50 protein-coding genes and 2 pseudogenes (2 of these 52 running past the window's edge) are annotated in these 56,893 nt (G+C 70.6%); 33 read left to right on the forward strand and 19 right to left on the reverse strand.

The window, feature by feature from the left end; genetic code table 11:
* A protein-coding gene (locus ACIBJG_RS29380; RefSeq protein ID WP_399311980.1) for an LLM class flavin-dependent oxidoreductase crosses the window boundary here: on the reverse strand, positions 1–358 show its beginning. 1,220 nt of this gene lie to the left of the window's left edge; 358 of the gene's 1,578 nt are visible here — the first part of the coding sequence; its start codon is at positions 356–358; the stop codon falls past the left edge of the window.
* A 12-nt stretch (positions 359–370) separates the two neighbouring features.
* Complete coding sequence (locus ACIBJG_RS29385) at positions 371–1,849, reverse strand: MFS transporter (RefSeq protein ID WP_399311982.1); 1,479 nt, start codon at positions 1,847–1,849, stop codon at positions 371–373.
* 149 nt (positions 1,850–1,998) lie between these two features.
* Between ACIBJG_RS29385 and ACIBJG_RS29390 the strand changes: the two genes are divergently transcribed.
* Together ACIBJG_RS29390 and ACIBJG_RS29395 are read left to right on the forward strand one after the other, a co-directional pair.
* Positions 1,999–2,502 carry a MarR family winged helix-turn-helix transcriptional regulator gene (locus tag ACIBJG_RS29390; protein ID WP_399311983.1) on the forward strand — a complete coding sequence of 168 codons (504 nt, stop codon included), beginning with the start codon at positions 1,999–2,001 and terminating at the stop codon, positions 2,500–2,502.
* A 325-nt stretch (positions 2,503–2,827) separates the two neighbouring features.
* Positions 2,828–3,535 carry a response regulator transcription factor gene (locus tag ACIBJG_RS29395; RefSeq protein ID WP_399311985.1) on the forward strand — a complete coding sequence of 236 codons (708 nt, stop codon included), beginning with the start codon at positions 2,828–2,830 and terminating at the stop codon, positions 3,533–3,535.
* Between the two features lie 473 nt (positions 3,536–4,008).
* On the opposite strand, the gene ACIBJG_RS29400 is transcribed toward ACIBJG_RS29395, so the two are convergent.
* The 4 genes from ACIBJG_RS29400 to ACIBJG_RS29415 are packed head-to-tail and all read right to left on the reverse strand — an operon-like array spanning position 4,009 to position 8,623.
* Entirely contained in the window at positions 4,009–5,367 is a 1,359-nt protein-coding gene (locus ACIBJG_RS29400) for a GH1 family beta-glucosidase (protein WP_399311987.1), read from the reverse strand.
* A gap of 20 nt (positions 5,368–5,387) precedes the next feature.
* Complete coding sequence (locus ACIBJG_RS29405) at positions 5,388–6,296, reverse strand: carbohydrate ABC transporter permease (protein ID WP_399311989.1); 909 nt, start codon at positions 6,294–6,296, stop codon at positions 5,388–5,390.
* The gene (locus ACIBJG_RS29410) at positions 6,289–7,299 is read right to left on the reverse strand and encodes a carbohydrate ABC transporter permease (RefSeq protein ID WP_399311992.1); all 1,011 of its coding nucleotides are present in this window, start codon (positions 7,297–7,299) and stop codon (positions 6,289–6,291) included. Before ACIBJG_RS29410 ends, ACIBJG_RS29405 begins: the two co-directional genes overlap by 8 nt.
* Before the next feature lie 10 nt (positions 7,300–7,309).
* Positions 7,310–8,623, reverse strand: coding sequence for an ABC transporter substrate-binding protein (locus ACIBJG_RS29415; protein WP_399311994.1), 1,314 nt, complete (start codon positions 8,621–8,623; stop codon positions 7,310–7,312).
* A gap of 145 nt (positions 8,624–8,768) precedes the next feature.
* Here ACIBJG_RS29415 and ACIBJG_RS29420 point away from each other — a divergent pair, with 145 nt between their 5' ends.
* Complete coding sequence (locus ACIBJG_RS29420) at positions 8,769–10,124, forward strand: ROK family protein (RefSeq protein WP_399311995.1); 1,356 nt, start codon at positions 8,769–8,771, stop codon at positions 10,122–10,124.
* A gap of 53 nt (positions 10,125–10,177) precedes the next feature.
* Here the strand turns inward: ACIBJG_RS29420 and ACIBJG_RS29425 are convergent, their stop codons facing one another.
* Positions 10,178–10,687: a hypothetical protein gene (locus ACIBJG_RS29425; protein WP_399311997.1), complete on the reverse strand. Its 510-nt coding sequence runs from the start codon at positions 10,685–10,687 to the stop codon at positions 10,178–10,180.
* A gap of 146 nt (positions 10,688–10,833) precedes the next feature.
* Entirely contained in the window at positions 10,834–11,934 is a 1,101-nt protein-coding gene (locus tag ACIBJG_RS29430; RefSeq protein WP_399311998.1) for a LacI family DNA-binding transcriptional regulator, read from the reverse strand.
* A 183-nt stretch (positions 11,935–12,117) separates the two neighbouring features.
* Here ACIBJG_RS29430 and ACIBJG_RS29435 point away from each other — a divergent pair, with 183 nt between their 5' ends.
* The gene (locus tag ACIBJG_RS29435; protein ID WP_399311999.1) at positions 12,118–13,476 is read left to right on the forward strand and encodes a transglycosylase family protein; all 1,359 of its coding nucleotides are present in this window, start codon (positions 12,118–12,120) and stop codon (positions 13,474–13,476) included.
* Here the strand turns inward: ACIBJG_RS29435 and ACIBJG_RS29440 are convergent.
* On the reverse strand, positions 13,446–14,771 hold the full coding sequence (locus ACIBJG_RS29440; protein ID WP_399312001.1) for a DMT family transporter: 1,326 nt from the start codon (positions 14,769–14,771) through the stop codon (positions 13,446–13,448). The genes ACIBJG_RS29435 and ACIBJG_RS29440 overlap by 31 nt on opposite strands.
* A 224-nt stretch (positions 14,772–14,995) precedes the next feature.
* Here ACIBJG_RS29440 and ACIBJG_RS29445 point away from each other — a divergent pair, with 224 nt between their 5' ends.
* From ACIBJG_RS29445 to ACIBJG_RS29465, 5 genes and pseudogenes are all read left to right on the forward strand, one after another.
* Positions 14,996–15,709, forward strand: a complete 714-nt coding sequence (locus ACIBJG_RS29445; RefSeq protein ID WP_399312003.1) for a (2Fe-2S)-binding protein — start codon at positions 14,996–14,998, stop codon at positions 15,707–15,709.
* Between the two features lie 227 nt (positions 15,710–15,936).
* A pseudogene (locus ACIBJG_RS29450) lies at positions 15,937–16,305 on the forward strand (GAP family protein); the annotation flags it as partial.
* Positions 16,306–16,378: 73 nt separating this feature from the next.
* Positions 16,379–16,582 carry a GAP family protein gene (locus ACIBJG_RS29455; RefSeq protein ID WP_399312130.1) on the forward strand — a complete coding sequence of 68 codons (204 nt, stop codon included), beginning with the start codon at positions 16,379–16,381 and terminating at the stop codon, positions 16,580–16,582.
* Positions 16,583–16,818: 236 nt separating this feature from the next.
* Positions 16,819–19,425 (forward strand): PA14 domain-containing protein, encoded by a 2,607-nt coding sequence (locus ACIBJG_RS29460; RefSeq protein WP_399312132.1) that lies wholly within the window; start codon positions 16,819–16,821, stop codon positions 19,423–19,425.
* 129 nt (positions 19,426–19,554) lie between these two features.
* Positions 19,555–21,906 (forward strand): GH92 family glycosyl hydrolase, encoded by a 2,352-nt coding sequence (locus tag ACIBJG_RS29465; RefSeq protein ID WP_399312004.1) that lies wholly within the window; start codon positions 19,555–19,557, stop codon positions 21,904–21,906.
* 109 nt (positions 21,907–22,015) lie between these two features.
* Here the strand turns inward: ACIBJG_RS29465 and ACIBJG_RS29470 are convergent, their stop codons facing one another.
* From ACIBJG_RS29470 to ACIBJG_RS29480, 3 genes are all read right to left on the reverse strand, one after another.
* Entirely contained in the window at positions 22,016–22,471 is a 456-nt protein-coding gene (locus ACIBJG_RS29470) for an ATP-binding protein (RefSeq protein ID WP_399312005.1), read from the reverse strand.
* Positions 22,472–22,577: 106 nt separating this feature from the next.
* Positions 22,578–24,209, reverse strand: coding sequence for an ATP-binding protein (locus tag ACIBJG_RS29475; RefSeq protein WP_399312007.1), 1,632 nt, complete (start codon positions 24,207–24,209; stop codon positions 22,578–22,580).
* Positions 24,206–25,474 carry a PP2C family protein-serine/threonine phosphatase gene (locus ACIBJG_RS29480; RefSeq protein WP_399312009.1) on the reverse strand — a complete coding sequence of 423 codons (1,269 nt, stop codon included), beginning with the start codon at positions 25,472–25,474 and terminating at the stop codon, positions 24,206–24,208. Before ACIBJG_RS29480 ends, ACIBJG_RS29475 begins: the two co-directional genes overlap by 4 nt.
* A gap of 194 nt (positions 25,475–25,668) precedes the next feature.
* Between ACIBJG_RS29480 and ACIBJG_RS29485 the strand changes: the two genes are divergently transcribed.
* The gene (locus tag ACIBJG_RS29485; RefSeq protein ID WP_399312011.1) at positions 25,669–27,153 is read left to right on the forward strand and encodes an SDR family NAD(P)-dependent oxidoreductase; all 1,485 of its coding nucleotides are present in this window, start codon (positions 25,669–25,671) and stop codon (positions 27,151–27,153) included.
* Between the two features lie 333 nt (positions 27,154–27,486).
* Complete coding sequence (locus tag ACIBJG_RS29490) at positions 27,487–27,663, forward strand: hypothetical protein (protein ID WP_399312012.1); 177 nt, start codon at positions 27,487–27,489, stop codon at positions 27,661–27,663.
* A 115-nt stretch (positions 27,664–27,778) separates the two neighbouring features.
* On the opposite strand, the gene ACIBJG_RS29495 is transcribed toward ACIBJG_RS29490, so the two are convergent.
* Positions 27,779–28,153, reverse strand: a complete 375-nt coding sequence (locus ACIBJG_RS29495; RefSeq protein WP_399312014.1) for a fluoride efflux transporter FluC — start codon at positions 28,151–28,153, stop codon at positions 27,779–27,781.
* Positions 28,150–28,620 carry a fluoride efflux transporter FluC gene (locus ACIBJG_RS29500; RefSeq protein ID WP_399312015.1) on the reverse strand — a complete coding sequence of 157 codons (471 nt, stop codon included), beginning with the start codon at positions 28,618–28,620 and terminating at the stop codon, positions 28,150–28,152. Before ACIBJG_RS29500 ends, ACIBJG_RS29495 begins: the two co-directional genes overlap by 4 nt.
* Positions 28,621–28,819: 199 nt before the next feature.
* Between ACIBJG_RS29500 and ACIBJG_RS29505 the strand changes: the two genes are divergently transcribed.
* From ACIBJG_RS29505 to ACIBJG_RS29550, 10 genes are all read left to right on the forward strand, one after another.
* Positions 28,820–29,782, forward strand: a complete 963-nt coding sequence (locus ACIBJG_RS29505; RefSeq protein WP_399312017.1) for an urea transporter — start codon at positions 28,820–28,822, stop codon at positions 29,780–29,782.
* Positions 29,783–29,846: 64 nt separating this feature from the next.
* Complete coding sequence (locus ACIBJG_RS29510) at positions 29,847–30,152, forward strand: urease subunit gamma (RefSeq protein ID WP_356319788.1); 306 nt, start codon at positions 29,847–29,849, stop codon at positions 30,150–30,152.
* A 3-nt stretch (positions 30,153–30,155) separates the two neighbouring features.
* Positions 30,156–31,160 (forward strand): cobalamin biosynthesis protein CbiX, encoded by a 1,005-nt coding sequence (locus ACIBJG_RS29515; RefSeq protein WP_399312019.1) that lies wholly within the window; start codon positions 30,156–30,158, stop codon positions 31,158–31,160.
* Positions 31,157–31,651: an urease subunit beta gene (locus ACIBJG_RS29520; RefSeq protein ID WP_399312021.1), complete on the forward strand. Its 495-nt coding sequence runs from the start codon at positions 31,157–31,159 to the stop codon at positions 31,649–31,651. The genes ACIBJG_RS29515 and ACIBJG_RS29520 overlap by 4 nt, the downstream gene beginning before the upstream one ends.
* Entirely contained in the window at positions 31,651–33,375 is a 1,725-nt protein-coding gene (gene ureC, locus ACIBJG_RS29525; protein WP_399312022.1) for an urease subunit alpha, read from the forward strand. Before ACIBJG_RS29520 ends, ureC begins: the two co-directional genes overlap by 1 nt.
* Before the next feature lie 5 nt (positions 33,376–33,380).
* Positions 33,381–34,127 (forward strand): urease accessory protein UreF, encoded by a 747-nt coding sequence (locus tag ACIBJG_RS29530; protein WP_399312023.1) that lies wholly within the window; start codon positions 33,381–33,383, stop codon positions 34,125–34,127.
* Between the two features lie 36 nt (positions 34,128–34,163).
* On the forward strand, positions 34,164–34,784 hold the full coding sequence (gene ureG / locus ACIBJG_RS29535) for an urease accessory protein UreG (RefSeq protein ID WP_399312025.1): 621 nt from the start codon (positions 34,164–34,166) through the stop codon (positions 34,782–34,784).
* A gap of 1 nt (position 34,785) precedes the next feature.
* Positions 34,786–35,745 carry an urease accessory protein UreD gene (locus ACIBJG_RS29540; RefSeq protein WP_399312027.1) on the forward strand — a complete coding sequence of 320 codons (960 nt, stop codon included), beginning with the start codon at positions 34,786–34,788 and terminating at the stop codon, positions 35,743–35,745.
* A 30-nt stretch (positions 35,746–35,775) separates the two neighbouring features.
* Entirely contained in the window at positions 35,776–37,125 is a 1,350-nt protein-coding gene (locus ACIBJG_RS29545; protein WP_399312029.1) for an ammonium transporter, read from the forward strand.
* Between the two features lie 142 nt (positions 37,126–37,267).
* Entirely contained in the window at positions 37,268–39,622 is a 2,355-nt protein-coding gene (locus ACIBJG_RS29550; protein ID WP_399312031.1) for an alpha-L-fucosidase, read from the forward strand.
* Here ACIBJG_RS29550 and ACIBJG_RS29555 read toward each other — a convergent pair.
* Both ACIBJG_RS29555 and ACIBJG_RS29560 read right to left on the reverse strand, forming a co-directional pair.
* Positions 39,600–41,036 (reverse strand): lipase maturation factor family protein, encoded by a 1,437-nt coding sequence (locus ACIBJG_RS29555; RefSeq protein WP_399312032.1) that lies wholly within the window; start codon positions 41,034–41,036, stop codon positions 39,600–39,602. The genes ACIBJG_RS29550 and ACIBJG_RS29555 overlap by 23 nt on opposite strands.
* 34 nt (positions 41,037–41,070) lie before the next feature.
* Positions 41,071–41,595 (reverse strand): DUF1990 family protein, encoded by a 525-nt coding sequence (locus ACIBJG_RS29560; RefSeq protein ID WP_399312034.1) that lies wholly within the window; start codon positions 41,593–41,595, stop codon positions 41,071–41,073.
* Positions 41,596–41,781: 186 nt separating this feature from the next.
* Between ACIBJG_RS29560 and ACIBJG_RS29565 the strand changes: the two genes are divergently transcribed.
* Positions 41,782–42,972, forward strand: a complete 1,191-nt coding sequence (locus tag ACIBJG_RS29565; protein WP_399312035.1) for a DUF6777 domain-containing protein — start codon at positions 41,782–41,784, stop codon at positions 42,970–42,972.
* 43 nt (positions 42,973–43,015) lie between these two features.
* Here the strand turns inward: ACIBJG_RS29565 and ACIBJG_RS29570 are convergent.
* Positions 43,016–43,325: pseudogene (locus tag ACIBJG_RS29570) on the reverse strand (Xaa-Pro aminopeptidase); the annotation flags it as partial.
* 212 nt (positions 43,326–43,537) lie between these two features.
* Between ACIBJG_RS29570 and ACIBJG_RS29575 the strand changes: the two are divergent.
* A complete protein-coding gene (locus tag ACIBJG_RS29575) occupies positions 43,538–44,134 on the forward strand; it encodes a hypothetical protein (RefSeq protein WP_399312037.1) in 597 nt (198 codons plus the stop codon).
* 122 nt (positions 44,135–44,256) lie between these two features.
* Positions 44,257–45,309, forward strand: a complete 1,053-nt coding sequence (locus ACIBJG_RS29580) for a chitinase (protein ID WP_399312039.1) — start codon at positions 44,257–44,259, stop codon at positions 45,307–45,309.
* Positions 45,310–45,380: 71 nt separating this feature from the next.
* Here the strand turns inward: ACIBJG_RS29580 and ACIBJG_RS29585 are convergent, their stop codons facing one another.
* A complete protein-coding gene (locus ACIBJG_RS29585) occupies positions 45,381–46,748 on the reverse strand; it encodes an FAD-dependent oxidoreductase (RefSeq protein ID WP_399312040.1) in 1,368 nt (455 codons plus the stop codon).
* Positions 46,749–47,033: 285 nt separating this feature from the next.
* Between ACIBJG_RS29585 and ACIBJG_RS29590 the strand changes: the two genes are divergently transcribed.
* The 6 genes from ACIBJG_RS29590 to ACIBJG_RS29615 all read left to right on the forward strand — a co-directional run bounded on the left by ACIBJG_RS29590 (position 47,034) and on the right by ACIBJG_RS29615 (position 53,832).
* On the forward strand, positions 47,034–49,100 hold the full coding sequence (locus tag ACIBJG_RS29590; protein WP_399312043.1) for a SpoIIE family protein phosphatase: 2,067 nt from the start codon (positions 47,034–47,036) through the stop codon (positions 49,098–49,100).
* Between the two features lie 160 nt (positions 49,101–49,260).
* Positions 49,261–50,661, forward strand: a complete 1,401-nt coding sequence (locus ACIBJG_RS29595) for a wax ester/triacylglycerol synthase family O-acyltransferase (protein ID WP_399312044.1) — start codon at positions 49,261–49,263, stop codon at positions 50,659–50,661.
* A 120-nt stretch (positions 50,662–50,781) separates the two neighbouring features.
* The gene (locus tag ACIBJG_RS29600; protein ID WP_399312133.1) at positions 50,782–51,765 is read left to right on the forward strand and encodes an aldo/keto reductase; all 984 of its coding nucleotides are present in this window, start codon (positions 50,782–50,784) and stop codon (positions 51,763–51,765) included.
* Position 51,766: 1 nt separating this feature from the next.
* Entirely contained in the window at positions 51,767–52,078 is a 312-nt protein-coding gene (locus tag ACIBJG_RS29605; RefSeq protein ID WP_399312045.1) for an L-rhamnose mutarotase, read from the forward strand.
* A 1-nt stretch (position 52,079) separates the two neighbouring features.
* Positions 52,080–52,937: an amidohydrolase family protein gene (locus tag ACIBJG_RS29610; RefSeq protein WP_399312047.1), complete on the forward strand. Its 858-nt coding sequence runs from the start codon at positions 52,080–52,082 to the stop codon at positions 52,935–52,937.
* A gap of 34 nt (positions 52,938–52,971) precedes the next feature.
* Positions 52,972–53,832 (forward strand): Fpg/Nei family DNA glycosylase, encoded by an 861-nt coding sequence (locus tag ACIBJG_RS29615; RefSeq protein ID WP_399312049.1) that lies wholly within the window; start codon positions 52,972–52,974, stop codon positions 53,830–53,832.
* Between the two features lie 6 nt (positions 53,833–53,838).
* Here ACIBJG_RS29615 and ACIBJG_RS29620 read toward each other — a convergent pair whose 3' ends face one another.
* Complete coding sequence (locus ACIBJG_RS29620; protein ID WP_399312051.1) at positions 53,839–54,480, reverse strand: zf-HC2 domain-containing protein; 642 nt, start codon at positions 54,478–54,480, stop codon at positions 53,839–53,841.
* A gap of 279 nt (positions 54,481–54,759) precedes the next feature.
* On the opposite strand from ACIBJG_RS29620, the gene ACIBJG_RS29625 reads away from it, so the two are divergent.
* From ACIBJG_RS29625 to ACIBJG_RS29635, 3 genes are all read left to right on the forward strand, one after another.
* Positions 54,760–55,512 carry a LytR/AlgR family response regulator transcription factor gene (locus tag ACIBJG_RS29625; protein ID WP_399312052.1) on the forward strand — a complete coding sequence of 251 codons (753 nt, stop codon included), beginning with the start codon at positions 54,760–54,762 and terminating at the stop codon, positions 55,510–55,512.
* A 64-nt stretch (positions 55,513–55,576) separates the two neighbouring features.
* Positions 55,577–55,939 carry a hypothetical protein gene (locus tag ACIBJG_RS29630; protein ID WP_356317991.1) on the forward strand — a complete coding sequence of 121 codons (363 nt, stop codon included), beginning with the start codon at positions 55,577–55,579 and terminating at the stop codon, positions 55,937–55,939.
* A protein-coding gene (locus ACIBJG_RS29635; RefSeq protein ID WP_326733838.1) for a cation acetate symporter crosses the window boundary here: on the forward strand, positions 55,936–56,893 show its 5' portion. It continues 524 nt past the right edge of the window; 958 of the gene's 1,482 nt are visible here — the first part of the coding sequence; it begins with the start codon at positions 55,936–55,938; the stop codon falls past the right edge of the window. Before ACIBJG_RS29630 ends, ACIBJG_RS29635 begins: the two co-directional genes overlap by 4 nt.

Here is a 56,893-nt window from a genome sequence, read left to right on the forward strand (position 1 = left end):
GGCGCGGCCCGCCGTCGGCGGCGATGGCATCCCAGTAGGACCCGGCGCCCAGGCCCAGTTCGACCCGGCCACCGCTGAGCAGGTCCAGGCCGGCCGCGGTGCGCGCCAGCACGGCGGGTGGTCGCAGCGGAAGGTTCGAGACGTTGGGGAAGACGCGCACCCGGGTGGTGGACGCGGCGATGACCGCGAGCGCCACCCAGGCGTCGAGAAGATCCGGCCGGTACGGGTGGTCCGGCACGCTGACCAGATCAAGGCCGGTCCTGTCGGCGATCCGGGCCAACGCCACCGCGTCGTCGCTGTGTCCCGCCGTCGGCACCAGGACCGTGCCGAAGAGGAGGTCGTGTCCGTAATCAGGCATGTACGCGAACTCCTAGACGGCAGGCTGGCCGCTGCTGGGTGCGGACGAGGGCGCAGGAGCGGGCGCTGCGGCTTTGCGCCACAGCTTTCCGGGTCCCGCGAGGGCGGCGATGGTGGCGACTCCCAGCGCGATCGCCGACATGACGAACGCGGTGGTGTAGCCGGACTCGGCGGGTACCAGGGTGCCGGGGATCGTCCTGGCCGCCACGAGCGACGCTGCGATCTGCGCGCCGAGCGAGCCGCCGATGGTGCGCATGATGGTGTTGATGCCGGTCGCCTCGCCGGTCTGGCTCCGGTCGACCGCGCTGACCACGAGATTGGCCAGGGCTGCGAAGGCGAAGCCGACGCCGATTCCCAGCACCGCCGATCCCGCGTACATCGCCCACTCGGTGTCGTGCGCGGCGGCGTAGATGACGAAGCCGACCATCCCGATCAGGCACGCCAGCACCAGCGGCAGCTTCCAGCCCAGGGCCGCGCCGATCCGTCCGGCGAGCGGACTGGCGATCAGCATGGTCACCGCCATCGGCACCATGAAGAGACCGGACTCGGTCACGGAGGCGCCGAAACCGTACCCGGCCTTCGACGGGGTCTGGGCGAGCAGCGGTACGAGGGTGAAGGCGCCGTACATGCCGAACCCGATGATGAGTGCGGTGATGTGGCTGGTCAGCACGGCAGGCCTGCGCAGCAGCTTCATGTCGATGAGGGGTTCGCGCACCTTGTTCTCGACGTAGGCGAACACCACGAGGAGCACGACGGCTGCGACGAACAGGCCGATGACGCCGCCCGATGCCCAGCCCCACGACTTGCCTTCACTGATGGCGAGCAGCAGCGCCACGACGCCGCCACTCAGCAGCACCACACCCGTCCAGTCGATACGGCCGGGGGAGCGGACCGAGGATTCCTCGATGAACGCGGCGACGGCCGCGATGCCCAGCAGGATCACGATCAGGCCCAGCCAGAAGATCCAGTGCCAGTTGAGGGCGTCCACGATCGGGCCGGGAACGACCAGACCGATTCCGAAGCCGATGCCGAACGTGGAGGAGATCAGCCCGATCGCCACCGGGACCCGCTCGCGCGGGAACTGATCGCGCACGATGCCGAACGCCAGGGGGAAGGCGGCCGATCCGACACCCTGCACCGCGCGGGCCGTGATCAGCAGGGGCAGTGAGTTGGACAGGGCGGCCAGCAGGGTGCCCGCGGCGAAGACGCCGAGGCTGGCGATCAGCACCCGGCGCTTGCCGAACATGTCGCCGACCCGCCCCAGCAGCGCCGTGGCCACCGAGGCGGTGAGCAGGAAGGAGCTGAGCACCCAGGAGACGCCGGTGGTGGAGGCGTCGAACTCACGCTTGAGGTCGGGCAGCGCCGGCACGACCATCGTCTGCATCAGCGAGAAGGACAGTACGGCGAGGAGGAGGGCGGCGAAGGGGGCAGCGGTGCCGCCCCCTTCGCCGGTGGCCGGGGCCTGGGCCTGCGAAGTGGGTGTGTCGGTCATGGAACGGTCCTCCGGAAAGTGGGCGCCGCCGTGCGCAGTCCAGGAATGCGGGCCAGGAACGCGAGGAGAGCGCCGAACTGGTATCGCCAGGGAATCATTCCATCATGTCATCGTTACGTCCAGCCACTGTATTCCGGTATCGTGGACGCATGAGCGAAACCCCTGAAAGCGGTCCGGGCGCCCCGGCCGGTCCGGCGCAGGCGGAGTCGGCGCCCCGGCCGCCGAGCCTGCTGGCGCTGCCCTCGTACCTCGCCGGTCATGCGGCGCGTATCGGGCACGATGCCCTGGTGGAGGCGGTGGGCAGGAACGGGCTGCGGTTGCCGCACTTCGCGGCCCTGACCGCACTGTCGGACTTCGGTCCGCTGCCCCAGCACGTGCTGGCTGACCGGCTCGGATTCCAGCGCAGCCATCTCGGGGGCTATCTCGACGTGATCGAGGAGCGGGGTCTGGTGCGCCGGACCCGGGACCAGGCCGACCGGCGCCGTCAGTTGGTCGAGCTCACCGACGAGGGGGTGGCGCTCCAGCACCGGCTGTGGCTGGTGGCCGAGCAGTCGCAGGACTCCTTCCTCGGCTGCTTCACCCAGGCTGAGCGGCGGACTCTGACGACGCTCCTGCGCAGGCTGGTGGACGCGGACGACCGGGCACGCGCCTGAGGCGGCACCCGGGTCGCCGACGGATCGACGCTCGAACGAGGGGCGGATCGGTAATGCTGCGCGAAACAGGAGGAATGAATTGCGGAAAGCCACTCGCCTGATCTCGGTGATTGAATACCGCTTCATGTGACTGCAACAGTGGATTCACAGAAAGAACCTTGAATTCAGTACCCCCGGGTTTGTATGTTTGTGCTCAAGTTCCGCTTCGTGCAACGAACGTGACCTGCCGGGGGAGAGCATGATGCAACGATCATCAGAGGTCCTGTCGAGGGCTCTCCTACCCGTTCAGCAGGGCGAAGCGAGGCCGGCGCCGTTACAGCGGGCGGTGACCGAACTGTTGCCGGGCACGTTGCACGCGGGAATACCCGTATCCGGTGGTTGGCGCATTCTGATTGTCGAGAGTGACGCCTCCGACGCCTGTGCGCTGGAGGACGGGCTGCGACGGCACGGCCATGAGGTGGCCGCTGTGGACCGGGGCAGTGTGGCCCTGGAAGCCCACGAGGGCGTGGATCTCGTCCTGCTGGATCTCGAACTTCCTGACCTGGACGGCCTGGAGGTGTGCAAGGCCATCCGCACGGTGAGCTGCATCCCCATCATCATCGTCACCGCTCGCGGCTCGGAGCTGGACCGCGTGCTCGGCCTCCAGGCCGGTGCGGACGACTACCTGGTCAAGCCGTACGGGTTCCGCGAGCTGATGGCTCGCGTCGAGGCCGTCATGCGACGGGTGCGCACACAGCGCCGACTGGGGCACGCGATCGACCGTGGCCCGCTGCACATCGACGTGAACTCGCGTGAAGTCAGTGTGGACGGCAGGGACGTGGGGCTGACCCGCAAGGAGTTCGACCTTCTCTGCCTGCTCGCTTCACATCCGGACACCGTGATATCGCGCAAGCGGCTGTTGCAGCAGGTGTGGGACGACTCGTGGTCCCGGCGGACCGTGGACACCCACGTCAGCAGCCTCCGCGGGAAACTCGGTGGAAGCAGCTGGATCATCACCGTGCGCGGTGTGGGTTTCAAGCTGGGAAGCGCCTGAATTCCCGATTTCCGCGTCCCCGGATCGGTTCGGGGCGGACTCCCGTGGAGATCGGTGGCATGGCCAATTCGCTGTTCGGGAACCTCATGATCAAGGGCTGTCCCGCAATTCCTGGTGGATCAGCGCGCGGCGTCAGATGCGGTGCATCGCAAGGCGGAGAGGCGCCCGCATACTGGATGTATTCGGGCGTTTCGACAACGCGGCGAGGTGCCGTAGCTGTCGTCGTGCGCCCGCCAGGAATTGCGGGACAGCCCTTAGCCCGCACTTCCCGCGGTGGCGGATGACGGGCGAATCGGCGCAGACCCGACAGTCGGCGGGACAGATCGAACCGACGGACGACGAGTCCGCCGCTCCATCCGCTGCCGCGGGCAGCGCGGAACCTCCGGCCGCGGGCAGCGCGGAACCTCCGGCGGCGGCGGTAGTCCGCCGCGGCCGGAGGCTGCTGGGTGGCCCCGTTACCCCGTTCCGGGAGGTCAGGCGGCCCGCCGCGGGCGGCTTGCCCCCGCTTCGCGGATCAGCTCGGCGTACCGCCGGCCGCTGCTCTTGACGGTGCGGCGCTGCGTCGCGTAGTCGACGTGAACCAGGCCGAACCGCTTGTCGTAGCCGTACGCCCACTCGAAGTTGTCCAGGAGCGACCAGGCGAAGTAGCCGGCGAGCGGGACGCCCTTGCGGACGGCGCGGGCGCAGGCGGCCAGGTGCTCCTCCAGGTACTGGGTCCGCTCCGGGTCGTGCACCGAACCGTCGGCGAGGACGACGTCCTGGTATGCGGCGCCGTTCTCGGTGACGTAGAGGCGCTGGACGCCGTACTCCTCCGTCAGGCGCAGGAGGAGCTGCTCCAGGCCCTGCGCGTGGACCTCCCAGTCCATGTGGGTGTGGCGGGAGCCGGGCAGGTAGACCTGCTTGGCGTGCGGGACGGGGCCGGTCGCGTCGGCGGTGACCACCTGGCGGAAGTAGTAGTTCACGCCCATCCAGTCGAGCGGCGCCGAGATGAGCTCCATGTCGCCGTCCTGGACCGGGAGTTCGACTCCGTACAGGTCGACCATGTCCTGCGGGTAGCCGCGCCCCAGGATCGGGTCGAGCCACCAGCGGTTGATGTGGCCGTCCCCGCGGACCGCGGCGGCCCGGTCCGCCTCGCGGTCGGTGGCGGCCTCCACCGGGCTGAGGTTGTTGACGATGCCGACGCGGGCGTCCGGGGACGCGGCGCGGATCGCCTGCACCGCGAGGCCGTGGCCCAGGTGCAGGTGGTACGAGGCGCGGACGGCGGCGGTCAGGTCGGTGAGGCCGGGCGCCATCGTGCCCTCCAGATGACCGATCCAGGCCGAGCAGAGCGGCTCGTTGAGCGTCGCCCAGTCCTTGACCCGGTCCCCGAGGCGGTCCACGACGACCGAGGTGTACGCGGCGAAGTGCTCCGCGGTCTCGCGGACCGTCCAGCCGCCCCGGTCCTGGAGCGCCTGCGGGAGGTCCCAGTGGTAGAGCGTGGCGAACGGCGTGATCCCGGCGTCCAGGAGCCCGTCCACCAGCCGGTCGTAGAAGTCGAGACCGGCCTCGTTGACCGGGCCGTCGCCGCCCGGGACGATCCGCGGCCAGGCGAGTGAGAAGCGGTACGCGCCCGCCCCCACCTCCTTGATCAGGGCGATGTCCTCCGGCATCCGGTGGTAGTGGTCGCAGGCCACATCGCCGGTGTCGCCGCCGGCCACCTTTCCCGAGGTGTGGGAGAACGTGTCCCAGATCGAGGGGGCGCGGCCGTCCTCGGCCACGGCTCCCTCGATCTGGTACGCGGCTGTGGCGACGCCCCAGGTGAAGCCGGCCGGGAGGGCGCTGAGGTCGTTCACGGACTTCCTTTCCGACGTGGTCACTTGACGGCTCCCGCGGTGAGGCCGGCGACGAGGTAGCGCTGGAGGAGCAGGAAGCCCGCGACGATCGGCACACTGACGACGAGCGAGGCGGCCATGACCTGGTTCCAGTACACGTCGTTCTGCGTGGCGTAGCCCTGGAGCCCGACGGCGAGTGTGCGGGTGGTGTCGTTGGTCATGACGGAGGCGAAGAGGACCTCGCCCCAGGCCGTCATGAAGGCGTACACGGCGACGGCGACGATGCCGGGTACCGCGGCCGGCACGACGACCCGGAACAGGGCGCCGAGCGGCCCGCAGCCGTCGACGAGCGCGGCCTCGTCCAGATCCCTCGGGATCGAGTCGAAGTACCCGATGAGCATCCAGATGGAGAACGGCAGCGAGAACGTCAGATACGTCAGGATCAGTCCGCCGCGCGAGCCGTACAACGCGATGCCGGTGCTGTTCCCGATGTTGACGAAGATGAGGAACAGAGGGAGCAGGAAGAGGATGCCGGGGAACATCTGGGTCGAGAGCACCGTGACGGTGAACACGCGCTTGCCGCGGAACTTGTAGCGGCTCACGGCGTACGCGGAGAACACCGCGATGATCACCGAAAGGACCGTCGCCGAACCCGCCACCACCAGCGAGTTGACGAAGTACCGGGCGAGCGGGACGGTGTCCCAGATGTCGAGGTACGGCTTGACGGTCAGCCCGGACGGGATCCAGTGGAACTTCCCCGAGACGTCCTGGAGCGGCTTGAGGGAGCTGCTGATCATCACGTACACGGGCAGCAGGACGAAGGCGGTCAGGAAGGCCAGGATGATGCGGCGGGTCCAGAGGAAGGACTGGGGCGCGGCCATCGGCGACCGGGACCGCGATCTTGATTTCGCCGCTCTGGACAGTGCGGCCGGCTGGGCATGGCTAGGCATCTGCACCCTTCCTTCCGCGCGAGGTGATGAGGAGGTAGACGGCCGTCACGACCAGCAGGAACAGCAGCAGGAGCACGGACATCGCGGATCCGGTGCCGAAGTTCCAGGTGACGAACGACGACTGGTAGATATGGATCGAGATGAGGTCCGCGCTCGAAGGTGCCGCCTTGCCGAACAGCACGTACGGGGTGTTGAAGTCGTTGAACGTCCAGAGGAACAGGACGAGCACCAGGACCTGGTTGACCGGGCGCAGCGACGGCAGCGTGATCTTGCGGATCTGCTGCCAGATGCCGGCGCCGTCGATCGCTGAGGCTTCGTACAGCTCGCGCGGGATGTTCTGCAGCCCCGCCATCACGATGAGGAAGGCGAACGGCCAGCCCTTCCAGACCGAGACGACGATCAGCGCGTAGATGCTGTTGTCGCCGATCAGCCAGAACGACGGCTGGTCGGTCAGCCCGAGCTGGTCGTGGAGGACGTGGTTCACCAGGCCGTTGTCCCGCTGGAACATGAACGCCCAGGTGATGACGGCCGCGTAGACCGGCAGGGCGTACGGGACGAGGAAGATCGCCCGAAGGAATCCGCGGCCGCGGAAGTTCTCCTGGAGCATGATCGCCGCCGTGACACCGAACAGCCACGCCAGGCCGACGGCGAAGAACGTGAAGACGCAGGTGACGAAGAACGAGTGGAGCAGCGCCTCGCCGATCGGGGCGTTGAAATCGACGGCGATCCTGTAGTTGTCGAGGCCGGTCCAGGGCGCTGCGCCCCAGTTGCCGATGAAGAACTGAGTGAGCCGGCGGAAGCTCATCACGATTCCGATGATCATCGGAATCACATGGATGAGAAGTTCGAGCAGGACGGCCGGCAGGAGCAGGAGATAGGGCAGTCCGCCCTGGCGGATCCGGTCGGGGATGCGCGGCAGTCTCCTGCGCGCACCCCCGGTGCCCCGGCTCGTCACCCTGTCCGACTTTTCGGTTCGGCTGTCGGTGGTCACGGTGGCGGTCATGGAAGGTGCCTTACTGCTGCATCGTCTGCTGGGCCTTTTCGAGGCGCGCCTTGACGGATTCGGTGGTCACGGGGCGTCCGGCTGCGGCGTCGGCCCACAGTTCCTTGACCGCGGTGCCGACGGCCGTCTCGAACTGCGACTCGTTGGGCACCTGCGGCAGCGGGGCGGCGCTCTTGGCCAGCGTGTCGCGCAGGACCGCGAGGTCGGGCGCCGAGAACGCGGCGTCGGCCTGGGCGGTCTTGACCGGCGGGATGGACCCGTAGGTCTTGTTGAGCAGCTTCTGCTCGGCGTCGCTCGTCATGAACTTCACGAACTTCTTGGCGCCGTCGATGTTCTTGGTGTTCTTGAACACCGCCATGTTGATGCCGGCGACCATCGAGTTGATGTTCTTGCCCTGGCCGGGGGTGCCGGACGCGACGGGCACGGGGGCCGCGCCCCAGTCCTCGGGCTTCATGCCCTGGGAAGCGAACGTCGAGGCGGCGGCCTGCCACAGCACCATCGCGGTCTTGCCCTTGGCGAAGTCCGTCAGGGACTGGTTCTGGGCGTACTCCGCGTTGCCCGGCGCGATGATCTTGTCCTTGGCCATGAAGTCGATGTACTGCTTCACGGCTGCCACGGCACCGTCGGAGGTGAACGTCGGCTTTCCGGCGGCGTCGAAGAAGTCCGCGCCGTGCTGCTGACCCAGGACGAAGGTCTGGTGGATGTTGTTGGAGAGGTTGGCGCCCTCGGCGCCCAGCCCCCACTTGCCGTCCTTGGACAGCTTCTTGCCGTCCGCGACCAGCTCGTCCCAGGTGGCCGGGGGCTTGGCTATGCCCGCGTCGGCGAAGCTCTTCTTGTTGTAGTAGAGGGCGTACGCGAGCGAGTACAGCGGGACCGCGGAGGGGTCCTTGCCCTCCGCGCCGGCCGAGGCGACCGCCGAGTCGACGAAGCGGTCCCGGCCGCCGATCGCGTCGAAGTTCGCCTTGTCCCAGGGCAGCAGCGCTCCCGTCGCCTGGAGCGAGGCCGACCACGTGTTGCCGATGTTCAGGACGTCCGGGCCCTGACCGGACGTGGTGGCCGCGAGGATCCGGTTCAGCAGGTCCGCCCAGGGGACGACCTCCAGTTTGACCTTGATTCCGGTCTGCTCCTCGAACTTCTTCAGCTCGGGGGTCAGGATCTTCTTGTCGGCCTCGATGTTGGGGCCCTGGTTGGAGGCCCAGTACGTGAGGGTCTTCGGCGAATCATTGCTGCCGCCGCTCGATGACGTACCGCCTCCGCAGCCGGTGACTCCGGCGGCGATGGAGATCGCGAGGGTGGCGGCTGCCGCGGCTCTGATGGTGCGCATGCGGGATGGCCCCTTTCCGGGGAGGAAGGCCGCGTTCGAGAACCGAACGACCTTCAGGGCTTAATTTATGACGTGATTTAAGAGGTGAGTGAAGGTCGCGTCAAGTCCCGCGGTCGCGGTATGTTGCGGGAAGGGAAGGAGCCACATGGCTGAGCGCAACAGACGGACCGTGCGTGACCTGCGACGGGGCAACCGGGCGAGGGTATTGCAACGGTTGTATTTCGACGGCCCGCTGAGCCGTCAGGAGCTCGGTCCCGCGACGGGGCTGAGTTCAGGTTCCATCAGCAACGTCGTCGCGGAACTCGCCGCGGAGGGCCTCCTCGAGGAGGCCGGCGTCGTCGACTCCGACGGCGGCCGTCCCCGCACGCTGCTGCGCGTCGCCCCCGGGGGCGGCCTCCTCGTCGGCATCGACATCGGAGAGACGCGGATAAGGGTCGAGCTCTTCGATCTCGCCCTCACCGAACTCGCCCGCACCGAACGGCTGCTGGCCCAGCACGGCTACGACGTCGACCGCATCGTCGGCCACGTCCGCAGCGGCGTCGCCGACGTACTGCGGGACGCCGGAGCCGATCCGCACCGGCTTCTCGGCATCGGGATCGGCGTCCCCGGCATCATCGAGCGCCACGCACCGGACGGGGCGGTCGGGGACGTGGGGGCCGTCGTCCACGGCCAGACCATCGACTGGAGCGCCGTCCCCTTCGAGCGGCTGCTCCGCGACGCCGTCCGGATCCCCCCGGAGGTTCCGTTCTTCATCGACAACGGCGCCAAGACCCTCGGCCAGGCCGAGATGTGGTTCGGCGGCGGACGCGGCGCGGGGGCCTCGGCCATCGCCCTCATCGGCTCCGGCGTCGGCGCCTGTGTCAACCACGGGGGCCTGCTCGACGAGGACCGCAGCAGCATGGCCCTCGAATGGGGCCACACCACTGTGCAGTTGCGCGGCCGCCGCTGCCGGTGCGGCTCGATCGGCTGCCTGGAGGCGTACGCGGGCGCCGAGGCGATGCGCGAACGCTGGCACGAGGCGGGCGGCCCGCTCCCCGCCGACGTCGATGACGAGACCGCGCTCGCCGCGCTGCTCGCCGCCGCCTACCCCGGCTCCGACGGCGAACCCGACCCGTTGGCGGTCGCCGTGCTCGACGAGACCGCCGCGTGCCTGGGCGCGGCGCTGGGCGACCTGATCAACCTCTTCCTGCCCGAGCGCATTCTCCTCGGCGGGTGGGCGGGCCTGCTGATCGGCCCGCATCTGCTGCCCGACATCCGCCGCTACGCGCAGGAGTACGCGCTCCGCCATGCCGTGGCCCGTACCACCATCGAGCTGGGCCGCCTCGGCCCCGACGCGGTGACGGTCGGCGCCGCGACGCTGCCGCTGTCCGACTTCCTGGCCAGGGGCGGCAGCCGCCCGTCCCCCGATCCGCAGCCCGGCGCAGCGCCGGGGTTCCGGACGGCCGCGGACGCGGTACGGGGGAGGGGACGCTCAGGCGCGGCGCCGGACGCGACGGGGTGAGGCGGGGCCGCACCGTCCGCGGTAGCGCGGGACCGCGGCGGCGTCATGCGGGGTCATGACGAGGGCGACGAACGGGAGGTGGGGCGCCACGCGGCCGGCCAGGTCACGTCCCGGGCGACGGCCCCCGGTACGCCGAGGTCGGCCCGGGCGTGTTCCACATACCGGGACCGGGCGCTGCGGAACTCCTGCAGGGCCTGGTCCCAGTTCTGTTCGACTTCCGTGGTGACACCCCGGGCCAGGCACTCCAGCCGCCAGAGGCAGTGGTCCAGCGTCTTCGAGGCGGTGTTCGCCTCGGTGTCACCGAGGAGCCCGAGCGTCTCGGACAGTGCGGAACGCCGGGACTCCAGCTCGCCGAGCTCGATGAGCACTTCGGGCGTCGGCTCCAGCTCCATCGGCCCCGACACCAGGCCCCGGGCGGCGGCGATCATGTGGTAGCGGGCCGCCAGGTCCTTCACGGCGTGGGCGTACTCGGCGTAGGCCTTCAAACGGTGCTCGTCCCACCGCACCGACTGCTGCCTGCGCCACCTCGCCCGCTCGTTCAGGCTGCTCACCAGGAACGACATGAGCGCTCCGAGAGCGACACCCGCAAGCGGAAGTATCCGGTCGGTCAGACTCACAAGGATCCCCGATCAAGTAGCACGTCGACGACTCGATCCTGTCCGGGGCGTCCGGCCGGCACAACACCCCCCCCGGACAGTGAGTCGCCGGTCTAGGCCGACTCCCGCACCACCAGCGACGGTTCGAAGATCACGGATGACGCGGCCCGGTCCGGGCTCGACAGCCGGTCGATCAGCAGCCGGGCCATCTCGGCGGCCATCGCCTCCACCGGCTGACGCACCGTGGTCAGTGGCGGCCGGCAGGCGGACGCCGCACTGCTGTCGTCGAACCCGACCACCGCGACGTCCTCCGGCACCCGCTTGCCGTGTTCCCGCAGGACGTGACAGGCGCCCATCGCCATCAGATCGTTGGCCGCGAACACCGCGTCCAGGTCCGGGTGTTCGGCCAGCAGTCGCTCCATCGCGGCCTCGCCGCTCTCCTGGGTGAAGCTCCCCTCGGCGATCGGGATGCGGGCGTGTCCGCGACGAGTCAGGGCGTCGCGGAAGCCGGCCAGCCGCTCCTGGCCCGCCGGTACGTTCAGTGGTCCGGTGATGGTCGCGATGCGGCGGCGGCCCCGGTCCAGCAGGTGCTCGGCGGCCAGCCGGGCCCCGTCCCCGTGGGCGAGGTCCACATAGCTGATGCGGACCGGCGGGGCGGGCCGCGCGTACAGCACCGCGGGCAGTCCGGCGTCCACGAGCAGACCGGGCAGCGGGTCCGCGGCGTGTGTCGAGACGACCAGCGCGCCGTCCGCACTGCCCTGACGCAGGAACGAGACCACGTCCGCACGGGCCCGTGACGTCTCCGCGAACATCAGGACCGGGTGCATGCCGCGCGGCCGCAGATGGTTGACCACCCCGGTCACGACCCGGCCGAAGAACGGATCCGCGAAGACCTGTGCGGTGAAGGACGATCCGGTGTCGTCGTCGGCCGCCTCCGCCCCGGCCTGCCCCGTGTCGTCGGCCGGTTGTGGCTCGACACCCGCACCCGACACCACCAGGGCGATCGCGTCGGTGCGCCGGGTCACCAGGGAGCGCGCCGCGCGGTTGGGCGCGTAGCCGGTGAGATCGACCGCCCGGCGCACGGCGTCCTGGATCACGGGGTCGACATTCCGTACGCCGTTGATCACCCGGGAGACAGTGGCGCGGGAGACGCCGGCCTCCCTCGCCACATCCTCGAGCGTGGGTGTACCGACCGGTCGCGGGTCATCCGTCATGAGCGCATTTATAGCATCCGGGGAGAGCGCTCTCCCGATGAGTGGGCGTGATTGCCGGGGGCGGAGTGCCGACCGCCCGGCCACACCGGTGGCCGGAACTCGCTGTGCTCTTGTCATCACCCGTTGTCTGCACATACGTTGACCGCTTGCGACGTGTCCTACTGCCAGTGGGGGAGCCAAGTCATGGCCGCGAACGGACGGCACCGCAGATACCAGCCGAGCCGCATGAACCGTGTCTCGCTCACGGTCACGGCGGGCGGTGCGGGCATTGCCCTCCCGCTCATCACCGCGGCGTCGGCAGGCGCCGCGTCAGGTGATGTCTGGGACAAGGTCGCCGCGTGCGAATCCACCAGCAACTGGGACATCAACTCGGGCAACGGGTACTTCGGCGGGCTTCAGTTCACCCGGTCGACCTGGGCGGCGTACGGCGGCACGGACTACGCCCCGCGCGCCGACCTGGCGAGCAGGGACCAGCAGATCGCCATCGCGGAGAAGGTCCTCGAGGGGCAGGGCCCGGGCGCCTGGCCGGTCTGTTCCGGGAAGGCGGGCCTGACACGGGGCGGTGACGGCCCCGACATCAGCCCGCAGACCGAGCGGACGGCCGCGGTCGTGACGCCGAAGAAGGCCGAGTCCCGCGCCTCCGTGCCGCAGAGGGCGGAGACGAAGAAGGCGGGGACGAAGAAGGTCACGCCGACCACGGTGCCGGGCAAGCGCGACTCGTACACCGTGGCACGCGGGGACTCGCTCTCCGGGATCGCGGCCGACCGGCGCCTGGAGGGCGGCTGGCAGCGGCTCTACTCGGCGAACGAGAAGGTCGTCGGCGACGACCCGGACCTGATCTTTCCGGGCCAGCGTCTGAGTCTGGACCTGGCCGGGACCCCGAGGACGATCAAGGGTGCTGCCCGGGGGGCGGAGGCCGAGCCCAAGCCGCGGGCCAAGGAGAAGGCCGCACCCGCACCGACGAGGACGGCGCAGCCCGAGCGCACGAAGCCGGCCCGGCCCACGGAGCAGGCGAAGCCCAAGCCGGCGGCGCAGCCGAAGCAGACACAGCAGGCGAAGCCGAAGCCCCAGCAGACCGAGACGCACAAGACGCAGACCCGTAAGACCGAGGCCCGCAAGACCGAGCGGGCAGAGAAGCACTCCGGGCTCACCGCCCCGGTGGCGGCTCGCACGGGCACCCCGTACCACCAGGCAGGTTCCTGGTCCAGCGGCTACCACACGGGCGTCGACTTCCCCGTGCCCACCGGCACCTCGGTGAAGGCGGTGGCGCCCGGCACGGTCGTCTCGGCCGGCTGGGGCGGGGCGTACGGCTACCAGATCGTCATCCGGCACGGCGACGGCAAGTACAGCCAGTACGCGCACCTGTCGTCGCTGCTCGTGCGCTCGGGGCAGCACGTCGGCGGGGGACAGCGGATCGCCCGCTCCGGCTCCACCGGCAACGTCACGGGGCCGCACCTGCACTTCGAGATCCGGACGGGCCCCGGCTACGGCTCGGACGTTGACCCGCTGGCCTACCTCAGGGCGGGCGGAGTCAAGGTCTGAACGCCGGGCCGGTCACCGGCCGCGGCGGCGGAGGCGGTGGACCCCGCGGTCGACGCGCGCTTGCGCGAGCCGTCGCCGAGCGGCCGCGGGTCCGGTCCGAACTCCGCCTGCCCCACCCGCCGCTCCAGGGGCATCCGCACGGGCAGCGCCAGAGGGGTGGGAAACGTTTCCGCGGCCGCCACCGGCGGTGTCGGCCCCACAGGTTCGCTGAAGGTCACCACGGCCGGTGTCGTCGACCGGACCGGCCGCGGCAGCGTGCCCGCCGGGTCGGTCGGTGCGCCCGCGGGGTCCGGCGAGCCGGCGGGCCCGGCGAAATCCCCCGCGCCCTCGCCGGGGGCGCCGGCGCGCAGGGGCCCTGGTGAAGGCGGGACGACGGTTGCCCCTGCGGACGTCCTGCCCGTGGGGGCAGCGGCCTGCGGGTGCTCGCCGGCATCGAGGGCCCGCCGGCCCTCGCGGCGCTCCGCGCTCATCCGTTCCGTGGTGAGCATGATCAGTCCGCCGGCCGCCACAGCTCCGCAGACGAGGGCGAGCATCGTGCCCGCGGTGCCGTGCCGGAACTGCTCACCGAACAGCGTGATGCCGACCGCGGCGGCCACCACCGGGTTCACAACGGTCACCGTGGCTAGCGGCGCCGTCAGACCCGCGCCGCGGTACGCCGCCTGGGACAGCAACAGCCCGGCCCCCGCGAGCGCCGCGATCACCAGCAGCGTCGGAAGGCCCGCGCCCACCGAGCCCGAGGTCCACTGCATGGCCACGGTCTTCGTGAACACCGACGCGATGCCGAAGGCGACCCCCGCGGCCGCGGCGAGGACCACGCTGCGCATCACCGGCCGGCGCATGGCCTTCGCGACGAGCATGAGCGCGGCCACCGCGCCGAACGTCACGATGGCGAGCATCAGTTGCTGCGGCCCGCCCAGGGATTGCGCGTCGGAACTCCCCGTCAGGGCCAGCAGTCCGGCGAGCCCCACGGTCGCCATGACCGCGCCGCGCCAAGCGGTGGCCCCGGCCTTTCGGCGTACGAAGAGGGCGGCCATCGGCAGGGCGAAGACTATGGTCAGGGCGCCCAGCGGCTGTACGAGACTGAGCGGACCGTACGCCAGCGCCACCACGTGCAGGACGGCGCCCACGCCGTTGAGCGCCACAGCGGCCCACCAGACCCGGTTGCGCAGCGGTGCGAGAGAGCGGCCGTCGGAGGCCGTGGCCACGCGCTCCTGGACGATCGCCCCGGCCGCGTAGGCGACCGCGGAGACCAGTGACAGCAGCACGGACAGCGCGAGGGAACTCATGTACACCACGATCTCCCTTCAAAGCCGCCGCGTCGTCGTCCCTGAGACGGCGATTTGGCATACTGCTTTGGTAGTACGGGAGTGGTCCCGGTGTCCTCCTCCCGACGGTAGTCCTCCCCGCGGGCGACGTCAGAACGATCATCCCGCACGGATACGGTGAACCGCGAGCCGCGGTACGTCCGGTGCCCGCGGCGTCACACCGGGTGGCCGGCGGAGCGGGAGGCGGCAGCGCGATGGACGGGAACGAAGAGGCAGGTCCGGGCGGGTTCTTCGCGTTGCGGACGGCCCCGGTGCCGGACGGCGGGCACCTCGCGCTGGCACGGTTGTACGCGGGGGAGGGCGCACCGCTCGCGCACCGGATCGACACCGTCGCGGAGCGGCTCGGGACGGCCGAGCGGCGCGTCGCCGCCTCCGTCGCCCATCTCGGGCTCGCCGCGCGACTGTGGTCCATCGCGCTGGGTCCGGCGGCCCTCACGGGTGGTTTCCCCGGTCTGCGGGCCGAGGACCTCCACTGGGATCCCCGGCTGCCCGCCCCGGACGACCTGTGGTGCGGTGGCGCAACCGTGCTTCCGGGCTCGGCCGCCCGGATCCGGGACGTCGTCCAGTACGGCCATCTCGCGCCGCTCGGTGAGGCGATACGCCGGGACACCCCCGTGCCGGCCCGGCTGCTGTGGGGCAACGCCGGATCCGCCCTGGCGGGAGCCGTGCGCCCACTGATCGCGTGGGCTCGCACCCACGACAGGCCGGACGTCGCCGCGCGCACCCGCGCCCTGGCCGCAGAACTCTTCGACCACCCGGATCTGCGCGATACGGGCGCACCGCACGGGCCGGGGTTCCGCAGGCGCACCTGTTGCCTCTACTACCGCGTGCCGGGCGGTGGGCTGTGCGGCGACTGCGTCTTCGACGAGGCCCCCCGCCGGCCGCCGGGGGGTACCGGCCGGGGATGAGGAGCGCGCCGGGGCGGGCGCGGCAGAGCCTTTCGGGTCTGTCTCGTGAGCGGTTCGGCACGTACGGCGGCAGGGGAGCGGCGAACGGGTTACGAAGTCGACGGAGAACGGTTCGACCCTGCCCCGCCCTATCCCCGCCACGAGGAGCCCGGACATGCAGCAGTCCACCGCGAGGACCATCGGTGCCGGGCCCGGTGCCCGCACCCCGAGGACGATGGGGACCACGGATGGTTCTTGACCTCGTCATCATCGGCCTGGCCATCAACGTGGGGCCCCTGCACAACAGCGCGTTCATCCTGCTGCTCTCCGCGCCCCGAGGCGTCCGGAAGGGAATCGCGTTCATCCTGGCGTGGCTCGGCTGTCTGGTTCTGGTGCTTGCCGCGGTGATTCTGCTGACCGGTGGCAAGCCGCCGGCGCCCAGAAGCGCGCCCTCCACGGTCGCCCTGGCGCTCAAACTGGCGCTGGGCATCGGAATGGTGCTCTACGCGGAATCGAAACGGCGCCGGGCCGGCGGCGGGCGGCCGCACCGGACCCCCAAGTGGCTGGGGAGACTGGACAGTGCCTCCGGTTGGACCGCCGCGGGGCTGGGCGTCATTCTGCAGCCCTGGGGTCTGGTCGCCGCGGGCGCCGCCACGGTCGTCCAGGCGCATCTGACCTCTCGGCTCGTACGTGGCGCTGGTGGCCTTCTGCCTGCTGGCCACCTCCGGCCTGATCGCGATGGAGTTGTACGCGACGTTCCGGCCCGCGAAGGCGCGGGCCGGACTCGGTGCGCTGCGCGACTGGACCGAGAGCCATCAGGACCAGGTGATCGTCACGTTGTCCCTGCTCGTCGGAGTGTGGCTGGTCGCCAAGAGCATTTACCAACTCGTCTGATCCACGCCGCCCGACGCCCCTGCGGGCACTCCGAAACACGGCGCGGCGATCCGGTCCGTGCCGTCGTGCCGGGGGCTCTGACGTGGGCTCCTCCGGAATTCCTCCGCTCCGCACCGGGGCTTGTCATGGACCTGGACAGCGCCGCATCCGGCGTGCTGTCATGCCAACTGCCATTCCTTCCAACGTTGTACATCGTGTGGCAACGAGCCGCCACCCTTCCTCACCAAGGAGGATCCGTGCGCATCGACAAGAGACTGATTCTGTTCCTGGCAGCCGCCGTGGGGGCCGCCGGACTGTCCGCCGTACCGGCCGCCTCGGCGGCCGGTCAGGACTCCGGGGGCTCCACCGAGGTGCAGGGGCTGAAGGGGGAGTACTACACCCAGTCCGCCCCGGGGGCCTTCGACTTCGGGACGCTCAAGGCCACCGGCTTCGACCCGTCCATCGACTTCCCGACCCTGGAGTCGCGGCTGACCTCGGCGACCGGGCAGGCAGACGACGCCAGCATCCGCTGGACCGGGAAGATCGTGCCGGAGAAGTCCGGCGCCCATACGTTCTCCATGATCGGGGACAACGGATTCCGCCTCTGGATCGACGGTAAGCCGGTCATCGACCACTGGGTCGACGACTGGGAGAAGGAACAGACCTCCCAGCCGGTCGAGTTGACCGCCGGGACCGCCTACGACTTCAAGGTCGAGTTCTTCGAGCACCAGGGCGGCTCCAACCTCCATCTCAAGTGGACCGAGCCGGGCGGCACCAAGGTGCCCGTACCGCAGTCCGCCTTCCGGCTGCCGGACGACTTCGCGTACGACGGTGCCATCGGCGCCACCGTGCTCGCCGACGGCCGCACCCTCAAGCTCGACTTCGCCCAGCAGCTGGGCACGCTCCCGGCCGGTCTGGTCAACCACCTCGACGCCGTGATCGGCGGCGCCGAGTGGCCGCTCGGCGCGGTCAAGGCGGACCCGGCCGACCCGCGCAGCCTGACCGTCGCCCTCAAGGAGCCGGTCGTCGGGAACAAGGCCGGTGACGCCACGGGTCTGGCCGACATCCGCTACGACGGGGACGGCGCACTGGCCGGCTCGGACGGCAAGGCGGTCGGCGCCTTCTGGTCCAGCGGGCCCAACCACTCCACGTACCAGCTCCGCACGAAGTGGGCCGAAGAGGTCGGACCGAAGAACGCTCTGCCCGAGTACCCGCGCCCGCAGCTCACCCGTGACAACTGGCAGAACCTCAACGGTTCCTGGGAGTTCGCCGCGGCGAAGGCGGGGGAGCAGCCGCCGGTCGGCAAGAAGCTCGGCGAGAAGATCCTCGTCCCGTACCCGGTCGAGTCCCAGCTCTCCGGGATCGAACGGCACGAGGACCGCATGTGGTACCGCCGGACCTTCACGGTCCCGAAGAACTGGAAAGTCGGCTCGGCGAAGCGGCTCCAGCTGAACTTCGGCGCCGTCGACTGGCAGTCCGAGGTGTACGTCAACGGCCACAAGGTCACCGAACACAAGGGCGGCTACGACAAGTTCAGCGCGGACGTCACCGACGCGCTGAAGCCCGGACGCACCCAGGAGCTGATCGTCGGCGTCTACGACCCGACGGACGCCAGGGACGGGGAGAACCCGCCCATGGGCAAGCAGCGCCTGGACCCGAGCGGTATCTGGTACACCCCGTCCTCCGGCATCTGGCAGACCGTCTGGATGGAGCCGGTCGCGGCCGACCACGCGGACTCGCTGAAGCTCACCCCGGACGTCGCGAGCGAGAACGTCGCCGTCGAGGTGCGCGGTGTGCGTGACGGGGTGCCGGTCACGGCGACCGCGTACGACGGCAAGCGCAAGGTGAGTACGGTCACCGGCCGGACCGGATCGGCACTGAAGGTGTCCGTGCCGCACCCGCACCTGTGGTCCGCCGACGATCCGCATCTCTACCGGCTCGAGGTCACGGTCGGATCCGACCGGGTCGGCAGCTACTTCGGCATGCGGTCCATCGCCGTCGAGAAGGTGAACGGCACCCCGCGCACCATGCTCAACGGCAAGCCGGTCTTCATGATGGCCACCCTCGACCAGGGGTTCTGGCCGGACGGGCTGCACACCGCGCCCACCGACGAGGCACTCGCGTACGACCTCAAGATGCACAAGGCGATGGGCTTCAACTCGGTCCGTAAGCACATCAAGGTCGAGCCCGACCGCTGGTTCTACTGGGCGGACAAGCTGGGCCTGATGGTGTGGCAGGACATGCCGGCGATGAACACCGTCAACCCGTCGGCCGCAGCGCGCGCCGAGTACGAGCACGAGATGAAGGAGATGATCGACGAACACGCCGGCCACCCGTCCGTCGTCATGTGGGTCACCTTCAACGAGGGCTGGGGCCAGTACGACGAGGCCCGGATCGCCGACCAGGCCAAGGCCTGGGACCCGACGCGCCTGGTCAACAGCATGTCGGGGATCAACCTGGGCGTCGACGGCGGCACCGGGGACATCATCGACGAGCACGGCTACCCGAGTCCGGCCCTGCCGGCCCCGGACGGGCGACGGGCTCTGATGAGCGGCGAGTACGGCGGACTCGGACTCGCGGTGCCCGGCCACGCCTGGGCGGTGCAGCAGTCGTACATCGCGGTCGACCCGGCCACCTACACCGACGACTACCTGACCAAGCTCGACGAGGTGCACGCGCTGGCCTGCAAGGGCGGCAACGGTGCGGTGTACACGCAGATCTCCGATGTGGAGGGTGAGCTGAACGGTCTGCTCACCTACGACCGCAAGGTCGTCAAGCCCGATGTGAAGCGGGTCCATGACGCGCAACAAGCGTTGATCCACGACGCGTCGCAGGGCGTCGTCGCAGGCTGCCCCAAGGTCTGACCTTTCATGCCGCTGTGGTCCGTCCCCATGCGGGACGGACCACGGCGGTCTCGTACGACCCCTTGACGCGGATCAACGGGGAACCAAGAATGATCGCGCTCTGACAACGTTGTCCGAAGGAGTATCCCCATGCACCGGATCCCACGGCCGCGCCTTCGCGGCCCGGCGGCCGCACTCGCCGCCGCCGCGCTCCTGGGCGGTGTCCTCACCGGCGGGGCCACGGCCCAGGCCGCGCCCCGGACCGACGGCCGGCTGACCGACCTGGTCAACCCGTTCATCGGCACCCAGAACGAGGGCAACACCTACCCCGGCGCCTCCGTGCCCTTCGGCATGGTGCAGCTCTCCCCGGACACCGGCCACAACACCGGGTACGACTACGGCGAGAACCACATCCGCGGTTTCTCCTCGGTCCACCTCTCCGGTGTCGGCTGCGGACTGGGCGGCGACCTGCCGACCCTGCCCACCACCGGTGAGGTCACCGAGACCGACTACGCGAAGTACGCGGCCGAGTTCAGCCACGACGACGAGAAGGCGAGCCCCGGCTACTACAAGGTCGGACTCGAGACGGGCATCGACGCGGAGTTGACCGCGACGCAGCGCACCGGCGTGCAGCGCTACACCTTCCCGGCCACCGACAAGGCCAACGTCCTGCTCAACGCGGGCCAGTCACTGCACAGGACGCTCTCCTCCGAGGTCGAGATCCTCGACAACCGCACCGTGCGGACCGCGATCAAGGGCAGCGGATTCTGCCAGGACACCAAGCCGTACACGGTCTACACCGTCACTCACTTCGACCGGCCCTTCACCACCTCCGGAACCTGGAACGGCGACACCGTCACCGAGGGCTCCAAGAAGTCCTCCGCCACCGACGCCCGCAACGGCGCCTGGCTGCGGTTCGACACCAGCAAGGACCGCACCGTCGAGGCGACCACCGCGCTGAGCTACGTCGACGCCAAGGGCGCCGCGCTCAACCTCCGCGCCGAGGGCGGCCGCAGCTTCGACCGCGTCGAGCGCGCCGCGCAGCGCAGCTGGGAGGACCGTCTCGAAGGCGTGAAGGCCCAGGGCGGCAGCGACGAACTCCGCCGCACCTTCTACTCCTCCCTCTACCGCTCCTTCCTCGCGCCCAACGTCGGCAGTGACGTCGACGGCCGCTACACCGGCTGGGACCAGAAGACCCACCGTGCAGACGGCTTCACGTACTACCAGAACTGGTCGCTCTGGGACACGTACCGCACCCAGGCCCAGCTCCTCTCGCTGCTCGCCCCGCGCGAGTCCCGCGACATGGCGATATCCGTCCTGCGGATCGACGCCGAGAGCGGCTGGCTGCCCAAGTGGGGCTACGGAACCGTCGAGACGAACATCATGACCGGCGACCCGGTCACCCCCTTCCTCACCAACGCCTACCAGCAGGGACTGCTGAAGGGGTACGAGGAGGAGGCGTACCGGGCCCTGAAGAAGAACGCCGACGGAGTGCCGGCCACCGACTCCGCCCCGGTCGGCCGCGAAGCCAACGTCGAGTACCTGAAGGACGGCTTCGCCCCGTACATCAAGGACCGTCCGCACGCCAAGCCCGGCGACTCCGACTACGACCACGGCGCCTCCGCCACCCTGGAGTACGCCCTGTCCGACGGCATGCTCGCCGAGATGGCCCGCGACCTCGGCCACGACGCCGACGCCGCCCGCTACGACGCGCGCGCCCAGAACTACCGGAAGATCTTCGACGCCTCCACCGGCTTCTTCCGCGCCCGCGACGCCTCCGGCGCCTTCACCGGCCCCGCCGACCCGGCGCAGAGCGAGGGCTTCCACGAGGGCACGTCCTGGCAGTACCAGTGGATGGTGCCGCAGGACATCCCCGGCATGGTCGACCTGATCGGCGGCAAGGACGCCGCCAACCAGCGGCTCGACTCCTTCTTCGCGTACGACAAGCTCCTCGCCGACCCGGCGAAGACCGCGCGTGAGGTGTGGGTCAACGGCCCGTACGCGTACTACAACGCCGACAAGTACAACCCGCAGAACGAGCCCGACCTCATCGCCCCGTACACGTACCTCTCCACCGGCCAGCCGTGGAAGACGACCGATGTCGTCCACGCCGCCCTGACGCTCTTCACCAACGGTCCGACCGGCATGACGGGCAATGACGACCTGGGCACCATGTCCGCCTGGATGGTGCTGTCCTCGATCGGCGTCTTCCCGGTTCAGCCGGGCACCGACACCTGGGGCCTGTCCACACCGGCCTTCGAGCGCGTCGACATCAAGCTCGACCGGCGCTACTACCCGCGCGGCTCGCTCACGGTGAGCGCGCCCGGCGCCTCGGACACCGACCGCTACATCCAGTCGGCCCGGCTCGACGGTGCGCAGCAGGCGCGCACCTACCTCACCACGGACGACATCCGCTCGGCCCGTTCGCTCTCCTTCACGGTGGGCAGCGAGCCGTCGGCCTGGGGCACCTCGCCCGACGACGCCCCGCCCGCGCTGGGCTGAGCTTGGATGTGGGGCGGGCGGCGTCCCGCCCGCCCCACGGCTCTGCCGCTCGGGCCGACCGGGAACCGAGGGGCGGCGTCGCTGGGCTGCCCTCCATTCCCGGTCGGTCCTAGCTGCTCAGCTCGAACTCGGCCCGGATGCGCTTGCCCACCGGCACCCGCTCGGCGGTCAGCCGGTCGCAGATGGCGACGACGATCTCCATGCCGTGGCCGCCGGGGCGCGTCGGGTCGGGGGAGTAGAACAGCGGGAGCGCCGTGCTGCTGTCGTACACCGTGACGGTGACGCGCTCGGCGGTTCCCTCCAGTTCCAGAAGGTACGGACCGTGGCTGTAGCGGTCCGCGTTGGTGACCAGTTCGCTCACCGCCAGCATCAGATCGCTGCGGGTGTGCTCCCCGAACACCGCGAGCCACTCGGCGGCGAGCCGCGCCAGGAAGCGGTCGGCCAGGGCCCGGGCCTGCGCGATGCAGCCGGGCTCGCCGTCGAACACCTCGGCGCTGTGCAAGACCTCCGTGGGCCGTTCCCCGCCGGGGCAGCCTGCTGGTCGGGAGGTGACCTGTTCGTTCATGTGCTCCCGCCAGGGCGACGCAGGGGAGGTCGTTGACCATGTCTACGCGTCCGCCTACCCGCCAACGGCGGTCCCACTCCGGGTAGAGGCCGGCAGATATCGGGGTTCACGCGATCTCTCCCGACGGGGCGGTGGACGGACCGGAGGCGCGCAGCTCCGCCGCGGTGCGCAGGGGCGCCTCGGCCTCGACCGGCAGGGTGAAGCGGAGCCGGGTGCCGACGGCGGGTGCCGGGTCGAGCACGATGTGGCCCCCGTGGAACTCGATGATCTTGCGGCACAGGGCGAGCCCGATCCCCGTCCCGCCGTACTCGTCGCGGCCGTGCAGCCGCTGGAAGATCACGAACACCCGCTCGGCGGACTCCGGTGCGATCCCGATGCCGTTGTCCGTCACCGTGAACTGCCACGTGTCGTCCTCGCGCGTACAGCCGATCTCGATCCGGCACGGCACGCCGGGGCGGCGGAACTTCACCGCGTTGCCGATCAGGTTCTGCCACACCATGGACAGCGCCGTCGCGTCGCCCGTGACCTCGGGCAGCGGGCCGTCCCGGACGACGGTGGCGCCGGACTCCTCGACGACCAGCGCGAGATTGGCCAGTGCCCGGTCCAGACAGCGGTCGAGCCCGACGGTCCGCCACTGGTCGTGGACCCGGCCCACCCGGGAGAACGTCAGCAGGTCGTTGATGAGCACCTGCATCCGCTTGGCGCCGTCCACCGCGAAGTCGATGTACTGGTGCGCGCGGTCGTCCAGCTCGTCGGCGTACCGCTTCTCCAGGAGCCGGCAGAACGAGGCGACCTTGCGCAGCGGTTCCTGGAGATCGTGCGAGGCCACGTACGCGAACTGCTCCAGCTCGGCATTGGACCTGCGCAGCTCCTGCGCCTGCCCGGCCAGCAGCGCCTCGCGCTCCCTCGACTCGGCGAGTTCATCGACGATGCGCCGGCGCATGTCCTCGACCGCGGCCGCCACTGCCCGGACATCCGAAGGACCGCGGACCTCGATCCGGTTGCCGAAGGCTCCGGAGCGGACCCGGTCCGACGCGGCGCTCAGCCGGTTCAGCGGCCGGCCCACCAGCCGGTGCAGCAGCAGGCTCAGCGAGACCACGGCCAGCAGCAGACCGATGACGAGCGCGAGTGCGACCTGGTCCCGGGTGGTACGGGCCTCCCCGAGATCGGCGCGGGCCCGGTCCCGCGCGGTGTCGAGATGGGCCTGTTGAGCGGTGTACAGCCGGCGCAGCGTGTCGAACTCGACGTTGCTGCGCCGGATGGGCATCGAGGACTCCGACGCCGGACCGTTTCTGCGGACGGTGGCGACCAACGGTTCGGCGTGCCGCGCGCGCCAGTTGCGTGCGGCGTCCGCGATCTTGTCCAGATCCCGGCCGAACGGCTGCTCGTCACCGACCAGCGCCCGGACCCGGGCCAGCCGCACCCGCTCGGCCCGCTGTCCCGCCTCGTACGGCTGGAGGAAGAAGTCGTCGCCGGTGAGGGCGAAGCCGCGGACCCCCGTCTCCTGGTCGAGCAGGGCGTTCTGCAACTGGAAGGAGGAGGAACGGGCCGGCTGGATGCGGTCCACCAGCTCCGTCGTCCGGTCGGATATCCGGGACAGTACGAGACCGCCGACGACGAGGGCCCCGCAGACGACGAGGACGAAGCCGCCGAGGATGAGGTGAACCCGGTTCTGGACCGACAGGCGTGCGACGAGGCCGGAACGGTGGGGGTCGGTCGAAGGGCGCGGACGCTTCACCGCTCGTCCCTGCCCGCCCAGCCCAGATGGAGCACGGCCACGTCGTCGGCGAGACCGCCGTACGGAGCCGCGGCCTCGGACGCCTCGGCGACCAGGGCGTCGACGAACGGGCGGGCGCCGAGCGCCCCGTGCCGACGGGCCATCGCCAGCAGTCCGTCCTCGCCCAGCCGGGTCCGGGGTCCCGTACGCCCCTCGAAGAGTCCGTCGGTGAACAGCACGATCCGTCCGTCCTCGGGCAGGGCCACCTCGGACGCCGTCCACCGGCCCGTGCCCGGCAGGACGCCGAGAGCCATGCCCGGCTCGGGCTCCACCCAGCTCACCTCCGTGCCGCTGCGCATCAGCATTCCGGGGTGACCGGCCCTGACCACCTCGACCAGGTCACCGCCCGGCCGGAAGGCCAGCGAGGTGACCGTGGCGAAGACATGAGGGTCGGACCTCTCGGCGACCAGGATCTCCTCCAGGATGCGGATCTGGTCGAGATGGCCGGTCGCGCACAGCACCGCCGTGCGCCAGGCCACCCGCAGACAGACCCCGAGCGCCGCCTCCGCGGCCCCGTGCCCCGACACATCACCGATCACCGCGTGCACCGTGCCGTCGGACGTCTGAACCACGTCGTAGAAGTCGCCGCTCAGCAGCGCATGGGCCCGGCCGGGTTCGTACCGTGCCACCGCCTCGAAACTGTCGTCGTGCAGCAGGGGCACCGGCAGCAGACCACGCTCCAGCCGGGCGTTCTCCTGCGCCATCAGCCGGTTGGCACGCAGCGCCCCCGCCGCCCGCTCCACCTGCTTGCGCTGGAGTGCGTACCGCACCGAGCGGCCCAGGGCCTGCGGATCGAGCCGGCCCTTGACCAGGTAGTCCTGTGCGCCGGTCGCGACGGCCGACAGCCCGGTGTCGGCTTCGGCCGTGCCCGTCAGCACCACCACGGCGGCGTCCGGCGCCGACTCGACGAGCTGGGTGACGGCGTCCAGACCGTGCACGTCGGGAAGGTGGAGGTCGAGCAGCACACAGCACGGCGTGCGGCAGCCGGCCAGGAAACGGCGTGCCTCGGCCAGGGTCCGGCACCAGGTCAGCGCGGAGTCCAGCTCGCCGTCCGCGAGCATCTCCTCCACCAGCAGCGCGTCCCCCGCGTCGTCCTCGACCAGCAGGATCACGGCGTCCACGTCCCACACCGACCCGGCCCCCGCGGGGGGTGCGGCGTGCTGTGCGGGGACGGAGGCGGAGCGGACCGAGAGCACCTCCGGGCTGCCCGCAGGGAGTTCCGTCACATCCCACCCCCTCGCACGGACGGCGCCGAGCCGTTGCGCCGTATCGCTGCGAAGCATATGTGACCGAAGCGTGGAGGAAGCGGCCGGTGCGCGGGCTGCTCCGGGAGCGCTCTCGCCCGAACGGAGCAGCGCCGTGCTCATGGCAGACTTGACCGGGGCGTTCGCCACGAGGGACACATGACAGAGGAACGGCAATGACGGTGACAGAGGACAGCCCGGAGATCGCGCCCGGAATCGAGGAGTTCGGTCCCGGTATCGACCCGCAGCGGCTGGCCGTCTGCCTGAGCGTGCTCGACGAGCTCGACTCCATCGATGTCGACCACCCGGACGCCATCGCGGTGCGCCGCGCCACCGCAGGTGTCTACCGCACCGTGAAGCAGCGCCGTCGCCAGGAGCGCCGTGCCGCGAAGACCGCGCACGACAAGGCCGTGACCGAGGCCACCGCGACCGGCTCGGCCGAGCGCATCGACGACGAGACCCAGGGTGTGCTGCCCTCGTCCTCCGCCGCCGCCGAGATCGCGGGTGTCCTCCAGCGGCCCAGGTCCTGCTACATCTGCAAGACGCGGTACGTGGAGGTCGACGCCTTCTACCACCAGCTCTGCCAGGACTGTGCCCGCGAGAACCGCGCCCGGCGCGACGCGCGCACCGACCTCACCGGCCGCCGGGCCCTGCTCACCGGCGGACGCGCCAAGATCGGCATGTACATCGCGCTGCGGCTGCTCCGCGACGGCGCGCACACCACGATCACCACCCGCTTCCCGAACGACGCGATCCGCCGCTTCAAGGCCATGCCGGACAGCGACGAGTGGATCCACCGCCTGAAGATCGTCGGCATCGACCTGCGCGACCCGGCCCAGGTCGTCGCGCTCGCCGACTCGGTGGCCGCCGAGGGGCCGCTGGACATCCTGATCAACAACGCCGCGCAGACGGTCCGCCGCTCCCCGCAGGCGTACAGCGAACTGCTCGGTGCCGAATCCGCCCCGCTTCCCGCGGGCGAGCTGCCGTCCGCCGAGGTGATCGGCACCTTCGGCAGCGGCACCGTCGACCGTGTGGCCGCGCTGCCCGCCGCCCGCAAGGAGGGGCTGAGCGCGCAGGACGTCACCGAGCTGGCCCTGGTGACCGGTTCGGCGTCGCCGGCGCGCATCGCCGCCGGCACCGCGATCGACGCGGGCGGGCTCGTTCCGGACCTGCACCACACCAACAGCTGGATCCAGACAGTCGACGAGGTCGAACCGATCGAGCTGCTGGAAGTCCAGCTCTGCAACTCCACCGCGCCGTTCATCCTGATCAGCAGGCTCCGCCCGGCGATGGCCGCGACCGCCGCCAAGCACTCCTACGTGGTCAACGTCTCCGCGATGGAAGGCGTGTTCGGCCGCGGCTACAAGGGTGCGGGACACCCGCACACCAACATGGCGAAGGCCGCGCTGAACATGCTGACGCGCACCAGCGCCCAGGAGATGTTCGAGAAGGACGGCATCCTGATGACCGCCGTCGACACCGGGTGGATCACCGACGAGCGTCCGCACCCCGACAAGATCCGCCTCGCCGAGGAGGGCTTCCACGCCCCGCTCGACCTGGTCGACGGCGCGGCCCGCGTCTACGACCCGATCGTCCGCGGCGAAGCGGGCGAGGCGATGCACGGCTGCTTCCTCAAGGACTACGCCCCCGCCAACTGGTAGCACGCCGTGCGGTCACAGACCCGGCCCGGGAACCTTCCCGGGCTGGGTCTTTTCCGTGTTCGGTGGCTGAAAGTGACCCAGGGCACACGTTCCATCGAGCATGTGCGCGCTCATTTGGTTACTCTGAGGGGAACGGACGCCACCAAGGGATCCACGAAGGTTCCTCGGCCGTCCTGGGACAGGCCCGTCAACCGGGCCGCCGTCCCGCCCCGTACCCGGCGCCACCGCGACCGAACAGATCCTGCCCTGCCCCGCACCACAGGCGGTCGACCACCGGATATGACGCCGGAACGTCGGATACGCCGGGGGCTATGCGACACAAAGGAGTGCGCGGTGACGACACCAGAACTGACGAAGCACGAGCAGCGGCCGGCCGAACGGCACGGAGAGCGGGCCCGCCGGCCCGAGAAGCTCCGGAACATCGAGGTCTGGGCCAGGTCCGCACCGATCCGGCTGGCCGGCTACGAGGACGACCTCGCGGAGCCGCACATCCTGCCCGGCATCGACTGAGTGCTTCCCACCCGAGCTCCGGGCCGTACCCCGCACAGGGGCGGGGCCGGAGCTCGGTCGTGCACGGCGAGGAGAGGAGGCGGGCGCGTTCACCACGACTGCCCCCTCGGAGCGGTCAGAAGGCCGCGTTCGCCACGGCGGCCCCGGCGAACGAGAGTCCCACCCCCGCGCAGACCGTGAGCAGCAGGTACCCCGCCGCCAGCCCCAGCCGGCGGGCGGACGTCAGGGTGAGCAGCTCGTAGGAGAACGTCGACCAGGTCGACAGGGCCCCGCAGAACCCGGTGGCGAGGAGCAGGTTCAGCCGGGTGCCCAGTTCGCCGTCCGTCACCGCCTCCGCGATGAAACCGAGGAACAGGGCCGCGCCGGCGTTGGCCGCGAAGGTGCCCCACGGGAAGACGCTGTGGAGGCGGAACTTCGCGTCCACACCGAGGTAGTAGCGCAGTGGCGCGCCCACCAGTCCGCCGGCGAGTACGAGCAGCCAGTCGGTCATGAGGCGGCGCTCCTCGTGCCGTAGGAGCGCCCGAAGGCGAAGTGGGTGGCGAACGCGCCCGCGGTCACCGCGGCCAGCGCGGCCACCACGGTCAGCAGCAGGCAGCCGACCGCGTAGCCGGGCTGATTGTTCTCGAACAACTCCCGCACGTTGTCCGTGTAGTGCGAGAACGAGGTGAACCCGCCCAGCACGCCGGTGCCGAGAAGCGGACTGATCAGCCGGGGCGCGCCGGGGAAGCGCAGCTTCATGGTGACCATCAGGATGCCCATCAGAAAGCACCCCACCGTGTTGACCAGCAGGATCGTCCACGGGAAGGCCGATGTGCCGGTTGGCCAGAGGCGCTCGGCGCCGTACCGGGCGGCGGCTCCCGCGGCGCCGCCGATCGCGACGGCGCCCACGACCGACCACTGCACTCCGGGATGGTGGTCGGGGTGGCTGTGGCGGTGTAGCTGCATCTTGAGGGACATTCCGTGAATCTACGGAGCCGACCGGGGCGGCCCGGCCGGAGCGCGCTGGCGGCTGCGGCCCCCCACCTGACTGGACCAACCCGTCCGACACACAGCACGACAACTCGGTCACTTTATGTCTTGATGTGACTTGTAAGGATTCGTCTTCCCGCCCTCGGGCCGGGAAGCACCCCGCGCTGCCGAGTCGCTGGAGCCAGCCTTGTCCCTCGCCGAGCCGGAAATCGTCCGGCGGCTGGAGAAACGTCAGCCGTTCGCCTACCTCCTGGCCAGTCTGCGGGGTGTCGGGCAGGTCGACCTCCAGCCCGCCCTGCTGACGGGTGTGGCGATCCTTGTCGCGCTGTGGGTCGCGGGCTGGGAGACCGGTCTCTTCGCCACGCTCGGCACGCTGATCGCCACCGCGACCGCCTATGCCCTCGCTGTCGACCGAGCGGGTATCGCGCTCGGTCTTCAGGGATACGCGGGCTGCCTCACGGGCATCGCCCTCGTCTCCTCGCTGGGCAACCACCCGGCCACCTACGTACTGACCGTCGTCGGCGCCATCATGTGCACCCTTCTGATGGCGGCTCTGGGCACCTTCCTCACCCCTTACGGGCTCACCCCCCTGACCGCGCCCTTCTGCCTGGTCTCCGGAGTGATGGTGGTGGGGGCCCCCTCGTTCGAGCGGATCTGGCACGGCGCCCCGGCCTCCGTCTCCAGTACCACCAGCGGTGAGACCGCGATGTCGTGGGACGCCCTGTGGCACGCGTTCTTCAACAACGTCTCGCAGATCTTCCTGGTCGAGAGCTGGTACGTCGGCCTGATCATGCTCGTCGGACTCGCCTTCGCCGGTCTGCGCGTCGTCCTCTACGCGGCGGCCGGCAGCGTGGTCGGGATCGTCGCCGCGTGGCTGCTGGGAGCCCCCACGGCGCTGATCGCCAACGGCATCTACGGATACAACGCGGTGCTCGTGGCCATCGCCATCGGCGCCGTCTTCATGGCCAACACGGTCTGGACCGGGGCCTACGCCCTGTTCGGAGCGGCGGCGACCACCGGCCTCACCGCCTCGCTGACGTCCTTCTTCAAACCGTTCGGCGGCCACACCTTCACCTGGCCGTTCATCCTCACCACTTGGGTGTTGATGGCGGCCGTTCCCCTGCTGCCCCGCCTGCGCCGGAGCGAGTGACCGCTCGCGGCCGGCACCGGACCTCCTGCCCTCAGCCCGTACATCACCGAGGAAGGTACTGACGATGAACCTCGCCCCTCGCGAGATCGACAAACTGCTGGTCTACGTGGTGGCCGATCTGGCCCGCAAGCGCCAGGACCGCGGCCTCAAGCTCAACTACAGCGAGTCGGTCGCGCTGATCACCGAGGCGATCCTGGAAGCGGCCCGCGACGGCAAGAGCGTCGCGGACTGCATGGAACTGGGCCGCCATGTCGTGGGCGAGACCGACACCATGCCCGGCGTACGGGAGATGCTCGGTCTGCTGCAGGTCGAGGCCTCCTTCGTGGACGGGACCAAGCTCGTGTCCTGCCACGACCCCATCGGCGGCTGACCGGTGGCCGAGCCCGTCGCCGTCATCGCCGTATGCGGTCACGAAGCCGCCTACGGGCGTGCGCTGGACGGAGTCGTGGACGCCGGGGTCAGCATCGTGTCGAGCGGGCGTGAACTGTTCCGGAGCATCGCCGCGCACGGGCGCCGGGGCGCGGAGACCGTGGTCGTCCCCATGACGTTCGGCCGCGACCCCGAACTCGTCGCGGACACCGCCCGGACGCTGCGCGCCGTACCCGCCGACGAGCGCGGTACCACCGTGCTCGCAGAGCCGTTCGGCACCGCCCAGCACCTGGTCGCGTGGCTGCGGGCGGCGGCGGGCCGCGTGTCCGCGGACTCCGCGCTGCTGGTCACCGCCCCGTCCGGGGATCCGTTCGAGGACGCCGAGCTGTATCGGATCGCCGCGCTGGTACGCCGCTACGGCCGGCACTCCCTTGTCGAGGTGGCGTTCGCCGGAGGAGACCCGGACCCGGCCGAGGGCGTGCGGCGGTGCCGGCTGCTCGGCGCGCAGCGGGTGACGCTGCTCCCGGCCGCGTTCGCGCTGGCGGATGTGCCCGACGTGGCCGGCGAGGAACCGGTACCCGTCGACGTGGCGGGTCCGCTCGTGCCGCCGTCGGCCCTGCGGCGGGTCCTCGGCGAGCGCGTCGCCGACGCGCGACGGCGGTGGAACGAACACGGTGACGACGGCGTCTCGGCCGGACTGGCCGCCGCCGACAACCACGGCCACTCCCATACGCACCCGCCGGGCGAAGGGCACGACCACGCTCACGGCCATACGCACCCGCCGGGCGAAGGGCACGACCACGCTCACGGCCATACGCACCCGCCGGGCCAGGGACACGACAAGGGCCACGGCCAGGCGCACACGCACACCCCGGACGAGGCGCACGACCACGGTCACCATCACCCCCACGAACCGGACCACCCCCACGAACACGGCCCCGGACCCCTGCACACGCACCACCGCCCGTCCGCCCCTGACGCGGACCCAGCCATCAGGAGCATCGCATGACGTTCCGTCAGAAGTATCTGTACGGCAAGGACCCCATCGAGCTCAACGCGGGCCGCCCCACGCTCAAGCTCACCGTGAGCAACACCGGTGACCGCGCTGTGCAGGTCGGTTCCCACTACCACTTCTTCGAGGTCAACTCGGCGTTGTCGTTCGACCGCCAGGAGACGCTCGGCATGCACCTCAACATCGCCGCCGGCACCTCCGTGCGGTTCGAGCCCGGCGGTTCGCGCGAGGTGGAGCTTTGCGCGTACGCCGGGACGGGCCGTCTCGTCGGCTTCAGCGGTCTGCTCAACGGCAGCCTCTCCTCCCACCCCGCCCGCGTCGAGGCCGTACGCAAGGCCATCGAGCAGGGTTTCGAGGGCGCGCAGAACGTTCCCGCGGCCAAGGGCTCCAGGACCCCCGCCGCGACCCGCCCCAAGAGCGCCGCCAAGGACTCCAAGGACTCGAAGAGCGCCAAGGCCACCAAGGAAAAGAAGAAGGGTTCGCGCTGATGCCCATCCTGCCCCGCAAGCAGTACACCGACATGTTCGGCCCGACGGTCGGCGACCGCTTCCACCTCGCCGACACCAACCTCGTCGTCGAGGTCGAGAAGGACTACAGCGAGGGCCTGTACGGCGACGAGGTCGTCTACGGCGGCGGCAAGACCATGCGTGACGGCATGGCCTCCGACCCCCAGGCCACCTCCGCCCAGGGGGCACTCGACACCGTCATCACCAACGTGGTCGTCATCGACCCGATCGTGGGCGTCGTCAAGTGCGACATCGGCATCAAGGACGGCTTCATCGTCGGCATCGGCAAGTCCGGCAACCCGCAGACGCAGAACAACGTCGACCCGAACCTGGTCATCGGCCCGGGTACGGAGGCCATCGCGGGCGAGCACCTCATCGCCACCGCGGGCGCCATCGACACCCACGTCCACCTGATCGCCCCGCAGCAGGCCGAGCAGGCGCTGACCAACGGCATCACCACCCTCATCGGCGGCGGCACCGGACCGACGGACGGCTCCAACGGGACCACCTGCACCCCGGGTCCGTACAACATCGCCAAGCTCCTCCAGGCCGCCGAGACCCTCCCGGTCAACCTCGGCATCATGGGCAAGGGCAACGGCAGCCTGCCGGAGGCGCTCAACGAGCAGGTCGTCGCCGGGGCCTGCGGGCTCAAGGTGCACGAGGACTGGGGCGCCACCCCGGCCGTCATCGACAACGCGCTGAACGTCGCCGACGCGCACGACGTCCAGGTGTCCATCCACACCGACAGCCTGAACGAGAGCGGCTTCTTCGAGGACACCCGCTCCGCGATCGACGGCCGGGCCATCCACACCTTCCACAGCGAGGGCGCGGGTGGCGGTCACGCCCCCGACATCCTGCGGATCGCCGGCGAGCCGAACGTTCTGCCGTCCTCCACCAACCCGACGCTGCCGTACACCGTGAACTCGGTGGACGAGCTCCTCGACATGGTGATGGTCTGCCACCACCTCAGCCACGACATCCCCGAGGACGTGTCCTTCGCCGACAGCCGGGTCCGGGCCGAGACGATCGCCGCCGAGTCGGTGCTGCACGACCTCGGCGTGATCAGCATCTTCTCGTCCGACTCGCAGGCCATGGGCCGTATCGGCGAGTCCGTCACCCGCGCCTTCCAGACTGCGCACCACTGCAAGGACAAGCTCGGCACGCTGGAGGGCGATTCGTCCCGCAACGACAACCAGCGGGTGCTGCGCTACCTCGCCAAGGTCACCATCAACCCGGCGATCGCCTCCGGCATCTCCGACCACGTGGGATCGATCGAGAAGGGCAAGCTCGCCGACATCGTGCTCTGGCCCATCCACTCCTTCGGCGCCAAGCCGAAGATGGTGATCAAGGGCGGCATCATCTCCTGGGCACAGATGGGTGACCCCAACGCCTCGCTGCCGACCCCGCAGCCCGTCATCTACCGGCCGATGTTCGGTCAGTACGGCAAGGCGATGCAGGCGACCCACGCCACCTTCATGTCCCAGGCGGGCATCGCCGCCGGAGTACCGGCCGAACTCGGCCTGGAACGCCAGGTCCTGCCGGTGCGCCGCACCCGCACCATCGGCAAGCACAACATGGTCCGCAACGACGCCCTGCCCGACATCCAGGTCGACCCGGAGACGTTCAAGGTCACGCTCAACGGAAAGGTCGCCACCATCGACCCGGCCCAGAAGCTGCCCCTCAACCACCTCTTCTTCCTGGTCTAGGGCCGATGTACCGCGATGAGGGCGACACCCCCGGAGACACCGTGCCCGTTCCGGTCGCGATCGGGACGGGCCTGGGACCGCTGCTGGTCAGCCTCCAGCTGACCGACTCCGCGTTCCCGAGCGGCTTCTACACGCTGTCGCACAGCCTGGAGGGCTTCGCGCAGGCCGGGGCGGTCGACCCCGGCAGCCTGCCGCTGCTCCTCAAGGACCTGCTGCTGCACGGCGTCGGTCCCGCCGACGCCACCGCGCTCGCCCTCGCCCACCGTGCGACGACGGCCGGCGACCCGGCGGCCGTCGTCCGGATCGACGAGCACCTCCTCGCCACCAAACTTGGCCGGGAGATGCGCCAGGCCGCCACCCGGACCGGCCGTCAGCTCCTGGACCTCGGCCACGAGGTCTTCGACCGGCCGGAGATCGGCGACTACTTCGACCGGGTCGTACGACGGGAAGCGCCCGGAACCCAGGCGGTGGCCGCGGGGGTCATCTACGCGGCCACCGGCGTCCCGGTCCGCCAGGCCGTCGCCGCGGACCTGTTCGCCTTCTGCGTCAGTTTCGCGGGCGCCGCCCTGCGGCTGCGGCTGACCGACCACCGTACGACGCAGACGCTGATCCGGGGCGCCGCCCCCGTCATCGAGGAGACCGTCGAGGCGGCACTGCGACGGGAGCTCGACGACGTCGGCGCCACCGTCTTCGCCTCGGACATCATGTCGGGCCGTCATGAACGCGCCGAAGCACGGCTCTTCGCCAGCTGACATCCATCCGGCTCACCCAGCGATCACAGGAGCACCATGGACGACAACGTACTGCGGGTCGGCATCGGCGGACCCGTCGGATCCGGCAAGACGGCACTCATCGAGGCGCTGGTGCCGATCCTGATCGAACGCGGTCACCGCCCCTCGGTCATCACCAACGACATCTACACGCAGGAGGACGCCCAGCACGTCCGCCGCACGCTGGCCGGAGTCCTCGAACCCGAGCGGGTCGTCGGCGTCGAGACGGGCGCCTGCCCGCACACCGCCGTGCGTGACGACCCCACGATGAACCTCGCGGCGGGCGCGGAGATGCTGGAGCGCTTCCCGGACACCGACACGCTGCTCTACGAGTCGGGCGGCGACAACCTCACCCTGACGTTCAGCCCCGCCCTCGTGGACCTCTTCATCTTCGTCCTGGACACGGCGGAGGGCGAGAAGATGCCCCGTAAGCGCGGCCCCGGCATCACCGAGTGCGACCTCCTCGTCATCAACAAGATCGACATCGCGAAGTACGTGCGCACGGACATCAACATCATGGAGTCCGACGCCCACCGGGTCCGGGACAACCGGCCCGTCGTCCTCACCGACTGCCTCACCGGCGTCGGCATCGACGACATCGCGGTCTACCTCGAATCGCGCCGCAAGGTGCTGATCTGACATGCCGCTCGCCCCGTACCGGCCCCGTGCCGACCGGCTCGCCGAGAAGTACTACGCCGCGGTCCGCGTCCCCCCGGACGTGGCGGCCCTCGCCTCCGTGCCGGACACGCTCGCCCCGGGCTCCCCGGCCAAGGTCGGCATCCTCGACCTGGCCTTCGCGGTACGGGGCGAGCGCACCGAGCTCGTCGAGCGCTACCAGAAGACGCCGCTGCAGATCATGCGGCCGCTGTGGATCGACCCCGCGCTGCCCGGCATGAGTTACGTCTACGTGATGGCGACCGGCGGCGGCATCGCCCAGGCGGACCGCTACCGGATGGACTTCCGCTGCGGCCCGGACACCCAGGTCCACCTGACCACCCAGGCCGCCACCAAGATCTTCCGGATGGAGCACGACTACGCGAGCCAGCGCGTGCACCTGACGGCGGAGGCCGGAAGCTACGTCGAATACCTGCCCGACCCGCTGATCCCGTTCAAGGACTCCCGCTTCTACCAGCGGACCGAGGTCACCGTCGCCCCGGGCGCCACCGTCGTCGTCGGCGACACCCTCACCGCAGGACGGCTCGCCCGCGGTGAACGGCACGCCTACCGGGTGCTCGCCACCGACCTGCACATCAGCCGGCCCGACGGCACCCTCCTCGCCGTCGACACCCTGCGCCTGGCGCCCGGACGACGGGGCGAGGGCGTCCTGGGACCGGGCGTGTTCGCCGGTCACGACCACGTCGCCTCGCTCTTCGCCGTGACCGACCGCGTGCCCGCCGCCGAACTCGCCGAATCCCTGCACGACGCGCTCACCGGGCTCGGTGTCCTGTACGGGGTGAGCGTCCTGCCCCGGGACTGTGGGGCCTGGGTGCGGGTGCTGGACGACAGCCCGATCCGGGTCGCCGCCGCACACGAGGCCACCCGCCAAGCCGTACGCCGCCTGCTCACCGGCCACTCGGCCCCCGACCTGCGCAAGCCCTGACACCTCACCGACCGACACGAGGATCCGCCGATGAACACCGCTCCCGCGCCGATGCCTGCCGCGTACGACTCCGGGGACACCGCTTGGCTCCTCGCCGCCACCGCCATGGTGCTGTTGATGACGCCGGGCCTCGCCTTCTTCTACGGCGGCATGGTGCGCACCCGCCACGTGCTCATGATGATCAAGATGAGCTTCGCCGCGCTGGCGTTCGGCACCCTCGTCTGGTGGGTCATCGGATACACGCTGGCCTTCGGTCCCGACGTCGGCGGCGCCGGACTCATCGGGAACCTCGACCACGTGTTCATGCACGACATCGAGCTGAACACGCTCACCGGAGCGATCCCCACCTACGTCTACAGCACCTTCCAGATGGGCTTCGCCATCATCACGGTGGCGCTCGTCAGCGGCTCGATCGCGGACCGTGCCACGATGCGCGGCTGGCTCGTCTTCGTCGTGCTGTGGCTGCTCATCGTCTACATCCCCATCGCCCACTGGGTGTTCGACACGGACGGCTGGATCGTGAAGCACCTCGGCGCCCTCGACTTCGCCGGTGGTCTGCCGGTGGAACTCAACTCGGGCGTCGCCGGTCTGGCCGTCGCGCTCGTGCTGCGCGCGCCGCGCGACTTCGCCCGCCGCGAGGAGCGCCCGAACAACATTCCGCTCGTGGTCATCGGCGTGGGCCTGCTCTGGTTCGGCTGGTTCGGCTTCAACTCCGGTTCCGCGCTGACCGACCAGGGAACCGCCGCCGCGGCCTTCATCAACACCCAGCTGGGGGCCGCCGGTGCCATGGTCACCTGGCCGCTGGTGGAGAAGTGGCGCACCGGCAGGGTCACCACCATGGGCGTCGTCTCGTCCGCCGTCGCGGGCATGGTCGCGATCACCCCGGCCTGCGGCGAGATCGACACGCTCGGCGCGGTCATCACCGGCCTCGTCGTCGGCGCGGTGTGCGCCTTCGCGATCACGCTCAAGTTCCGTTTCAACGTGGACGACACGCTCGACGTGGTGGGCGTGCACGGCGTCGGAGGACTGATCGGCCTGATCATGGTCGGGCTGTTCGCCACCGCGCGGATCAGCGGCAAGGAAGGGCTCTTCTACGGCGGCGGCTGGGGACTGCTCGGCAAGCAGCTCGTCGCCATCGTCTCCGTGATCGCCTTCTCGTTCATCCTCACCTGGCTCATCGCGAAAGCCGTGGACCTGACCGTTGGATTCCGTGCCAAGGAGGAGTACGCCATCGTCCCCGGCGAGGCGGAGGAGCGCGCGTACGACTTCCAGACCGCCGAGCGCCTCGGCGCACTGGTCTCCGGCAAGCCGGCGTCCGAGGACGACGAACTCGTCCAGCAGATCAGTCGGTTGCTGCGGAGCCGCGAGGGCGGCCGGTAGCCGGACCGGTCCGGCCGGGCGCCGAATGCCTGGCTGGGCCCGGTTCCTCCCCTCAGTCATCCGATGGTTATGAGTATGGAGTTTCGTTCTGTCTGGAAGATTGCATTGACAGGTTCGCGTCGCGCTCCAATCATCGGATGTCATGACCGAACTTCCCAGGCGCCATGTACTCGGAATGACGGCAGGGGCGGCAGTCGGCGCCGCCCTGCTCACCCCCGCCACCGCCGAAGCGGCCCCGCGCACCGGAGCCGCCCCCGAGCCCCATCACCGGGATGACTGGGAGGCCGTGCCCCCGGCCGTTCCCGTTCCCCTCGACGACTGGTTCGACAACGACGGCATCGACACCGCCGAGAACCGCGGCGGCAACTTCGACGGCTCCGGCTACACCTTCCCCGGTGAGGAACTCACCGCAGGGGAACGGGAGATAGCCGGCACCACGTTCCGCTTCCCGGCTGCCGCCGCCGGGGCCATGAACAACATCGTCGCGCTCGGGCAGCGCATCGACGTACCGCCGGGGCGATACCTCTCCGGTCTCTTCCTCACCTCGTGCAGTTACGGGGCCGCATCCGGCAAGGCCACCGTGCACTACGCCGACGGCACCACAGCGTCCCCGGGCATCGCCGGACCGGACTGGTACTCAGGAAGCGGCGAGCTGACCGCCGCCTACCGGTACACCGCCGACGGCACGAAGGACCCGCACCCGGTCTCCCTCGCCGTGTCGGAGATCGCGCTCGACCCGGCGAGGGAAGTCGTCGCGCTGACGCTTCCCACCACCCGGCCCGCCGAGGAGAACCAGTCCAGCCTGCACGTCTTCGCCCTCTCCCTCCAGCCCGCAGCGGAGGGAAGGGCGCTGGCGGTGCGCGACGCACACACCACCACCTCGCTGCTGGACCAAGGGGCCCAGAGCGTCGAGGCGACCGTCGTCAACGCGGGCACGGTGGGCATCCTCGCCGCCGACGGCCTCACACTCTCGGTGGACGTCCCCGGAGCGCGTACCGTCGCCCCCGCCCGCATCACCCGGCTCGCCCCCGGAGACCAGGCCCGCGTCCGCATCGGCATCCGCAACAGACCGGGCATTTCCCCCGGCACCGCCCAGGACGGCAGCGTGGTCGCACGCGGCCGCGGGAAGCAGGCGGCAACGGTCCGGCGCTCGCTCACCCTCGGCGTACCCGACTACACGCCGACGGACGCGTCCCTCTCCACCCACCAGGCGCCCTACTGGTTCCAGGACGCGAAGTTCGGCATCTTCATCCACTGGGGCATCTACTCCGTGCCGGCCTGGGCGCCGGTCGGCACGCAGTATGCCGAGTGGTACTGGAACCAGATGCAGGACCCCGACAACCCCACCTACGCCCACCACCGCGACACCTACGGCGAGTCCTTCGCCTACGACGACTTCATCCCGCAGTTCCGTGCCGAGCACTTCGACCCACGCTCCTGGGTGGAGCTGTTCCGGGACGCGGGCGCGCAGTACCACGTCCTCACCTCCAAGCACCACGAGGGCTTCGCGCTCTGGGACACCAAGCTCTCCGACCGCAACTCGGTGAAGATGGGGCCCAAGCGCGATGTGATCAGGGAACTCTTCGACGCCTCGCGGCGCTACACCCCCGAACTCCACCGGGGGCTCTACTTCTCCATGCCCGAGTGGTTCAACCCCGACCACCCGTGGATGGGGCACGCCCCGCGTAACCCGTACACCCAGGAGCCCGTGCCTTACACCGGCCACACGGCGGGCAAGGACTACGTCACCGAGTTCCAGGGCCCGCAGATGCTGGAGCTGATCGAGGGATACGACCCCGAGATCATCTGGTGCGACATCGGCGGCGACAACGACAGTCACCAGGTGCTGGCCGAGTACTTCAACCAGGCCAAGAACCGGGCCCGTCCGGTCGACGTCACGGTCAACGACCGCTCCGGGATCGGGTCCCACGACTTCACGACGCCCGAGTACACCACGTACGACCAGATCGTCACCGCCAAGTGGGAATCCAGCCGCGGACTCGATCCGTACAGCTACGGCTACAACGCGCAGACTCCGGACGAGAAGTACATGACGGCCGAGGAGATCGTGCACTCGCTCGTCGACATCGTCTCCAAGAACGGAAACTTCCTGCTCGACATCGGACCCAAGGCCGACGGCACCATCCCCGACATCATGCAGCGCCGGCTGCGCGAGACGGGGGTGTGGCTCAAGACCAACGGGGAGGCGATCTACGACACCACGTACTGGTCGCGCATGCCACAGCTGGGCGAGGAGCTGCGGTTCACCGTACGGCCCGACCAGGCGTTCTACATCCACTCGCTGGTCAGGCCCGGTGCGACGCTGACCGTCGAGGCTCCGGTACCGGTGCGCAGCGGCGACCGGATCACGCTGCTCGGGCACGACCGGCCGCTCACATGGCGCACAGCGGGCGGCTCGCTCGTGATCGACGTACCGGCGGCGGCCCGCAGGACCGGCGAGCACGCCTGGGTGTTCAAGATCGTCTGGACCCGCTGAGCGGAGAGGGGCCCGGCGGCTTCGGGCGCATGAACTCCCGCACGTAGGTGCGGTGCCACCAGTCCCCGGTGGCCCGCAGTTCGCGCCAGGTCGTGTACCGGTAGCGGTACACCCTGGCGCGCACGTGTGCCGGCGGCTCACCGGGGAACGGGTTGTGCCGCAGCAGCCGAAGCGTGTCCCGGTCGTTGTCCAGCAACCGCTCCACGAACGGTCCGAACCAGGGCCGGGCGTATGCGGGCGAGAGCGCCGCGAACCACATCATCCAGTCGAGCCGCAGATGGTACGGGGCGAACTGGCGCGGCAGCCGCCGCGGATCGCCCGGCTTGCCGCGGAAGCCGTACTCACGCCACACCGTGCCCGGGTGGATCACCTGCTCGTCGGTTCCCTCGACGACCACCTCCATCCGGACCCGGCTGATGCTGCCGAACGCGCCGTAGGTGTTGACCAGGTGCAGCGGGTCGAAGGAGCGGTTCATCACCTGCCGGCGCGAGAACAGGTTCCGGGCCGGGCGGTAGCTGAGGACCACGACCAGGGCGGTCACGGCGATGACCACCACCTCGTACCAGAGGGGCGCACCGGCCTGTGCGGGCGGCTCGGCGACCGGGGACCAGTCCACGGCCGACAGGGCGAGGGCGATCGTCAGCCAGTTGAGCCAGGCGAAGTTGCCGGACAGCACCAGCCACAGCTGCGTGAGGACCATCAGCCCCGCCGCTGCGCTGGCCACCGGCTGCGGGGTGAAGAGCAGCACCGGCACGAGGAGTTGGGTCACATGGTTGGCCGCCACCTCGGCCCGGTGCAGCGGCCGGGGGAGGTGGTGGAAGAACCAGCTCAGCGGACCCGGCATCGGCTGGGTCTCGTGGTGGAAGTACAGACACGTCAGCTTGCGCCAGCACGCGTCGCCGCGGATCTTGATCAGCCCGGCGCCGAACTCCACCCGGAACAGCACCCAGCGCAGCAGCCACAGCACGAGCACCGGTGGCGCCGTGTGCGCGTTGCCGAGGAAGACGGCGAGGAACCCCGTCTCCAGGAGCAGCGACTCCCAGCCGAAGCCGTACCAGGCGCCGCCGATCTGCACGATCGACAGGTACAGCGCCCAGGGCATGGCCCACAGGAGCATGGACCCCCACAATGGTACGAAACGGTCCGCGCCCGCGAGTAGCGCGAGGGACAGCGCACATCCGGACCAGGCGACCACGGCGAAGAACCGGTCGGAGTAGTGGAGGCGGAAGAGCCCCGGTGCGGCACGCCAGTCCGTGCGCCGCAACAGTTCGGGGGCGGGCAGCATGCCGCGCTCGCCGATCAGCGCCCGGAACTGGAGCGCGGCGGTGAGGAAGGCGGTCAGATAGATGACGGCCAGGGCCTTCTGGAAGAGGAGCCGGCCGAGCCAGTACCCGTCTGCGGTGAACCAGTCCATCACGTCCAGTATCGGTCCACCGCGCAGCGGCGCCTCAGTTCCGGGGCGCGTGTCCCTCCGCGACGATCCGGCGCAGTGTGCGGCCGAGCCGGCGCGCGTACCAGCCCTGGACAACGGGTACGAGCGGTCCGGCGAGGCGGGTGTACCAGCGGACGGGCCGGCTGAAGGCCATCACGGTGAACGAGACCGTGCCGTCCTCCGCGAGCTCGGCGACGAAGCACTCCTCGCCGCACTCGGGGTGGCGGGCGAGCGTTCCGTACGCGAATCCGATGCGTTCGGGACCGTACTCGGCCCAGACGACCCGGCACGGCGCGGTGAACCGGAACGGGCCGGCACCCAGCGCCACCCGAACGGACGCACCCGGCTCGGCGCGCGGTGCGGAGGCCCTGACCCGGGCCCCGGAGACACGGTGCATGCGGAATTCGGTGATCGCGGCGCCCGCCGTCTCGAAGTCGGCGCGGCCGTGTCCGACCCGCGTGCGGTGGTACAGGTGGTGGTAGCCGTCGGGGAGCGGGCCGAGTCGGGTGGCGCCCACCTCCGGGTACGTGAGGGTGTTCATGGCGGTCCTTCCTTCGTGGGCGGCGCGGTGGCGACTCCGGCACCTTCCTTGAACGCGTTCAAGGATAGGGTCGTCTGTCCACGCCGAACCCTCCGCGCGCCATGCGGCTCCGGCTTGCGGGGGAGGGGGAACTGCGGCAGACATGAGGAGACCGTCCTGGATCGGTGACAGGCAGGAGACCTCTTCGTGCACGCACCGATACGCATGCGCCGCGCCGTGCTCGCCGTGCTGTCCACCGGCATCCTCGTCACCGCGGGCTGCGCCCGGGAGACCGGGGGCAGTGGGCACGGCACCGAGGGAACGGCCGACGCCGAGGAGGTCCTCCTCCAGCCGGCCGCCGCGCAGGGGGCCGACCCCTTCACCGCGTCCACGGTGGAACCGGCGGGCGCCGCGCCGAACGCGCCCCGCACGGCCCCACCACGGACGGCCGCGCCCGACGGCGGGGCGCCGCACACCCTTCCCGGTTCGACCCCCGGCCTGTACGGGGGCACCCGCTCTGTCGCCTCCTGCGATGTCGGACAGCAGATCCGCCTCCTCGCGGCCGACCCCGCCCGGCAGGAAGCGTTCGCGCAGGCCGCGGGCGTGCCCCGGGCCGGCGTCCCGGACTTCCTGCGCGGCCTGACGCCCGTGGTCCTGCGCGCGGACACCCGGGTGGGCAATCACGGCTTCGACGCGGGCTCCGCCACCACGTTCCAGTCCGTGCTCCAGGCCGGCACCGCCGTGATGGTGGACGGCCACGGCCTCCCGCGCGTCCGCTGCGCCTGCGGCAACCCGCTGAGCCGGCCCGTCGGCGCGGGGGGCACGGAGGGCGTACGGGGTGAGAAGTGGGCGGGTTACGACCCGGCACGGATCGTCGTCGTCGCACCCGCCGCGAAGGCCGTCACGGACCTGGTCGTCGTCGACGCGGACCACAACAGCTGGATGGAGCGGCCGGTCGGTGACGAGGGCACCCGGGACCACACCCCCGAAGTGCCGCCGCCCTACGCTCCCGGTACCGACATCACCGGGCCGCTGCCCGACGCGCCTCCGGCGAAGTCGAAGGAACCGAAGCCGCCGCAGAAGCCCAGGAAGCCGGCGGAGCCGACCCCGTCGCGCTCCACCCCCACGCCCGAGGACTGCCCGACGTCCATCGCCCCGACCCCGCCCGGCGAGGCGGTCGCGGCGAGGGAGGAGCCGACGAACTGCCCGACGCCGACCGCCGTTCCGTCCGGCGGCCCGACCGAGGAGTACCCGGGGCTCCCGACGGACGAGCCGACCGGTCCCCCCGCGGATCCGGACGAGCCGCCGCAGGACCTGGTGCCGCTCATGACCGAGGAGCCTCAGACCTCCATCCGGCTGCCGTGGCAGGACGACGTGGAGGCGTCCCTCGACGGCTGAGTGGCCGCGCGCCAGGCCCTGGGTGGCGGTTGTCTGTGCGGCGTCAGCGCGTGCGGTGCGTGTTCCAGTAACGGCTGTGCGGCAGGTCGTCGTCGAGCCAGTAGGCGTCGTTCTCGGTGACGACGAGCATTTCCTCCCATTTGGCGCCGGGACTGCCCGTCCCGATGTGCGGTTCGACCGCCCACAGACCCGGCTCACAGGGCTGGGACGCGCCCGATTCTGTGGGCGATCCCGGCGCCGGGGTAGTAGCTGTGGATGTTCTCGTAGCCCTGCTCGCCGATGAGTTCGTCGACGCGACGGTAGATCTCGGCTTGGGGCGCGCCCTGCCGGACGAGTCGCAGGATGAGCTCGCGGCGTACAAGCTCGCACGGACGGCGCACACGGGCGACGCGGCACGTGCGGGCCTACGCAATGGGAGTGGTCCGGCCGCTCACTCCTCGGTGGGCTTCTCCGGCCCACCACCGCTGCAACGCGGGCCCCGCGGTGCGGAGATGCGGCGGGAGGGCCCTGGCTTCACCATGGAGGAAGCGGCAGAGTGCCGCGGCACATGCCCCGGAGGTGTCCGGTGGCCCAAGTCAATTCCGGGCGGCGGACCGGGAATCTCTTCTTCGCGTTCGCCCCGTGGATCATCTTCGATGTCGTCGCGTCCCCCAGTACCTGGGAGTACGCGGCACTGGCCGGGCTCGTATCGGCCCTCGTACTCAACCTGCCCGACCTGCGCCGGGGTTCGTTCAAGGTGCTGGAGATCACCGGCATCGCCTTCTTCGCCGCCCTCAGCGTTCTGGCGCTCTTCCTGGACCGTCAGGATCTGTACTGGGTGGAGCGGTACGCGCAGGTGCTGTCCAGCTCCGTGATCGCGGTGGTGGCGCTCGGCTCGCTGGCGTTCGTCCCCTTCACGGAGCAGTACGCGCGGGAGACCACGCCCCGTGAGGTGTGGGGCTCGCCCGTCTTCCGGCACGTGAACCGGGTGCTGACCCTGCTCTGGGGCGGGGTCTTCGTCGCGACCGCCCTGCTGGGCCTGCTCGCGGTGCACACGTCGTCCGGTGGTGACTGGTTGAACTGGGTCATCCCCGTGGTCCTGTTGGTGCTGGCGGTCCGCTTCACGGAGCGCTACCCGGGCCGGGTGCGCGAGCGGTCCCGGAGGGTGCACGCAGAACTATGACCGCCCAGCTTCCGCTTTTGGTCCAGACCTATTGACGGCAGGTCTGGACCACTTTACGTTGAGCGCAGGCGCGGTCCCGTGTCGAGTTGTCAGGGGCATGTCAGTATGGGAGGGGATTCGTCATGTTCGGTCGCACCGCACGACTGCTGGGAGCCGGACTCGCGGCGGCGTGCATCGTACAGATGCTGGTCGCGGCCACACCGAGCTCCGCGCAGGAGGACACCTGTGCGGTCAAACCGAAGCCGTCCGGCAAGGTGCTCCAGGGGTACTGGGAGAACTGGGACGGCGCGTCCAACGGTGTGCACCCGCCGCTGGGCTGGATCCCGGTCACCGACAGCCGCATCCCGCAGCACGGGTACAACGTGATCAACGCGGCCTTCCCGGTGATCCTCTCGGACGGCACCGTCCTGTGGGAGGACGGGATGGACTCGACCGTGAAGGTCCCCACCCCGGCCGAGATGTGCCGGGCGAAGGCGTCCGGGCTCACCACCCTGATGTCCATCGGCGGTGCTGCCGCGGGCATCGACCTCGGCTCCAGCGCGGTCGCCGACCGTTTCGTCGAGACCGTGGTGCCGATTCTCAAGAAGTACAACTTCGACGGCATCGACATCGACATCGAGACCGGTCTCACGGGCAGCGGCAACATCAACCAGCTGTCGGCCTCGCAGGCCAACCTGATCCGCATCATCGACGGTGTACTCGCGCAGATGCCGTCCGGCTTCGGTCTGACCATGGCGCCGGAGACGGCCTATGTCACCGGCGGCAGCATCACGTACGGCTCGATCTGGGGTGCGTACCTGCCCATCGTGAAGAAGTACGCGGACAACGGCCGGCTCTGGTGGCTGAACATGCAGTACTACAACGGCAGCATGTACGGATGCGCGGGCGACTCGTACTCCGCGGGCACCGTCGAGGGCTTCACGGCGCAGACGGACTGTCTGGACAAGGGGCTCGTCATCCAGGGCACCACCATCAAGGTGCCCTACGACAAGCAGGTGCCGGGTCTGCCCGCCCAGCCGGGCGCCGGCGGCGGATACATGGCCCCGAACCTCGTCTCGCAGGCCTGGAACCACTACGGCGGCAGCCTCAAGGGCCTGATGACCTGGTCGCTGAACTGGGACGGATCCAAGAACTGGACCTTCGGTGACCACGTCAAGGCGCTGCAGGGACGCTGACGCCCCCGGTGACGCCGACGGCCCCGGAGCCCCCCTGACCGGGGGAGTTCGGGGGCCGTCGCCGTGGTGTGTCAGTTGCCGGACTCCGAGGCGTCCAGCATGGCGTCGCGCTCCACGACCTTGACCCGCTCACGGCCCTGCGCCTCGCCCAGGGCGCGCTCGTGCGCGTCCAGGCGGTACCAGCCCTCGCGGGTGGTGTAGCGGACGCCGCGGGACTCCAGGAACTCGGTCACGGCCGACGGGTCGGGCTGTGCCGGGGCGGGCAGCCGGCCGGTGGTGTGGTCCTCCAGCAGGCAGGCGACCGTTTCGTTGGCGTCGCCCTTGGTGTGCCCGATCAGGCCGATCGGGCCCCGCTTGATCCAGCCGGTGACGTACACCGACTCCATCGGCTCGCCGCCGGCGAGAACCCGTCCTGCGGCGTGCGGAACGGTGCCGGACGCGACGTCGAACGGGAGCTTGGGCAGCTCCTGCGAGTAGTAGCCGACCGCGCGGTAGACGCTCTGCACGTCCCAGTCGTGGAACCGGCCGGTGCCCTTCACGTTCCCGGTGCCGTCCAGCTCGGTGCGCTCGGTCCGCAGTCCGACGACGCTGCCGTCCTCGCCGAGGATCTCCACGGGGGACTCGAAGAAGTGCAGGAAAAGCTTGTGCGGCCGGTCGCCGACGTCGCGGATCGCCCACTTCTCCAGCGTGGAGGCGACCATGTTGGCCTGCTTGTTCCCGCGCCGGGTCTCGATCGAGCCCGCGTCGTAGTCGATGTCCTCGGGGTTGACGATGACCTCGATGTTCGGCGAGTGGTCCAGCTCCCGCAGCTCCATCGGGCTGAACTTGGCCTGGGCGGGACCGCGCCGTCCGAAGACGTGCACCTCCAGCGCCTTGTTGGCCTTCAGGCCGTCGTGGACGTTGGCGGGGATCTCGGTCGGCAGCAGCTCGGCGGCGGTCTTGGCGAGGATGCGGGCGACGTCCAGGGCCACGTTGCCGACGCCCAGTACGGCGACCTTCTCGGCCTCCAGCGGCCAGGTGCGCGGCACGTCCGGGTGGCCGTCGTACCAGGAGACGAAGTCGGCGGCGCCGTGCGAGCCGTCCAGGTCGCTCCCCGGTATGTCGAGGGCGCGGTCGGCGTCGGCGCCGGTGGAGAAGATCACGGCGTCGTAGAAGCTCCGCAGCTCGTCCAGGCCGATGTCGTTCGGGTAGTCGACATTGCCGAAGAGCCGGATCTGGGGCTTGTCCAGGACCTGGTGCAGCGCCTGCACGATGCCCTTGATCCGCGGGTGGTCCGGGGCCACGCCGTAGCGGATCAGGCCGAAGGGGGCGGGCATCCGCTCGAACAGGTCGATGGAGACGCCCGGGTCGGCGGCGGCGTCGGATTTGAGCAGCGCGTCCGCTGCGTAGATTCCGGCGGGGCCGGCTCCGACGATGGCTACGCGGACGGGGCGTGTCATGGAGAGCTGTTCCTTAGGACGAACGAGCAGGAGCGGGGCGGGCCGTGGGTAAGGCTTGGCTTACTCCGCCCCACGCACACGTTAGTCGCTGCCTCTGCCCGCTTTCGGGGCGGGTCGGCGTTCTGCGGCGGTATCCGGCACCCCGCACCTTTGCCGCTCCTCGGAATCCCGTGGAATCTCCGGGAAAGCAGCCCGGCCGCCCTGCTCGTAAATGTGTTCCATCGCACGTTCACCTGGTGGACGGTTCGCGCGAAGAATCGGACAAAAGATGGCAGAGTTGCGCATATGGATGATCGGGTAGCGGGTGCCCTGTCACTCCCGGACGACTGGCCCGCCCACCCGGACCTCAGTCTCGCCCTGAACCGTATGGGCAGCTTCGACTGGGACCTTGACAGCGGCCTCATGCACATGGACCAGCCGGCTCTCGACGTGTTCGACATGAGGGCCGACGAGTACGACAACAGGCCGACGACGCTCGGGACGCGGGTGCCGCCGGACGAGGGCATGCGGCTCGACACCATGGTCACGCAGGCGCTCAAGACCGGCCGGACCAACTACGGGGCCTACTTCCGCATCCTGCGGCGCGACGGGACCCTGCAATGGACGCACACCCAGGGCTTCGTCCGGCGCGATGCCACCGGCCGGCCGCGCCGCATCATCGGCATCGTCCGGGACGCCACCGAGGAACTGGCCGACTCGACCGCCCGTCGCGAGCTGGATGAGGAGCGCCGGCGGCGGACCAGCCTGGTGGAGGCCACCACGGCGGCACTGGCCCACGCCCGCACCGTCAAGGACGTCATCGACGTGCTCAAGAACTCCCAGGGGCTGGCTCATCTGGGGGCGACCAGTCTGGTCATGGGACTGATCGAGGCCGGACGCATCCACCTGGTGGCCGACGGGCCCGAGGGCGCCTTCGTCCCCGGTACCCGGTACACGCGCACGGACGAGCAGTACCCGATGAGCGAGGTCGTCCGCACGCTCGCCCCCCGTTTCATCGAGTCCGCCGAGGACTTCGCGGACTCGTACCCGGTCCTGTGGCCCCACATCAGCCACCTGGGCATCACCTCCGCCGCCTATCTGCCGCTCATCGCCCAGGCCCGCCCCATCGGCGCACTCGGCCTCCTCTACAGCGACAAGGACGGATTCACCGGCGACGAGCGCAACCTGCTGGTCGCTCTCGGCAGCTCCATCGCCCAGAGCCTCCAGCGCGCCATGCTGTACGAGCAGGAGCACGACCTCGCCGAGGGGCTCCAGCAGGCGATGCTGCCGCGCCGCGTCCCCGAGGTGCCGGGTGCGCAGATCGCCGTGCGATACCGCTCGGCGAGGCTGGGAAGGGATATCGGCGGCGACTGGTACGACGTCATCCCGCTGCCCGGTGGCCGGGTCGGCACCGTCATCGGGGACGTGCAGGGGCACGACACGCACGCCGCCGCCGTCATGGGGCAGCTGCGCATCGTGCTGCGCGCGTACGCCGCCGAGGGGCACAGCCCGGCGACGGTCATGGCCCGGGCCTCCGTCTTCCTGCACGAACTGGACACCGACCGCTTCGCGACCTGCACCTACGCCGAGGCCGACCTGACCACCGGTGTGGTGCAGGTGGTCAGGGCCGGACATGTGGACCCGCTGGTACGCGACGCCGACGGGAGCTGCCGCAAGGTGCTGGTCGACGGCGGGCTGCCACTGGGGCTCTCCGCCGAATTCGGGCGGCTGGAGTATCCGGTCAGTACGGTCGAGCTCGACCCCGGGCAGACCATGGTGCTGTTCACCGACGGCCTGGTGGAGCTGCCGGGGACCGACCTCGACGAAGGCGTGCAACTGCTCACCGCCATGATCAGGAACGGCCCCCAGGACCTCCAGCGGCTGGCCGACCGGCTCTGCGAATCGGTCGACGAACGCGGGGGAGAGGATGATGTGGCGGTGCTGCTCCTGCGCCGCAAGGCCGCCCACGCCCCGCAGCCCGGCGGTCGGCTCCAGCAGCACGTGGGGCAGAACGACCCGGAGGCGCTCAGCTCGGCGCGCCACATGATCCGTGCGGCGGTGCGGGCGTGGGGTGCGAAGGACCGGGCCGACGAGGTGGAGTTGGCCGCCGACGAGCTGACGACCAACGCCCTGATGCACACCGACGGCGGTGCGATCGTCACGATCCGGGTGCTCACCGGCCCCGAGCGCCGCCTGCGCGTCGACGTCGAGGACCGGTCCAGCGCGCTGCCGCGCCGCCGGGACGCGGGCGAGGCGGGGGTGTCGGGGCGCGGGCTGATGCTCGTCGACCGGCTGGCGGACGCCTGGGGCGTCGAATCCCGGGGCACCGGCAAGTGCGTCTGGTGCGAATTCGTCATTCCGCCACGCGGCTGATCCGGTGAACGCGACTGCCGTTCACGGGGATTGAACACTACCGAGAAGTAACGGAACGTAACATGTCTGCACTTGACCGTAACCGACCGCGAGGGATTGACTGCGAGTTCGTCAGTCTTCGTCTTCCATGACATTTCGCCTTCCATGACATGAGGACCCGTTGGGCACTGAGCTACTGGCACCTCTCGATCTGGCCTTCTGGCACCTCGAGTCCGATGCACACCCCATGCACCTCGGTGCGCTCGCCGTCTTCGCGCCGGGCGGCCACCGGGCCCCCGGGCCCGACGGCCTCCTCGAACTGCTCGGCACCCGGGCCGCCGCCATCCCGCGGCTGCGGATGCGCGTACGCGACGTGCTGCTGCCCGTCGGGGGCGCGGCGTGGTCGGTGGACAAGGACTTCGACGTCCACCGGCACGTCAAGCGGGTGCGACTGCCCGAGGCGGAGACCGCCGGCGAGGGCGAGGCCGCCTTCATGGCGGCGGCCACCGGGCTCGCGGGAGAGCTGATGGAGCAGCCGCTGCGCAGAGGGCTGCCGCCCTGGGAGATGTACGTCATCGGCGGCGACCCGGACGGCCCCTTCGCCGTCCTCGTCAAGCTCCACCACGCGCTCGCCGACGGAATGCGCGCGGTCGCCATCGGAGCCGGGATCTTCGACGAGATCGCCTCGCTCTCGGGCCGTAGCCGGCCGGGGCCGGCGGCCGGACGGGTGCGCCCCGTGCCGCCGCGCTCCTGGATGCCCGGTCCCCGCCAGGTCGCGGGCCTCGCCCTCGGACGGATCGAGGACCTCGGCCGGGCCTTCGGCGTCGGGGCCTCACTGGTACGCGCCAGCCGTCTCGATCTGCGCGGCGCACCGGCCCTCAGCGCCAGCTCCTCCGGCACCCGGCGTCTCGCCACGGCCGATCTCGACCTCGAAGCAGTGCAGCGGATCCGCCGGGCGGCGGGCGGCACGAGCAACGACGTGCTGCTCGCGGTCGTGGCGGGCGCGCTGCGCCGCTGGATGCTGGAGCGCGGCGAAGCGCTGCCCGGTGCCGATCCGCGCGCCCTGGTCCCCGTCTCCCGGCGCCGCCCGGGCGGCGCGGCCGCGGCCAACGGCAACCGGCTCTCCGCCTACCTGCTGGGCCTTCCCGTCTCCGAACCCGACCCCTGGGAGCGGCTGCGGGCCGTCCGCGGCGCCATGGACCGCAACAAGTCCGCCGGGCCGCTGCGCGGGGCCGGGGCGGTCGCGGTACTCGCCGACCAACTGCCGTCGCTGGCCCACCGATTCGGTGCGCCGCTCGCCGGGAACGCCGCCCGGATGCTCTTCGACGTGCTGGTCACCAGCGTGCCGCTGCCGCGCTCGGCCCTCTCGCTCGGCGGCTGTCCGCTGCGTGCGCTCTACCCGATGGCCCCGCTGGCCCGCGGTCAGTCCCTGGCCATCGCGCTGACCACGTACGGCTCCACGGTGCAAATCGGCCTGGTGGCCGATGGCAAGGCGCTTCCCGATCTGGCGCGGCTGGGGCGCTGCGCCGAGGAGGAGGTGGCCGAACTGCTGACGCTGCTACCGGTGAACGCCACCACATAGATCGGACAGATCGCGAAGCAATTGCCGCTGTTGATGTTCTCCGAGGTGTTGACGCGCCCAAGTGATCCGATGAATATTCGCTGTGTGCAGGAAGCGATCTTCGGGGAGGGCGACGGAAACATGCGGCGCAACAAGCTGGGAAACAGCGCGGTCGAGGTCACCGAGCTGTCCTTCGGGGCAGCCGCCATCGGCAATCTCTTCAGCGCTGTGGAGCCCGCACAGGCGGCGGCCGCCGTCGACGCCGCCTGGGACGAGGGCGTCCGCTACTTCGACACCGCGCCGCACTACGGGCTCGGGCTCTCCGAACGACGGCTCGGCGAGGCCCTGCGCGGCCGGCCCCGCGACGCGTACGTCCTGTCCACGAAGGTGGGCCGGGTACTCGAACCGCTGCCCGGCGGCGGGGCCGCCGCCTCCGACTCGCTCTCCGAGGGCTTCGCCGTCCGCGCCACGCACCGCAGGCGCTGGGACTTCAGCGCCTCCGGTGTCCGCCGCAGCATCGAGGACAGCCTGGAACGCCTCGGCCTCGACCGCATCGACATCGCCTACCTCCACGACCCCGACGACCACGCAGAGGCCGCCTTCGGTGAGGCCTACCCGGAACTGGAGAAGCTGCGGGCCGAAGGGACGATCGGGGCCATCGGGGCCGGCATGAACCAGACCGCGATGCTCACCCGTTTCGTCGTCGAGACCGACGTCGACGTGGTGCTCTGCGCCGGCCGCCACACCCTCCTCGACCAGTCCGCCCTGACCGATCTGCTGCCCGCCGCGGCCGCGCGCGGCCGCAGCGTCGTCGTCGGCGGCGTCTTCAACTCGGGCCTCCTCGCCGACCCGCGCCCCGGAGCCACGTACGACTACGCCGCCGCGCCGCTGAACCTCCTCGACCGGGCCCTTCGTCTGAAGGCCGTCACCGAGGGCCACGGGGTGCCGCTGCGCGCCGCCGCCCTGCACTACCCGCTCGCCCACCCGGCGGTCGCCGGCGTACTCGTCGGCACGCGTTCCCCCGACGAGGTGCGCGACGCCGCCGCCCTGCTCCGCCGGGAGATCCCCGACGACCTCTGGGACGACCTGCGCGCCGAGGGCCTGCTGACCGAGAACGGACACTGAGATGCGTATCGCCCTGCACACCAAGGTCCGTGCGGACCGCACAGCCGAGTACGAGGCCGCGCACCGCGAGGTCCCGGCCGAACTGACCCGGGCGATCCGCGCGGCGGGCGCCACCTCCTGGACGATCTGGCGCAGCGGCACGGACCTGTTCCATGTCATCGACTGCGACGACTACGCCCGGCTCCTCGCCGACTTGGAACAGCTCCCCGTCAACGTCGCCTGGCAGGCCAGGATGGACGAACTCCTCGACGTCTCGCACGACTACTCGTCGGACGGCGCCGAAGCGGGCCTCCCCGTCGCCTGGGAGCTGTGAGATGACCGGCCGCCCCCGCATCGTCGACGCCCACCACCATGTGTGGGACCTCTCGGTACGCGACCAGGACTGGATCACCGGCGAGGAACTGGCCCCCCTGCGACGCGACTTCACCCTCGCCGACCTGGAGCCGGAGGCCCGGGCCAACGGCGTGTGCGCGACCGTGCTCGTCCAGACCGTCACCGTCCCGGAGGAGACCCCCGAGTTCCTCGCGCTCGCCGAGGGCGGCGAACTCGTCGCCGGCGTCGTGGGCTGGACCGATCTCACCGCCCCGGACGTCGCCGACACCCTGGCCACCCTGCGCGAGCTCCCCGGCGGCGACCGGCTCGTCGCCCTGCGCCACCAGGTCCAGGGCGAACCCGACCCGCGATGGCTGCTGCGCGCGGACGTACAGCGCGGACTGGCAGCCGTGGCCGACGCCGGACTGGTCTACGACCTGATCGTCCAGTCCCACCAGCTGCCCGCAGCCGTCCGGGCCGCCGAAATGCTGCCCGGGCTCACCTTCGTCCTCGACCACGCGGGCAAACCGCAGATCGCCGCCGGGCGGAAGCTCCCCTGGGCCGACGACCTGCGGGCGCTCGCCGCCTTCCCGAACACCGTGTGCAAACTCTCCGGCCTGGTCACCGAGGCGGACCCGCACGACTGGACGGTCAGGGACCTGCGCCCGTACACCGACACGGTCCTCGACGCCTTCGGGCCCGGCCGGCTGATGTTCGGCTCGGACTGGCCGGTGTGCCGGCTCGCGGCGACGTACACCGAAGTCGTGGAGACCGCGCTCGTGCTCCTCGACGGCCTCGCCGACGACGAGCGGGACGCCGTCCTCGCCACCACGGCCGAGCGCGTGTACGGCCTCCGGTAGGCGCCGGGGCGAGCCCTGCGGCAGGCTGGGAACCATGCCCGAACTGCCGGAAGTCGAAGCCCTGCGGGTCTTCCTCGACGACCACCTGGTCGGCAGGGAGATCGACCGCGTCCTGCCGCTCGCCATCAGCGTCCTGAAGACGTACGACCCGCCGCTCACCGCCCTGCACGGCGGCACGGTCACCTCGGTCCGGCGGCACGGCAAGTTCCTCGACATCGCCGTCGGCCCGCTGCACCTGGTCACCCACCTCGCCCGGGCCGGCTGGCTCCACTGGAAGGAGAGCTTCCCCGCCGCTCCGCCGCGCCCCGGGAAGGGCCCCCTCGCGCTGCGTACCGTCCTCACCGGCGGCGACGGCTTCGACCTGACCGAGGCGGGGACCACCAAACGCCTCGCCGTGCACCTGGTCCACGACCCGGCCGAGATCCCCGGGGTGGCCCGCCTCGGGCCCGACCCGCTCGGCCCGTCCTTCGACCGTGACGCCTTCGCCGCCCTGCTGGACGGGGAACGGCGCCAGATCAAGGGCGCCCTGCGCGACCAGTCGCTCATCGCCGGCATCGGCAACGCCTACAGCGACGAGATCCTGCACGTCGCGAAGATGTCCCCGTTCAAACTCACCGCGCGCCTCACCGACGAAGAGATCACCACGCTTCACACAGCCCTGCGCACCACGTTGAACGACGCCGTCGCCCGCTCCAGCGGACTGGCGGCCGGACGGCTCAAGGCCGAGAAGAAGAGCGGCATGCGCGTCCACGGGCGCACCGGCGAGGCATGCCCGGTCTGCGGGGACACCATCCGTGAGGTGTCCTTCAGTGACTCGTCGCTCCAGTACTGCCCGACCTGCCAGACGGGCGGCAAGCCGCTGGCCGACCGACGGCTCTCCAAGCTGCTCAAGTAGCGCGCTTCAACGGGTGAGCCGCAGCAGCCGCCGCCCCGCCGCCGTACGCACCTCGAACCGGTCGATGGCCCCGGGCCGCAGAGCCGCGCCCCCGCTCAGCCGGATCGGCGCCTCGCCCGGAGCTGCCGACGACCAGGTGGCCACGGTCTCCTCGTCACCGCCCCGGCCCACCGCGACCAGCGAGCACACCCCGGACTCCGGCACCCCCGACACCTCCAGCCCGACCTCGGCGCCCCACTCGCGCGCCCCCGCCGTCACGACAGCCGTCATCCCGGAAATCCGGTCCACGGCCGTCCACCGCTCGGGCCCCTGACCTGCGCCGGGTACCGCGAACAGCGCCCCGGACGCGAGCACCACGGCGGCCGCCACCAGAACCAGGCGCCGCCGCCGCGTCCTGCGCCGCCCGGCAGCCACCGCCCGAGTGGCCCGCCGCACCAGACCGGGACCGGCCCGCACCACGGGATCGATACCCGGTGGCGTCAGCCGGGCGTACCGCCCCAGAGCGGCCGCCACCCCGCCGAGCTCCGCCACCCCGCCCGCACACCGCGGACAGGCCTCCAGATGCTCCTCGAAACGGAAGGCGTCGGCGGCGCCGAGCACGCCCAGGGCATAGGCGCCGACATCGCGACGGTGGGGCGGGGTGCACATGCCGTCCCGTACGGAAACAGCCCGTGAATCACTCAGCAGACCCGCCTGCGTCGCGCCGTACAGGCCTCAGACCGCCCTGTACATGGGGGGCGGCGTCGCGGGTCTGGGTACGCACTCCCCCAACTCTCGGCTTCGCTCGAGCCGGGAGGGGCCCCCTCCGGCGTTGTCGTCAATCACCAGGGCTCCGCCATGGCTCAATCCTCCGCCTTGCAGCTGCACGCACCCAGACCCGCTCCTTCACCCACCCCCCATGTACAGGGCGGTCTAAACTCCGGCCTCATGCTCCGCGTACTCGCCGTCGACGACGAAGAACCCGCCCTGGAGGAACTGCTGTACCTCCTGCGCGCCGATCCCCGGATCCACAGCGCCGAGGGAGCCACCGGCGCAACCGAGGCGCTGCGGCGCATCGGCGGTGCCGTCGACGCCGGACCCGACGATCCCGCAGCCATCGACGTCGTCTTCCTCGACATCCACATGGCGGGACTCACCGGACTCGATGTCGCCCAACTGCTGGCCGGGTTCGCCGCGCCCCCGCTCATCGTCTTCGTCACCGCCCACGAGGGCTTCGCCGTGCACGCCTTCGACCTCAAGGCCGTCGACTACGTCCTCAAACCCGTGCGCCGCGAACGCCTCGCCGAAGCGGTGCGGCGCGTCGCCGAACAGGTCGGCGAGCGCTCCGCACCCGCCCATGACACCGCACACGACCAGATCCCCGTCGAGCTGGGCGGCGTCATCCGCTTCATCCCGATCGACGACATCGCGTACGCCGAGGCCCAGGGTGACTACGCCCGCCTGCACACCGCCACCGGCAGTCACCTGGTCCGTGTCCCCCTGACCACCCTGGAGGAACGCTGGCGCACCCGCGGATTCGTCCGCATCCACCGCCGCCATCTCGTGGCGCTCGGCCGGATCGACGAACTGCGCCTGGACGCGGGCAGCATGAGCGTGCGCATCGGTACCGCCTCGCTCGCCGTCAGCCGCCGCCACACCCGTGCGCTGCGCGATCTGCTGATGCGGCAGACCGGCCGCTGACCAGCGTCTACCCGGGCGCGGACCCCTTCCCAGCGGGGTCGGGTGCTGCGTACACTCCGGCCCCATGTCCGCAGAGCCAACGCCCCGGCGTGAAGTGGTGACGGGGGAGCCCCGCCGGGTGCGTCCGCTGCCTCGCTACCGCACCCAGTCGGAGATCGACGAGCAGACCGCGCTCGGCGGCGCGTACGTCCGCTCGCTGATGCGCAGCCAGCTCCGCGCCGGACTCACCGCGTTCACCGTCCTCGCCGTCGTCGTCGGCACCCTGCCCCTCGTCTTCGAGGCCCTGCACAGCTCCGCCGTCGTCTGGGCCGTCCTCGGCTTCGCCGCCTACCCGCCGCTGACGCTCCTCGCCTGGTGGTACGTACGCAGGGCCGAGCGCAACGAGAGCGACTTCGCCCGGCTCGTGGAAGGCCGCCCCGCACAGTGAGCCGCACCTACGCGGTGGCGGCCGTCGCCGCCGTCGTCCTCGCCACCGTCCTCGTCGGCGGGTTCGGGCTGCGCATCTCGCGCACCACCTCCGACTTCTACGTCGCCTCGCGCACCGTACGGCCCCGGCTGAACGCTGCCGCGATCAGCGGCGAGTACCTCTCCGCCGCCTCGTTCCTCGGCATCGCCGGTCTGGTGCTCGTCCACGGACCCGACATGCTCTGGTACCCGGTCGGCTACACCGCCGGCTATCTGGTGCTGCTCGTCTTCGTCGCCGCCCCGCTGCGCCGCTCGGGGGCGTACACCCTGCCCGACTTCGCCGAGGGACGGCTCGAATCCCGACAGGTGCGCAGACTCGTCAGCGTGCTCGTCGTCGGCGCCGGCTGGCTCTACCTCGTCCCGCAGCTCCAGGGCGCCGGACTCACCCTCAAGATCCTTACAGGGGCGCCCGGCTGGCTCGGCGACGTCCTCGTCGCCTCCGTCGTCGTCCTCGCCGTAGCCGCCGGCGGGATGCGCTCGATCACCTTCGTACAGGTCTTCCAGTACTGGCTGAAGCTGACCGCGCTCCTCGTCCCCGCCATCTTCCTGGTGCTCGCCTGGCAGGGCGACGGACGGCCCCGCGTCACCTTCGACGAACAGCTCTCCGTCTTCCGCGCCGACCACCCGCTGTACGCCACCTACGGGCTCATCGTCGCCACCTTCCTCGGCACCATGGGCCTGCCGCACGTCGTCGTCCGCTTCTACACCAGCCCCAACGGCCGCGACGCCCGCCGCACCACCGTCGCCGTCCTCGCCCTGATCGGCGTCTTCTACCTGCTGCCGCCCGTCTACGGAGCCCTCGGCCGGCTGTACGCACCCGAGCTCATCCAGGGCGGCGACGCGGACGCCGCCGTGCTGCTGCTGCCCGGCCGGGTCATCGGCGGGCTCGGCGGCGACCTGCTCGGCGCGCTCATCG

This window comes from Streptomyces sp. NPDC050422, assembly GCF_044458665.1.
Taxonomy (GTDB): Bacteria; Actinomycetota; Actinomycetes; order Streptomycetales; family Streptomycetaceae; genus Streptomyces.

Coding starts and splice junctions, on each gene's coding strand:
- ACIBJG_RS29430 (WP_399311998.1), bottom strand. CDS start 11,934: ATGACGGATGACCCGCGACCGGTCGGTACACCCACGCTCGAGGATGTG.
- ACIBJG_RS29580 (WP_399312039.1), top strand. CDS start 44,257: ATGTTCGGTCGCACCGCACGACTGCTGGGAGCCGGACTCGCGGCGGCG.
- ACIBJG_RS29545 (WP_399312029.1), top strand. CDS start 35,776: ATGAACACCGCTCCCGCGCCGATGCCTGCCGCGTACGACTCCGGGGAC.
- ACIBJG_RS29540 (WP_399312027.1), top strand. CDS start 34,786: ATGCCGCTCGCCCCGTACCGGCCCCGTGCCGACCGGCTCGCCGAGAAG.
- ACIBJG_RS29445 (WP_399312003.1), top strand. CDS start 14,996: ATGGACGGGAACGAAGAGGCAGGTCCGGGCGGGTTCTTCGCGTTGCGG.
- ACIBJG_RS29405 (WP_399311989.1), bottom strand. CDS start 6,296: ATGCCTAGCCATGCCCAGCCGGCCGCACTGTCCAGAGCGGCGAAATCA.
- ACIBJG_RS29530 (WP_399312023.1), top strand. CDS start 33,381: ATGTACCGCGATGAGGGCGACACCCCCGGAGACACCGTGCCCGTTCCG.
- ACIBJG_RS29560 (WP_399312034.1), bottom strand. CDS start 41,595: ATGAACACCCTCACGTACCCGGAGGTGGGCGCCACCCGACTCGGCCCG.
- ACIBJG_RS29610 (WP_399312047.1), top strand. CDS start 52,080: ATGACCGGCCGCCCCCGCATCGTCGACGCCCACCACCATGTGTGGGAC.
- ACIBJG_RS29550 (WP_399312031.1), top strand. CDS start 37,268: ATGACCGAACTTCCCAGGCGCCATGTACTCGGAATGACGGCAGGGGCG.
- ureC (WP_399312022.1), top strand. CDS start 31,651: ATGCCCATCCTGCCCCGCAAGCAGTACACCGACATGTTCGGCCCGACG.
- ACIBJG_RS29510 (WP_356319788.1), top strand. CDS start 29,847: ATGAACCTCGCCCCTCGCGAGATCGACAAACTGCTGGTCTACGTGGTG.
- ACIBJG_RS29410 (WP_399311992.1), bottom strand. CDS start 7,299: ATGACCGCCACCGTGACCACCGACAGCCGAACCGAAAAGTCGGACAGG.
- ACIBJG_RS29420 (WP_399311995.1), top strand. CDS start 8,769: ATGGCTGAGCGCAACAGACGGACCGTGCGTGACCTGCGACGGGGCAAC.
- ACIBJG_RS29415 (WP_399311994.1), bottom strand. CDS start 8,623: ATGCGCACCATCAGAGCCGCGGCAGCCGCCACCCTCGCGATCTCCATC.
- ureG (WP_399312025.1), top strand. CDS start 34,164: ATGGACGACAACGTACTGCGGGTCGGCATCGGCGGACCCGTCGGATCC.
- ACIBJG_RS29585 (WP_399312040.1), bottom strand. CDS start 46,748: ATGACACGCCCCGTCCGCGTAGCCATCGTCGGAGCCGGCCCCGCCGGA.
- ACIBJG_RS29555 (WP_399312032.1), bottom strand. CDS start 41,036: ATGGACTGGTTCACCGCAGACGGGTACTGGCTCGGCCGGCTCCTCTTC.
- ACIBJG_RS29470 (WP_399312005.1), bottom strand. CDS start 22,471: ATGAACGAACAGGTCACCTCCCGACCAGCAGGCTGCCCCGGCGGGGAA.
- ACIBJG_RS29590 (WP_399312043.1), top strand. CDS start 47,034: ATGGATGATCGGGTAGCGGGTGCCCTGTCACTCCCGGACGACTGGCCC.
- ACIBJG_RS29390 (WP_399311983.1), top strand. CDS start 1,999: ATGAGCGAAACCCCTGAAAGCGGTCCGGGCGCCCCGGCCGGTCCGGCG.
- ACIBJG_RS29495 (WP_399312014.1), bottom strand. CDS start 28,153: ATGACCGACTGGCTGCTCGTACTCGCCGGCGGACTGGTGGGCGCGCCA.
- ACIBJG_RS29520 (WP_399312021.1), top strand. CDS start 31,157: ATGACGTTCCGTCAGAAGTATCTGTACGGCAAGGACCCCATCGAGCTC.
- ACIBJG_RS29605 (WP_399312045.1), top strand. CDS start 51,767: ATGCGTATCGCCCTGCACACCAAGGTCCGTGCGGACCGCACAGCCGAG.
- ACIBJG_RS29620 (WP_399312051.1), bottom strand. CDS start 54,480: ATGTGCACCCCGCCCCACCGTCGCGATGTCGGCGCCTATGCCCTGGGC.
- ACIBJG_RS29425 (WP_399311997.1), bottom strand. CDS start 10,687: ATGTCGTTCCTGGTGAGCAGCCTGAACGAGCGGGCGAGGTGGCGCAGG.
- ACIBJG_RS29500 (WP_399312015.1), bottom strand. CDS start 28,620: ATGTCCCTCAAGATGCAGCTACACCGCCACAGCCACCCCGACCACCAT.
- ACIBJG_RS29630 (WP_356317991.1), top strand. CDS start 55,577: ATGTCCGCAGAGCCAACGCCCCGGCGTGAAGTGGTGACGGGGGAGCCC.
- ACIBJG_RS29615 (WP_399312049.1), top strand. CDS start 52,972: ATGCCCGAACTGCCGGAAGTCGAAGCCCTGCGGGTCTTCCTCGACGAC.
- ACIBJG_RS29600 (WP_399312133.1), top strand. CDS start 50,782: ATGCGGCGCAACAAGCTGGGAAACAGCGCGGTCGAGGTCACCGAGCTG.
- ACIBJG_RS29485 (WP_399312011.1), top strand. CDS start 25,669: ATGACGGTGACAGAGGACAGCCCGGAGATCGCGCCCGGAATCGAGGAG.
- ACIBJG_RS29385 (WP_399311982.1), bottom strand. CDS start 1,849: ATGACCGACACACCCACTTCGCAGGCCCAGGCCCCGGCCACCGGCGAA.
- ACIBJG_RS29465 (WP_399312004.1), top strand. CDS start 19,555: ATGCACCGGATCCCACGGCCGCGCCTTCGCGGCCCGGCGGCCGCACTC.
- ACIBJG_RS29625 (WP_399312052.1), top strand. CDS start 54,760: ATGCTCCGCGTACTCGCCGTCGACGACGAAGAACCCGCCCTGGAGGAA.
- ACIBJG_RS29435 (WP_399311999.1), top strand. CDS start 12,118: ATGGCCGCGAACGGACGGCACCGCAGATACCAGCCGAGCCGCATGAAC.